Source organism: Streptomyces sp. NPDC104096, assembly GCF_055584385.1.
Map to the genome: position 1 here is coordinate 1 of NZ_JBVJMD010000008.1, position 57671 is coordinate 57671.

Here is a 57671-nt window from a genome sequence, read left to right on the forward strand (position 1 = left end):
ACCGGTGGGGGGGGTCCGGTCTCACCTCGCGGGCCCCCGCCACCCCCCCCCCCCCCGCCGCCGCCCCCCCCCCCGCCCCCCCGGCGGCCCCCCCCCCCCGGGACGGGGCAGGCCGGGCGGCGGTCCAGGTCAGCCCAGCGGGGTCAGAGCGGTCTCCAGCGGGTCCTCCGTCAGCGCCTCCTCCGCCAGCGCCTCCTCCGGCCAGCCGGGACAGTAGACCGTGTCGAGATAGCGTTCACCGAGGTCGGGGGCGATACCGACGGCCGTGAGACCGGGGCGGCCGTGCTGCGCCAGCCACTGCCCGGCACCACTGACGACCGTGCCGGTGGAGCCGCCGAACAGGAACCCCCGTGCGGCCAGCCGACGGCAGGCGCGCACGGTGTCCCGCTCCTCGACCCGGACCACGTCGTCGACGTACGACGTGTCGAGCAGCGGTGGCCGCACGCTCGTGCCCAGCCCCGGAATCATCCGGCGGGCCGGAGCGCCGCCGAAGGTCACCGAACCGACGCTGTCCACGGCGACCACCCGCACCCGCCGCCGCCACTGCCAGAACCAGCGCGCACAGCCCATCAGCGTGCCGGTGGTGCCGGCACCGACGAACAGCACGTCCAGGTCGGGGAAGCGACGGGCGATGGCGGGCGCCGTGGTGCGGTAGTGCGCCCGCCAGTTGCCCGGGTTGGTGTACTGGTTGAGCCACACGTACCGCTCGTCCGAGGCGCACAGCGCCCGCACGTACGCGATCCGGGCGCCCAGCAGGCCGTTGACCGGATCGGGCTCCCGGATCACATGGACCCGGCTGCCGAGCGTCTCCATCAACCGGACGGTCGGCTGGTTGCACCGCGCGTCGGTCACGCACAGGAACCCGTAGCCCCGGCTCGCGGCGATCACGCTCAGTGCCACGCCCAGGTTCCCGGACGAGGACTCGACCAGGACCGAACCCGGCCGCAGGACGCCGGCGCGCTCGGCGGCGTCCACCATCTCGCGCGCGGCCTTCAGCTTGACGGACCCGGCGAAGTTGAAACCCTCGCACTTGAGATAGAGCGGCAGCTCCAGCGCGGCCCGCAGGTCGACGTAGAGCTCCTCCTCGTTGAACTCCGAGGGATCGGAGATGACGGGCATGTTGTCCCCCTGTTCCCGCTGCATGCCCCGCCGGTCATCCGTGCCGGCGCAGTTCGTGGAAGAAACCGTCTACGACGCGCAGTTCGCCCAGCCGGACCATCTCGTCGTGGACGAACCGGCCGACCGCGAGGTCGAGCACGCCCAGCCCGAACGGCGAGAAGACCACCGTCCGGTCCGCCGGGACCTCCGCCCGCCCGGTCAGCACGTCGTGCAGCGTGCCGTCGAGGAACTCCCGGCTGCCGGTGAGCTGTTCGACCAGATGCGGCGAGGTGTCCGCCTTCAGACAGTGCTCGACGTCGTCGACGAAGTTGGCCGAGGCGAGCAGGATCCGCGGGTCCAGGTCGCGCAACGACACATGCAGCACCAGCGGATGGTGCTCGAACCAGGCCAGGTCGTGGACGTGCGGCCGAGCCGCCACGGTGGCGAAGACCAGCAGGTCGCTCGACCGGACCAGGGACTCCGCGCTGTCGTGCACGGTGATCCGGCCCTTCGTCCCCGACCGCTCCAGATAGCCGCGGAAGCCCGCCGCGCTGTCCGCGGACAGGTCGTACACCCCCGTCTCCTCGAACTCCCAGCCGGTCGCGACGAGATGGGTGTGCACATAGCGGGCGATCAGGCCGGTGCCGACGAAGCCGACCCGCGCCGGACGCGGCCGGGACCTGCTCAGCCGGTCCGCGGCCAGCGCCGCCGAGGCCGCCGTCCGCGTGGCGCTGATGACCGAACTCTCCAGGCACGCATACGGATAGCCGGTGACCGGGTCGTTGAGGATCAGCACCGCGGACGCGCGCGGGAGCCCCGAGCGGGTGTTCTCCGGGAAACTGGAGATCCACTTCAGCCCGTCCACCCGCTGCGGCCCGCCGAGCGAGGCGGGCAGCGCGATGATCCGCGCCGACGGACGGTCCTCGAAGCGCAGGAAGTACGAGGGCGGGTTCACCGACTCGCCCTCGCCGTGCAGCCGGTAGGCCTCCTCGACGAGCCGCCCGACCTCGGGCTCCCGTCCGTCCAGGGCCTGTTGGACCTGTTCTCCGGAGATGACCGCGAACGCGGGCGCGTCGATCCGGTCCGGTGTCGTCGTCATGCCGTCCCCACCTCGTTCTCCATCGCCGTCGGCGCGTGGCCGACCGGCCTGACCGGGTCGCCGAGCGCGGCGAGCACCTCGCGCGGTCCCGTGAAGGGCTCCCTGCCGTGCGCGGTACGGATGTTGTCGACCAGCAGCAGATCGCCGGACTGCCACGGCTCGCGCACGGTGTGGGCCTCGTACACCTCGTTGATGCAGGCCACGACGTCCTCACCGATCGGGTCCCCGCCCCCGAACCGGGTGCTGAAGGGCAGCCCCTCGGGGCCGTAGACGTCGACCAGGTACTCGCGTACCTCGGGCTCCATCGTCCACTCGCTCAGGAACGAGATCTGGTTGAACCAGCAGCGTCTGCCGTCGGCCGGATGCGCGAGCACGGCGCCGCGCCGCTGCCGGGTGCGCAGCGCGCCGTCGTCCTGCCAGGCGAACTCGATGCCGTGCGCCCGGCAGTAGCGCTCGACCGTGGCCCGGTCGTCGGTGCCGAACGCCTCGGCGACCGACGCCCCCAGCTCGTCGTGGTAGGTCCGGGCCAGCGTCCAGCCCTCCTTCTCGAACCGCTCGGTCAGCTCGGCGGGCAGCGCGTCGAGAACCGCCGCGGCGTCGGCGAGCGGGGTCGCACCGCCCTCGGCCGGCGCCTCCAGGCACGCGAACAGCAGCAGCCCCGGGAACTCGTCGGCGTAGCTCAACTCGTGGTGCAGGCACATCTGCTGGTTCGGTGGCCACTTGGTGGAGGAGTACACGCCGTCTCCGTACGTCCGGCGCGGCGCGAACGGCTCCCGGTCCTGCATCAACGTGTCGCTCAGCCGCCGGAAGACGGCCGCGCAGGTGTCCGGGTCGCCCAGGCCGAGACCGCGCACCAGCACGCCCCCCTGCCCGGCGACGACCGCCCGCAGCGCGTCACGGTGCGCGTCCGCCCAGGCGACCGGGTCGCCGCCGGGATCGGCGTGCAGCAGTGGCGGACTGCCCGGGGCCACTGACAGGCCCGGCAGGACGAGGGGAGATGAGGACGTCATCTCGTGGTTCCTTTCGGTGGTGCGAATGAGCGGTTGTGCGGGGGGTGGGCAGAGGGTGCGGCGGGCGGTCGCCGCTGCTCAGGCCGTGGGGCCGAGCAGGACCGCCAGATCCGCGAGGACCGGATGGCGGGTCACGTCCTTGAGGGTGACCGCCCGGTCCAGCGCGATCACCAGCCGTACCGCGGCCAGCGAGGTGCCGCCGCGGTCGAAGAAGTCGTCCAGGCGGCCGATCCGGTCGGCGGGGATGCCGAGCACCTGCGACCAGGCGGCGGCCATCCGGTGCTCGCCCGGGGTGTCGGGGCCGCCCTCGACCGCGCCGAGCTGCTCGGCGAGCGCGCCCAGCGTCCGGCGGTCGATCTTGCCGTTCGCCGTCAGCGGCAGCCGGTCCCGCCAGTGGACGGCCGAGGGGACCATGTAGGCGGGCAGCGACGCGGCCAGCCGCTCCCGGACGGCCCCCGCCCCGACCGGCGACGCACCGGTGCAGAACGCCACCAGGCGGGTGCCCCGTACGACCACCACCGCGCCGTCGCGGACCCCGGGCACCCGCAGCAGCGCGCTCTCGACCTCGCCGAGCTCGATCCGGAAGCCGCGCACCTTCACCTGGCTGTCGCGCCGTCCGAGGAACTCCAGCTTGCCGTCGGGCAGCCAGCGCCCGTGGTCGCCGCTGCGGTACAGCCGCTCGCCCGGGCGGTGCGGGTCCACGGTGAACGCGGCGGCGGTGCGCTCGGGGTCGTTGACGTACCCCCGGCCCACGCACACACCGGAGAACACGATCTCGCCGGGCGCCCCGAGCGGCACCGGCGACAGCCCGGCGTCGACGACGTACGCGCGCACGTTCGTGATCGGCCGCCCGAGCGGGACCCGCGCCTGCTCCGGCACCGCGCGCATGACCTCGTGGTTGGTGTCGTCCGACGTCTCCGTCAGCCCGTACGCGTTGACCAGCCGGATCCCGGGCCGGGCCGCGAACCAGCGCTGCACCAGCTCCTTCTTGACCGCCTCCCCGGTGACCGACACACAGTGCAGGTCGGCCAGTTCGCGCGGCCGCTGCTCCAACTCGGCCAGCACCGCGTCGAGATACGACGGCACGACCTGGAGCACATGGACCCCGGCCCGCTCGACGGTGTCCACGAACAGCGGCACGTCCAGGATGGTCTCCTGGTCGATCAGCAGAGTCCGCCCGCCGGCCACCGGCCCCGCCAGCAACTGCCACAGGGAGATGTCGAAGCACTGCGGCGCGGTCTGCGCGACCGTCTGCCCGGCCTCGATCCCCAGGTCGTCGATCTTGGCGAGGAGATGGTTGAGGAACCCGGCGTGCTCGCACATGGCGCCCTTGGGCTCGCCGGTGGAGCCGGACGTGAAGTAGATGTACGCGAGTTGGCCGGCGTCGACCTCGACCCCGAGGGCGCTGTCGTCGTGGACCTCGGTCCACACGGTGTCGACCAGGACGGTCCGGGCGTCCACCGCCGCCCGGTCGAGCGTGTCCGTGCTCCCCTGCTCGCTGACGACGAGTTCGCAGCCGGCCCGGGACAGGACGGCCGCGATCCGCTCGGCCGGGAAGTGCGGCTCGACGGGCAGGTAGACCCCGCCCGCCTTCAGCACCCCGAGGACGGCCGCCATCCATTCCAGATCGCGCTCCATGACGACACCGACCACGCCCTCCCGGCGCAGGCCCCGGGCCAGCAGCGCCCGGCCGATCCGGTTGGCGAGGGAGTCCAGCTCCCGGTACGTCCACCGCCGGTCGCCCTCGACGGCGGCGATCGCGTCCGGGTGCAGCGCCACCCGGTCCTCGAACAGCTCGTGCACCCGGCGGTCCGGCAGCTCACGCGTCGGGCCCGCCAACTCCGTGAGCTGGTGGTGGAGTTCGTCGGCGGACAGCAGGCTCCGAGCCGAGTGGTCGGCGTCGGGGTCGGCGTCGATCCGGGCGAGCGCGGTGAGGTGGTAGCCGGCGATGCGCTCGGCGGCCGGGGCGTCCAGGACGTCGGTGCGATAGCGCAGCCGCAGCCGGCCGTCGTGCACGCTCACATGCAGTACGGCGTCGTCGGCGCCGTCGTGGACACCGTACGGATCGAGCACCGTCCCGGCCGCCGGGTCGCCGCCCGGTACCGCGCTCTCCATCAGCGCCCGCCACGAGCCGGGACCGGCGGACAGCCGGTGGGCGACCGGCTCCTCGCCCTTCGCCGGCACGAACCGGGTCGACACCTCGTGCTCGCCGGACAGCGCGGCGAGCACCTTGGCGTGCGCGGCCAGCAGCACGTGCTCGGACGGCACCTGCTCGACCGGCGGCACCGGCCGGGGCAGGGGCACTTCGTAGGTCGCCACGCCCGGCACCGGGGCCGTGGTCCACCTGGGGATCGTCTCCATCGTTCTTTCCTTCTCCGTCTTGGTCACGCGCGTCTTGGTCACACGCGGCGCAGGGCCGTCGCGGGATTGCCGCCCCAGTGCGCCCGCGGCGGTACCTCCTCGCCCTTCATCAGGAAGGAGTCGGGGGCGAGCACGGCGCCGTCGCCGAACGAGACGCCGTAGTGCACGAGTGCGCCGGTGCCGAGCGTGCAGCCGGCGCCGATCGTGATGTGCTCGGACTTGAAGGTGCCGTCCTCCTGCGAGTGCGACTGCACCTTGGTGTGGGCGCCGAGCGTGCAGTCGTCGCCGATCGCGGTCAGGGTGCGCTCGGTGATGTAGCAGCCGTCGTCGAAGACCCGGCGGCCGATCCGGACGCCCAGCAGCCGCCAGACGACGTTCTTGAACGGCGTCCCGTTGAACACCGCGAGATGGTGGTCCGGCACCTTCCACAGCCGCTCGTGCCACCAGAAGTACGGGTCGTAGATCGAGCAGAGCTTCGGCTCCAGGGGCCGGAACCGGCCGATCACGCGTTCCACCAGCGCCCAGTAGCCGGTGGTGAACGGCAGCGCCACGATCATGGCGGCCCCGATCAGCAGTCCGCCCGCCGTGCCGTGGGTCCCGGACAGGTCGACGGCGCCGAAGCCGAGCACGGTGAGCAGGCACCAGTGCAGCCAGCGCAGGAACAGGAACAGCCCCATCGTGCGCAGGTTGTGGCCGTTCTTCGCGGTCAGCCGACGGCGCAGTTCGTCGCCCTCGCGGAAGTGGTCGAAGCGGGTGTCGCGCTCCACGGTGCGCGGGATCTCGAAGGGCGGCGAGCCGAGCAGCCCCACGCCCTCGCGGATCTCGCCGTCGAGCGGGACCATCACCTTCGTCGCGAGCAGGCAGTTGTCGCCGGTGCGGCCGCCCGCCGGGTAGGCGATGTGGTTGCCGAGGAAGTTGTGCGCCCCGATGACGGTGCGCGAGAGCCGGAAGGACGTGGCGGAGAAGTCGGCGTTGACGATCGACAGTCCGTCGGCGACCATCGTGCCGCTTCCCACGGCGGCCAGGTGGGGCGACTCGTGCGCGACCGCCGAACCGAAGTTGGAGCCGGTCTGCTCCACCTCGCCCAGGTCGTAGCCGATGGCCCGCAGATAGCCCGTGATGTACGAGCTGTCGCCGAACAGCCAGGTGAAGAAGTGGACGTTGGACAGCCGGGCGATCACGCGCTGGACCGAGTGGTGCAGGCCGTAGAGCGGATAGGTCCGGTCCGGGCGCACCAGCGGGCGCAGCAGCCGCGGCAGCAGGCACACGGTGACGAGGCCGAGCACCACGAAGCCCACGAAGAGCACCACGGACAGGCCGAGCGCCTCGATGTAGAAGCCGGGTGTGCCCAGGTCCTGGGTGTTCGGGTCGGTCAGCCGGTCGAGCGCGGGCACCAGGGGGAGCAGCAGATAGGTCCCGCCCACGGCGAGGGGCACGTACACCAGGAGCAGCTGGAGGAGTCCGCCCAGACCGTAGGCGGCGCGGCGCAGGGTCCCGCAGGGCGCGGGCGGCACCCGGACGTAGTCGACGTCGGTGGGCCGGGCCGGCGAGCCGTGCCGGTGTTCGCCGGCCGGGACCGTGACGCCGCCGTAGAGCGCGGAGGAGTGGCCGAGCTGGGCGCCGTCGCCCATCGAGGTGCCGATGTCGAGGACGGTCTTCTCGCCGACGTACACGTCCTTGCCGAGGGTGACCGGGCCGGTCTGGATCCGGCCGGCGTGCGCCCGGTAGCAGAGGAAGAAGCTCTCCTTGCGGATCACCGTGCCGGAGCCGATGGTCAGCAGGTCGGTGCAGACCGGGACGGAGTGCGACAGGATCGTGACCCCCCGGCCGATCCGGGCGCCCAGGGCCCGCAGGTACAGGACGTACAGCGGGCTGCCGGCGAACAGGACCATCGGGTTGGCGTGCAGCAGTGCCTTGACGGTCCAGAACCGGACGTAGGCGAGGCTCCAGACCGGGAACTCGGTCTCCCGCCAGCGGCCGACGAGCACCCATTTGGCCACCACCGGCACCGTGCAGACCCCGGCGAACACCGTGCCGCCGAAGACCACCGAGCGCGCATAGACCGCGGCCACGGAGTCGGCGTCGGAGATCCAGGAGTAGCCGCGGGCGGTGACGAGACCGGTCATCAGGCAGTACCCGACGAAGACCAGGAGCTGGAGGGCGCCGCACAGGACGTAGCGGGCGGTGTTGCCGGGCGGGGGCGCGGGGACCTCGACCGGGGCGGGGGTGTCGGCGGGCTCGTCGGCGAGTGCGGCGGCCAGGCCGCGGATCGTCGGATGGCCGTAGACGTCCCTCATGGACACCGCGGGCAGGTCGGGGCGCTTGCGGACCCGGGCGCAGAACTGCGCCATGACCAGGGAGTTCGCGCCGAGATCGTCGAAGAAGTTGCTGTCGACGGGGACGTCGTCGCGGCGGACGACGCCCGCGAGAACCTCGGCGAGAGCGCTCTCCGTGCTGGTGCTGGTGCTGGTGCCGGTGCCGGTGGCGGCGAGGCCTGGGCCTGGGTCCGGGCCGGTGCCCGGGTCGGTGACGGTGCCCTTTACGGTGCTGGGCTTGCTCACCACGTGCGCTCCTTGTTGCGGTTTGACTGGTGGTGCGGGTCGAGGACGGGGGGAGTGGTCGCGGTGCGCGTACGCCCGGCCGCGGCGGCGGCCAGGTGTCCCATCGGCCCCCGGCCCCGGGCGCGGCGCCGCACGTCGGCGAAGAGCGGTGAGGCCGCGGCCGGTACCCCGTACAACGGACCGGGCGAGTCCGCCGATACGCCCGTGGCGCCGAACCGCAGCCGGACGGTGGCGGTCGGGCCGACCTCGGCCGGCCGCGACGCGGCGGGGCCCGGGCCGTCGCCCAGGGGCGGTGGCGGCGCGGGCGTCAAGGAGCGCGATACCGGCATGTCGGTTCTCCGGACAGGAATGACGGACGGAATGACGGACGGAATGAAAGGTGGAACGGTGAAAGGTGGAACGACGAAGGGCGGAATGGCGCCGGCCGGCATGCGGCGGCGCTGGGTTCCGGTGTTTGGGCGCAGGAGTGACCCGAGATGTTCGAGTGGAATTCGTTCGAAAGAATGTATGAGTGGCCGCGTGAATGTTTGGCGTGCAGAAAATGGCATGGTGCAGCACGGCATGACCCACGTGGAACCACGCGGATCACGGGTAACGCGGCTGGATCGGGTCTTGGTCAGAGACCCCTGTTGTCCCCCGTGTCGTGTGCGCCGAGCCCTCCTCGGAGCGCGCAACGAATGCAATCAGAATTCTTTCGAGCCACTCAGGAACGGGTCAAGGGCATTTCGGTCATTGACCCGTTCGCAACGGCCATCCATTCGCCGTGCGAACCTTGGCGATCTTTCGATCACCCGTCCCACCGGGACACTCACCGAATGGACTGTGCAACTGCTGCGAAAGGTTCCGGTTCCTCCGGACGTGTAAATTCGGCCAACGCGGACATGACAGAAAAATGGTTCGATTTTGCCGGTGGTTTCTCCTGGGTTGCTCATGGATTGCTGCCCGGTTGCGCGCCGCGAGAGGGCGGAGCGGCGTCATGGTCCGGGTGGTCCGACCGTCACACCAGGGGTGATCCCATGCGCGTGCGGCGGATACCGTTAGGGGGTGCAGCCAGCAAGTCAGTCTCCCGAGCAATCCGAGATCCCGTCCGGGCGTCTCCACCGGGCCCGTGCCCTCTACCGGAACGTCTCCAAGCGCAGGACCGCCTGGCTGCTTCTGAAGGACACCGTCAACTCCTGCATCGAGTACCGCATCCTCGGTCTCGCGGCCGAGGCGGCGTTCTTCTCGCTGCTGTCCGTGCCGCCGCTGCTGCTGAGCCTCATCGGACTGCTCGGCTACGTCGACGACTGGACCGGCACCGACAGCATCAGCAGCCTGGAGAGCAATCTCCTGGAGGCCTCGCGCACCGTCCTGTCGGACCGGGGCGTCAGAGAGATCGCGCAGCCGATCCTGGACGACGTGATGAAGGGCGGCCGCCCCGACGTCATCTCCATCGGCTTCCTGTTCGCCCTCTGGTCGGGCTCCCGGGCGGTGAACGTCTTCGTCGACACCATCACCGTGATGTACGGCCTCGACGGCGTCCGCGGCATCGTCAAGACCCGGCTGATGGCCTTCCTGCTCTTCATCGTGGCCCTGCTGATCGGCTCGGTCGCGCTGCCGCTGATGGTCGCGGGCCCCGACGCCGTGGTGCGGATCGTGCCCTGGTCGACGACGGTGGTGCAGGTCCTGTACTGGCCGGTGGTGATCGTGCTGTCCATCGCCTTCCTGACGACGCTCTACCACGTGTCCGTACCCGTGCGCTCGCCCTGGATCGAGGACGTGCCCGGGGCCCTGGTGGCGCTCGCCATGTGGGTGCTCGGCAGCTTCCTGCTGCGGATCTACCTCCAGCACACCATCGAGGGCGCGACGATCTACGGGTCCCTCGCGGCCGCCGTCGCCGTCCTGCTGTGGATCGGTGTGTCCGCGTTCGCCGTGCTGGTCGGGGCCGCGGTCAACGCGGCCATCGACCGCGTCTGGCCGGCCGCCGCGACCGCCGCCGCCCGCGCGGCCAACGAGCTGCTGCGGGAGGAGGTGGCCGCGGAGTACGTCGCCCGCAGGACGGCCGCGCGGACGCACGACTCCGACGACCTCGACGACGACGACGATCTCTACGACGCCGACATGCCGTCCGAGTTCCCCGAGCGCTGGTCCCGCTTCCTGCCGCCGGACGACGTCACGGGACGCCTGCGCACCCACGCGAAGGGCTCCCCGAAGGGCAACGGCGTCAACGGCACCAGCGGCACCAGCGGCGGCAACGGCACCGGCGGCGACGGCACCGGCCGCACCGGTGCGAACGGTGGCAACGGGAACACGGAGGAACCGCCGACACCGAAGTGACGGCCGGTGCCCGACGGGACGTGGTGGCGCCCGCCGGGACGGAAGGGGCGGTCGGGGCAGGCGCGAGCCGGGCAAGGGCCGGGTGAGCCGGGGGCGCGGACCGGGACGAGCGCTGTTCGCGTCTGTCCGTACGCCGGGCCGTGTGCCCCGCGCGCCTGGCGCGGCGCACCGGTCCGGGCGCGGCCGCGGAGCCTCGCACCTACGTGTGTGTGCCCGGCGCGCCTTGTGCGGCCGCTTGTGCGCCCGGCGCACGCAAGATCGGACGGAGGCGCCGACCGCACCCGACAGTCCCCGCCGCGCCCTACAGCCGCCCGGCGCGCCCCCGCCCGCGCCGTTTCCCCCGTCACCATCGCCTGGGGCGAGGCGTCCGCCGTCGAGCGGATCCGCGCGCGGTGCCGGACGGGCGGGTGGGCCGCGGTCGTGCGCGGCGTAGCCTGGCGCACGTGTACGCGGAGCGGCGGTCCTCCCTGCTGAGCGGCGCGGTGGTGTGGACCATCGCCCCCTCGGCGCCGCAGGGCCGCCCGGTGCTGCCCGACGGCTGCATGGACCTGCTGTGGACCGAGGGCCGGCTGCTGGTGGCCGGTCCCGACACCCGGCCGCACCGCCCCGAGGGCGCGCCCGCGCGCTGGGCGGGCGTCCGTTTCTTCCCCGGCACCGCGCCCGCGCTCCTCGGCGTACCGGCGTACGAACTGCGCGACCGGCGGGTGGAGCTCGACGACCTGTGGCCCACCGCGCTGGTACGGCGGCTGTGCGAGCGGGTCGACGCGGCGGCCGACCCCGGGACCGCGCTGGAGGAGATCGCGCGGGCGCGGGCCGACGCCACGGACCCGCCCGACCCCGTCACGGCGAGCCTGGTGGCCGCCCTGGCCGCGGGCCGGTCCGTCGCCGCGACCGCCGACGACCTGGGGCTGGGGGTCCGGCTGCTGCACCGCCGCTCGCTGGCCGCCTTCGGCTACGGACCCAAGACACTGTCCCGCATCCTGCGGCTGCAACGGGCCCTCGCCCTGGCCCACGACGGCGTTCCGCAGGCCGGGACGGCGATCCGGGCCGGCTACGCCGACCAGGCCCACCTGGCCCGCGACGTGCGGCAGCTGACCGGTACGACGCTGGGCGCGCTGCTGCGCTGAGCGCGTCCCCGGGTCCCGCTCACCCCGCTCGCCCGGCTCACCCCACGCGCCCCACTCAGCCCGCTTCCAGCGGAGCGAACAGGTCTACGCCGTTGCCGTCGGGGTCGAGCACCACGGCGTAGCGCTGCCCCCAGAAGGCGTCCCACGGCTTCAGCTCGCCGTGGTACCCGGCGTCCACCAGCTCCTCGTACACGGAGTCGACCTCGCCCGGCCCCTCGCATCGCAGGGCCAGCGCGGCCCGGCCCTCGCCGGACGGCGCCCGCCACCGCGGACGGAAGGACCGGACGGTGTCCTCCGTGTCCAGCAACAGCCGCAGCCCACCCGGCAGGTCGATCTCGACGTGCGGTTCGCGCTCGGCTCCCTCGGGGATCGTGAACCCGAGCCGGCGGTAGAAGGCGACGGAGGCGGCCATGTCGGAGACGACCAGCCCGATGGCATCGAATCGTGGACTCATGGGACCACCGTAGGCGGCGCCCCGGACACCGGTCTTGAACGAATCGGACACCCCTCACCACGGCCGTCCGCGCGGCCGGCCGCGTCAGCCGAAGGTCACCGGCCCCCTGGGCGTCCGTACCGTGAACGAGATCCCCACCGGGCCCGGTGCGACGGCGAGTTCCGTGCCGAGGAGGGTCAGCAGCGGCCTGATCGCGTCCGGGTCGGGAGCGGTCGCGGACAGGGCGAGCAGGGGGGTCACCGGCAGGCCCGACGCCGCCGAGGGGTGGGCCGAGGCGCCCCAGTCGATGAGGAACGGCACCAGGCCCGAGGGGTGTGCGGTCCCGTCGGTCAGGCGCCACTCCAGCAGGGTGCCGTCGGGACGGCGGCGGCTCATCGCCCGTACGGGGCCGGGGTCGTGGCCGTGGGACCGCGCGGCCGCGACCGTCGCGTCCAGGTCGGGCGGGCTGATCGCCCAGGTGACCGTCCGCGGGGCGGCCAGACCGTCGACGCCGAAGGGCCGCGGACCCGGGACGCCGGGCTGCTCCGGGTCCGGCCCGATGATCTCCAGATAGCTCGTGCCGCCCAGCCCGACGAGGTGGTTGCGGGTGCCGAGTCCGACATGGGCACCGCCGGGGGCGGGCGTCACACCGGTGCGCCGGGTGAAGTCGGCGACGGTCGCCGCCAGATCGGGCGTCGCGAGGACGAGGTGGTCCAGCAGCGGGACGAGGGCGTCGGCGTTCATCCCGCCCGAGACTACGCTTCCGGTCCGGCCCGGCAAGCCCGTACGCGCAAGGCCCGTGCGGTCCGGCGGGTTCCCGCGCGCGGTGCCGAGCGTGTCCGTCGGCTCCGCTCCCGGACCGCGTCGGCGGGTCGACGTACGAGTGACGTTTCTCCGGTGAACCGTCTGCGCCGATGGAGTGAGCAAAGCCCGTCCGAGGGAAAAGTTCAGGGCCGCCCCAGAGATCCTCTCGTCCTGGCAAAGGGCGTCGTGTCGCGACGACCCGCACGCGGCGGCGTGCCCAACCCCCGAGGAGGAACAGCACCTTGACCTATGGCAAGAGGTTGCGCGAGCAGATCGCCGGGCCGGGTACCACCCCGCTGATCGGCGTCTACGACATGTACTCGGCGTCGATCGCCGCCGACCACTACGACGGGATGTTCGTCTCGGGCTTCGGCTTCGCGGCCTCGCACTACGGACTGCCGGACATCGGGTTCATCGCCTGGCCGGACATGATGGCGTTCGTCCAGCGGCTGCGCGGCGCGTTCCCCCGGCACCACCTGCTGGTGGACATCGACGACGGGTACGTCGATCCCGAGGTCGCCTGCCACGTGGTGGAGGGACTGGAGCGGATCGGGGCCTCAGGGGTGATCCTCGAGGACCAGAAGCGGCCGCGCCGCTGCGGCCACGCCGACGGCAAGCAGGTCCTGCCGCTGCACGAGTACCTCGCCAAGCTGGAGATGGTGCTGGCGACCCGCCGCGACCTGGTCGTGGTGGCCCGTACCGACGCCACGGACGAGCACGACATCCTGAACCGGGCCAAGACCCTGGCGGCGACGGACGCGGACGTGGTCCTGGTCGACGGGGTCCGCAGCATGGAGTGGATCCGCCGGATCCGCGACGTGACGGGGGACAAGCCGCTGCTGTTCAACCAGATCGCGGGCGGCAAGTCCCCGAGGCTCTCGCTGACCGAACTCGCCGGACTGGGGGTCGACGTGGCGATCTACAGCACCCCGTGCCTGTTCGCCGCGCACGAGGCGATGCACCGCGCGCTGGCCGATCTCAGGGCGGCGGACGGCCGGCTGCCCGAGGTCGACACCGCGACCGGGGTCGGCGTCAGGGCCGCCACGGAACTGCTGGAGCGCAACATCGCCCGGCGGCGGGACGAGCCCCAGGGCGTGGGCGTGTGAGCCCGCGCCCCACGACGGCGACGGCCGTGCCCCGCATTCCCGGCGGGGCACGGCGATCCGCCGGGCGGCTCAGGCGTACCGGCACACCGTGATGCCGTTGGCCGCGCCGCAGCCGACCCTCGTGTACCCCGGCACGATCATGTTGTAGTAGTGCCCCCACTGGTACCTGTAGCCGTCGCTGTCGGTGTTGTGGTCGCTCGTGGCGTCGTAGGCGGCCTTCTCGGCGGCCCATTGACCGGTGGCCGAGGTCGGCCCGGAGCCGGATATGTTCTCGGCGCCGTTGTTGAAGGACAGGTCGTGCCGCAGGGTGCCGCCCGCCAGGGACGCGGGGTTGTCGGCCCAGGCCTGGGCCCCCTGGGCGAGCCCGCTGTCCCAGGACAGGGGCCCCTGGTTGGCGCCCTGACGGACCGTGTTCGTCTGCGAGAGGATGGTGTTCTGGTCGCCGCCGCTGATGTCGGCGGGCAGCCCCGTGGCATGGGCGGTGGCGCCCGTGGTCAGGACCGTGCCCGCGCACATCAGCGCCGCCGCGACGGCGGCCGTGGCACGGCGGTGTGTACGGGAATTCTTCATGGTGACTCCCTGAGTGCAGGGCAGACCCGGGCGGCCCGAGCGACGCGGGCAGCCTGAGCGACGAAAAGCGCGCTGGAACGTGACCGGCGCGGGATCCCGGCCGTCGGAAGCGGCCGCGGGGCCGGCACGCGGGACGGCCCGGGGCCGTCGGTACCGAAAGTGGTCGGTTCGGCGGCCCGCACGGCCGCCCTCGGCAGATCCAGCGTATGCCGAGCGGATTCGTGAGTCGACCGGAGGCGCGGCCGGGCTCCGCGGCCGGTGAGCGGTGCCGCGCCCCGGGCGGCGCGGAGCACGACGGTCACCGTCTCGCCCCTCCGGATCGCCGCCCGTTCGGCTGCCGCTCACTCAGGAGTCCGTCCACGCGGACCTGTTGAGTCGTTCCGGTGCGCCCGGGGTCTCAACTCCCGGGCCGGGCGGTGCTCGACCGTTCCACCAGGCGCGTCGACAGCTCCGTGCGGGTGCCTTCCGGGCGGTGGCCGTCCGTCATCCGTACCAGCAGGCGCAGTGCCGTCGCCGCCATCTCCGCCAGCGGCTGGCGGACGGTGGTCAGGGAGGGGCTGGCCCAACGGGCCTCCGGGAGGTCGTCGAAACCGACCACGCTGACGTCGTACGGGACCGTCAAGTCCCGTTCGGCCAAAGCCTGGTAGACCCCCAGCGCCATGCGGTCCGAGCAGACGAAGACGGCCGTGGGCGCCTCGGGCAGCTCCAGCAGTTCCCGCATCCGGGTCCGGGCGCCGACCTCGTCGGGGCGGCCGTGGCGCAGGTACTCGGGCCGCTGGCGCAGTCCGGCGGCGGCGAGGGCCGAGCGGTAGCCGGCGATCCGGGCGCCGGCGCACAGCGTGCGCCGCGGACCGGCGATCACGGCGATCCGCTCGTGCCCGAGCGCCAGCAGGTGCTCGGTCGCCGTGACCCCTCCCTGCCAGTTCGCCGCCCCCACCGACACCACGCCGGGCGGTGGCTCGACCGCCGGGTCGATCAACACGTACGGGATGCGGAGCCGGTCGAGCCGGGCGTACTGGGACGGCGTCGGCTCGGCCAGGTTGAGCAGCACGCCGGCCGAGCCGCGCGCGGTGAGCCGGTCCAGCCAGCCGTGCTGCCCCCGCGCGGCTCCCGGCCTGGGGGCGTCGGCCGAGACGACCACGTCCAGGCCGGTGTCCTGGGCCGCCTCCTCCACCCCGTGCAGCACCGCGCCCGACCGTGCACCGTCCAGCGCGGGCACGACGAGATCGACCAGCCGGGGCGTCCTGATCGTGTCGAACCGGGGCCTGCGGACATAGCCGAGCCGGTCCAGCGCCTCCGTGACCCGGCGGCGCGTCTCGGGGGCGACGTCCTCCCGGCCGTTGACCACCTTGGACGCGGTCGGCACCGACACCCCCGCCTCACGGGCCACGACCGCCAGCGTCGGTCCGGCCGCCGCACTCGCAGACCCCGTACGGACCATCGGGCACCACCTCTCTGGACACCGGCGTGCAGAAAGCGCTTACTATCCTAGGTGTGTCCCGGCGGGGATCAAGGGTTGCGTCGAAAATCGTCTGACCCGGCCGCGGACCCCCCGGGACACCGTGCGGATTCCGTGCGGATTCCGTCCGACGCCCGTGCGACGTCCGTGCGGAGGCTGCCGTCAGGCGGCCCTGGCCAGGTCCGCGTGCCGTACCTCGTGCGCCAGGGGCAGGCCCGCGGCCAGACGTTCCAGCTCCTCGACGACGACCCGGCCGAGCCGCTCCAGCTCGTTGCCGAGCGAGCCCGCGATGTGCGGGGTGAGGAACACGTTGGGCAGCCGGTACAGCGGGGAGTCGGCGGGCGGCGGCTCGGGATCGGTGACGTCCAGGACCGCGTGCAGCCGGCCGGAGACCAGTTCGTCGGTGAGGGCGTCCGGGGCGACCAGCGCGCCCCGGGAGGTGTTGATCAGCATGCCGCCGTCGCGGATCAGGGCGAGCCGCCCGCGGTCGAGCAGGTGCCGGGTCTCGGGCAGGTCGGGGGCGTGCAGACTGACGATGTCGCTGCGGCGCAGCAGGTCCGCCAGCCCCAGCGGCTCGGCGCCCAGCGCGCGGGCTTCGGCGGCGTCGACGTACGGGTCGTGCAGGAGGACCTCGAAGTCGAACGGGCGCAGCAGTTCCAGCAGTCGGCGCCCGACCCGCGAGGCGCCGACGATCCCGACCCGGCGGCCCAGGTTGCCGGTGCGCGCGCGCTCGGCGGGGGACGGCTCGGCGTGGGTCTCGCGGTAGCGCTCGCGCCGGGCGAAGGCGTCCTTCCCGGCCAGCAGGATCATCGCGAGGGTGTACTCGGCGACCGGCAGCGCGTTGGCGGCGGCCGCGCTGGACACGGCGATCCCGCGTTCCCACACGGCCTCCCCGGCCACCGGGCGCACCGAGCCCGCGGAGTGCAGCACCGCGCGCAGCCGGGGCGCGGCGGCCAGCGCGTCGCCGTCCAGCCGGGGGCAGCCCCACCCGGTGATCAGGACGTCGGCCCCCGCCAGGGCCCGCGCGGCGGCGGGATCGGCGAAGTCGCGCACCACCAGCCCGGGGTCGATCACGGCCGTCCGCCGGAGCCGGGCCAGCAGGGGTGCCGGGAAGAGCTGCGGGAGGTGCGCCGGGTCCATGGCGAACACGGCCAGGGGCGGCTGGGTGCTGGGCATGACCCTCCTGGGGCGCGTAGGAAACGCTTTCTGAAAGCGCCCTCCAACGTAGATCCAGGCGGGAGGCGGGTCAATCGGCGGGACGGGCCCCCGAAGTCCGGGATCCGCGCCGGTCCCAGGTTCCCGGGACTCGGGAGCCGCGCCGGTCCGCGGCTGCGCGTGCGGCCGGTGGGCGGCCGGTGTGCCGGGCGGGGCTCGGCCGGGAGGTGGTACGCCGAACGGCCCAGCGAGAGGCTCGTGCGGCGGAATACCGCGCGCCGCTGTGTTGCTCTTGGCTTACCGGTGCGTGAGCGCGGCGAAGGGCTGGTGGGCAGATGACGGCAGACCGGACGGACCCCGTGGTCAGAACCCCGTACGGGGCCGTATGCGGCAGATACGAGCGGGGCGCCGCGGTGTTCCGGGGCATACCGTACGCGGCCCCTCCGGTCGGCCCCCGCCGGTTCCGGCCGCCCGTGCCGCCCGAGCCCTGGGACGGTGTGCGGGACGCGGGAGCCTTCGGGCCGACGGCGCCGAAACCCCCGTACTCGGAGGCCTTCGCGCAGTACCTGTCCGACCCCGTGGTGGCGGGCGAGGGCTGGCTCAACCTGAACGTCTGGACACCGGAGCCGGGCCCCGGCGCCCGGCTGCCGGTCCTGGTGTGGCTGCACGGCGGCGCGCTGACCCGCGGTTCGTCCGCCGTGCCCGTGTACGACGGGCAGCCCTTCGCCCGGGACGGGGTCGTGTTCGTCTCGGTCAACTACCGACTGGGCGTGGAGGGCTACGGACTGTTCCCGGACGCCCCCGCCAATCCCGGCCTGCACGACCAGCTGGCCGCCCTGCGCTGGGTGCACGAGTCGATCGAGGCGTTCGGCGGGGACCCCGGGCGGGTGACCCTGTGCGGGCAGTCGGCGGGCGCGATCAGCGTCGGCGCGCTGATCGCGGCCCCGCAGGCGCAGGGGCTGTTCCGGCGGGCCGTGCTCCAGAGCGGGCCACCGGAGGCCCTCGACCGGGACAAGGTGCGGCGCATGGTGCGCCGGATGGCGACCCGGCTGAAGATCCCCGCGACCGCCGAGGCCTTCGCCGCCGTCGACCCGGCGGTGCTGCTCAGGGCCCAGGCCGAGACCGGCCGCCTCAGCAGCCCGGTGCTCGGCGGGCCCGCCTTCGGCATCGTCGTCGACGGCGACCTCGTGCCCCGCGACCCGCTGGAGGCCCTGGTCGAGGGCGCCGTCGCCCGGGACACCGACCTGCTGCTGGGCTGGACCCGGGACGAGTACCGGCTGTGGCTGGTGCCGGGCGGACTGCTGGAACGCGTCGACCGGCTCGGCCCGGTCGCCCTGGCCGGGGCCATGGCCCGCTGCCACTGCGGCGGCGAGGTGGTGCGCGGCTACCGCGCCCTGCGCCCCGACGCGGGCACCGCCGAGATCGTCGGCCAGCTGGTCACCGACCACCTGCTGCGGATCCCGCTGCACCGGCTGGCCGACGCCCGGCCCGGATCGTCGTACGTCTACGAGTTCGCGTGGCCGTCGGGACGGCCCGGCCTCGGTGCCTGTCACGCCCTGGAGCTCGGCTTCGTGTTCGACACCGGCGAGGTCCCGGAGGCACGCAAGCTCGCGGGCGAGGGCGCGCCGCGGGCACTGGCCGACGCGATGCACCGGGCGTGGGTGCGGTTCGCCGTCGAGGGCGATCCGGGGTGGCAGGCCTGGGACGCCACGCGTCCGGTGCAGCTGTTCGGCGACGGCGACCCGTATGTCGTCCACGGTCCACAGGACGCCGAACTGGCCCTGTGGGCCGCCGACGCCGGCGCTCCGGAACCCACGCCCGCATCGGACCTGTCGTCCGGCAGATCCGCGCGTGGTACGGAACTGCGGTCGGCGGTACGGAGGTTGCGCCGCTCGGTCGGTGTCCGTCGGCACTGACCACCCGTGCCCCGCCCGATGTCCCGTGTCCCGCACGGGACTTCGCGGCCGGGCCTATGCCCCGGGACGCAGGGTCCGGGCGATCGCGGCGATCTCCTCGGGGCCGACCCGGCAGCAGCCGCCGATCAGCCGCGCGCCCGACTCCCGCCACCCCCGCACCTGTTCGGCGGCGAAGGAGGGACGGCCCGTCCAGTCGCGGGCCTCGGCGTCCCAGGCCTCGCCGCTGTTGGGGTAGACGACCACCGGTTTGCCGGTGACGCGCGCCGCGGTGACGACGGCGGCGTCCACATCCCACGGCGCGCAGCAGTTCACGCCGACGGCGACGACCTCGTCCGCCTCCGCGGCCAGGGCGAACGCCTCCGCGAGCGGCTGCCCGGCCCGGGTGCGGTCGCCCGCGACGGAGTACGACAGCCAGGCCGGCACCCCGAGCCCGCGCACCGCCCGCAGCAGCGCCCTGGCCTCGTCGGTGTCGGGGACGGTCTCCAGGGCCAGGACGTCGGGGCGGGCGGCGGCCAGCGCCTCCAGCCGGGGCCGGTGGAAGCGTTCCAGTTCGCCGACGCCCAGGCCGTAGCGGCCCCGGTACTCGGAGCCGTCGGCGAGCATCGCCCCGTACGGGCCCGCCGACGCGGCCACCCACAGCGGGCGCCCGACGCCCCCGGCGCGGGCCTGCCGGGCCGCCTCGCGGGCCAGTTCCACGCTCAGGCCGAGCAGCCGGACGGTCTCCTGGTGGCCGATGCCGTGCCGCGCGAAGCCCTCGAAGGTGGCCTGGTAGCTGCCCGTGATCGCCACGTCGGCGCCCGCCCGGAAGTAGGCGAGGTGGGCCTCGGTGAGCGCCTCGGGCCGTTCGGCGAGCAGCCGGGCCGACCACAGCGCGCCGCCGAGGTCGTGCCCCGCGGACCTCAGCTGGTTGGACATCCCGCCGTCGAGGACGACCGGGCCCGCGGCCAGGGCCTCGGCGAGAGTCCCGGAGGGAAGGTGGCTGTTCATGGGACGACGCTAGTCGACGGGCCCGGGAACGCACCCCGGACCGGTCCGACGACCCGATCGCCCCGAAGACCGATCGCCCCGAGGACCGATCGCCCCCGACAACCGATCACTTCGACCTTTTCCGACGACCGACCCCCGACGTTTTTCGCCCCGCGTGACCCGTTGACCTCCCCGGAGCCCACCCTTACCTTTTCCGCGTTCGTCATGCCACATGTCGTTCGTCATCTCGAACGGCCTCGTGTGTTCCCCCCACCGAGAGGCAGTCCCCATGAGACGCGTCCACGCTGTCCTGCTCGCCCTGTGCTGCGCCCTCGCCGGTGTCCTCGGGGCCGCCGCGAACGCCCGCGCCGCGGCCCAGACGATCGCCAACGGCACCCAGTTCACGGACACTTCGGGTGCCGCCGTGCACACCCACGGCGGCGGGGTCATCAAGGTCGGCTCCTACTACTACTGGTTCGGCGAGGACCGCAACGCCGACAACACCTTCAGGTACGTGGACGCCTACCGTTCCACCGACCTGAAGAACTGGGAGTTCCGAAGTCACGTCCTCACCCAGTCCAGCGCCGCCGAACTGGCCACCGCCTACATCGAACGACCGAAGGTGATCTACAACGCGTCCACCGGCAAGTTCGTGATGTGGATGCACAAGGAGAACGGCACCGACTACAGCCAGGCCCGGGCCGCGGTCGCGGTCTCCGCCACCGTCGACGGCGGCTACACCTACCAGGGCAGCTTCCAGCCGCTCGGCTCGTACATGTCCCGTGACCTCACCGCCTTCGTCGACACCGACGGCACCGGATACATGGTCTCGGCCGCCAACGAGAACTACGACCTGCACATCTACCGGCTGACCGCCGACTACACCGGCATCGCCGCCCTGGTCGCCAACCCCTGGGCGGGCGGCCACCGGGAGGCCCCGGCCCTGTTCAAGCGGGGCGGCGTCTACTTCATGCTGACCTCGGGCGCGACCGGCTGGAGCCCCAACCAGCAGCAGTACGCCACCGCGACCTCCCTGTCCGGCCCCTGGACGGCCATGACGAACGTCGGCGACTCCACGGCGTTCGGCTCGCAGACCGCGTACGTCCTTCCCGTCCAGGGGACTTCGGGCACCGCATACCTCTACATGGGCGACCGCTGGGGCGACTCCTTCGGCGGGACCGTCAACGACTCCCGCTACGTCTGGCTGCCGCTGGCCTTCCCGACCTCGACCTCGCTGTCCCTGTCCTGGTCCCCGGAGGTGACGGTCGACACGGCCGCCGGGACGGTGACCGGTACCGGCGCCACGTACGACACCCTGATCGCCCGGCACAGCGCCAAGTGCGCCGACGTGCCGAACCAGTCGCTCCGGCAGGGCGCAGCGATCAGCCAGTACACCTGCAACGGCGGCACCAACCAGAAGTGGTGGTTCAAGGACCTGGGCGGCGGCTACTACGCGTTGGTGGGGCGGGGCAGTTCCCTGTGCCTGACGGAGAACGCCACCACTGTCACCCAGGAGAACTGCACCGGCGCGACCGCTCAGCAGTGGTCGGTGACCGCCTCCGGCAGCTACGTCCTGGTCAAGGCGCGCGCCAGTGGCGAGTGCCTGGACGTGTCCGGCGCGTCCACCGCCAACTCCGCCGCCGTCATCACGTACACCTGCAACGGAGCCACCAACCAGCAGTGGACACGCGGGACGTGAGAGCAGGTCAGGCGAGCAGGTCGATCGCGTCGACCGAGGTGCCCGCGCTGAGATAGGACGTCGTCCCCGAGCCGCTCGCCACGTAGATCTTCAGCGTGTTGTAGGCGCTGGTGTCCGTCAGCCAGGCGGACGCCGGGACGCTGTAGGTGAACGTGTAGTTGTTGCCGCGGTACGAGCCCACGGTCAGCGAACGGGTGCTCGGCTGGGTGGGCGGCGAGGGGACGGCGGAGGTCCAGGTGTCGTTGACGACGACCTGCGGCCGGCCGTTGGCGTAGGCCGTCGTCACGCCGATGCGCAGGGTGTGCGCGGCGGCGGCCTGGGCGGCGGTCAGTTTGAAGTACACGACGATCCCGCTGTTGACGTCCTTCCACAGGTAGCAGGGGAAGGCCGAGGTCTCCGTGCCGCTGCCGATCACCACGTTCCCGGTCCAGGAGGAGGCCCGGATGTCGGACGGATGCGCGTACGTCATCAGGTCAGCGTTCTTGAAGCCGCTCGGGGAGCCGCTCCAGTCGCCGATCCGCCAGATCGCGCTCGCGTTGGACGGATCGTTCGAGGACGGGATCGCGATCGTGTTCAGGGTGGTCGTGCCGCCCGCCGTCACCGTCACCGACGTGGTGTACACGGCGAGTTCGCCCTTGAAGACGGTCAGGGTGTACGACCCCGGCAGCACCCCCGCGATCGAGAAGTATCCGTCCGACGAGCGTGCCGAACCCCAGTACTGCGCGGCCGGGCCGGCCAGGCCCACGGTGTACGCGTAGGCGGTGTTCCGGCCGGTGATGCCGACGCCCGCGACCCGGCCCCGGCCGCTCGCGGAGACGTATCCGGAGATGCCCAGCGAGTCCGCCCACGAGGTGGTCAGGGTGCCGGGGTACAGCGACGAGGAGGGGGCGCCGCCGTCCGTGAAGGCGATGACGTAGGGGCCCTGGAGGCCGAAGCGCTCGGACTCGGTCTGGTTCTCGCCGTAGTACAGGATCTCGTACAGACCGCCCCCGTCCGCGCTCTGGTGGCGCAGCAGGGAGCGGTAGAAGGGGCCGCCGGAGGCCTTCTCGTGGTTGCTGCGCACGATCCACAGGCCGACGCCGCCGGTGGTCCAGCCGACGTAGCTGTAGTCCATCACCCGCAGCTTGGAGTAGTGCTTGGCGCGGGTCTGGCCGTCGGACTTCTTGAAGACGTCCGCGGACTCGATGACGGTCGGCGCGTAGGTGTAGGAGTCCGGCTCGTCGTTGAGGAACAGGCCGGCCTTGACGCGGACGATGTAGCGGGTCGCGGAGACCGAGGTGTCGGCCTTGTCGGTCCACAGATAGACGTTGTTCTCGCCGCTGCGGGCCGCGTAGTAGTGCTTCAGCGTGCCGTACGCGACCGAGACCAGGATCGTGGTGCCGGACTGGGCGATGGTGACCGTGGAGGTGCCGAGGCCGGACTCCACGTGCGAGTTCTTGCCGCCGTAGCCCTGGTACTCGGTGCCCTTGTAGGCGAGCGAGGTCAGGTCGCCGTTGGTCTTGCCGACCTTGAAGACGAGGTCGGCGCCGGTGTCGACGACGTAGTTGGAGCCGTCGTCGCTCCAGCCGAAGCTCGCCGCCGAGGCGGTGCCGGCCAGCGGTCCGGCGAGGGCGGCCGAGCCGACGGCGGCCGCGGTGCCGAGCACGAAGGTACGGCGTCCTACGGATCCGTTCGGTGATCCGGACATGGGGGTGCCTCCTCCGGGAGGTGTGGGGGTGCGGGTGCGGTTGGCAGAGTGGCAGTTGAATCGATTTCGCGAAAGGGCTTTCACTGCCTGCGGGTCGGTGGTCGTGCAAAATCTGGCCATGGACTAGAAAGCGCTTGCAGGCAGCGGTACCGTCCAGCCGCCAGGCCCTGTCCCCTGAGGAGGAGCCGCAAGTGAGACGTTTCAAGCTCGCCGTGCTGGCGGCGATGACGCTGACCGCCGCCCTGCCCGCCGTACCCGCCCGGGCCCACACCGGGCCACGGCCGCCGGGCCTCGACCACTGCACCGCCACCGCCTGCCACTTCGACGTCCCGCCCGGCACGTACGACGTGACGGTGCTGCTCGGCGGCGACGGCGCGTCGAGCACGAGCGTCGGCGGCGAGACGCGGCGCGCCCTCCTCCCGGAGACGGCGGCGGCGCCCGGCGCCCGGACCGTCCGCGGCTTCACGATGGACGTCCGCACCCCCGAGGGCGAGCCGACCGGCCCCGACGGCACCGCCGGTCTCGACCTGACGATCGGCGGCACGGCGCCCGCGCTGGCCGGCATCCGGGTCGTCCCGGCCCGCCACCCCCGCCAGATCTTCCTGGTCGGCGACTCCACCGTCTGCGACCAGCCGGCCGAGCCCTACACCGGCTGGGGCCAGCAGCTCCCGCAGTACCTCCGCAGAGGCGTCTCCGTCGCCAACCACGCGGACTCCGGGGAGAGCACGGTCACCTATCTGGAGAACCCGCAGCTGTGGGCCACCGTCCAGCCGCTCGTCCGCCCCGGCGACCTGGTCCTGGTCCAGCTCGCCCACAACGACAAGACCATTGACGAGGCGACCTACCGGGCCAACCTGGAGACGCTGGTCGCGGGCGTCCGGGAGAAGGGCGGCCGACCCGTCCTCGTCACGCCGGTCGTCCGGCGCTGGTTCAACTCCGACGGCACCCTCGACAACGACATCGCCCTCCTGGTCAACGGCCTCGGAGTGAACCACCCCGCGGTGATCCGCGAGGTCGCCGCCGCCGAGGACGTGCCGCTGATCGACCTCACGGCGAGGACGAAGGCACTGGTGGAGTCCCTGGGCGTCGAGGGCTCCAAGGCGCTGTACCTCTACAACGAGAAACGCGACAACACCCACACCTCCGCCCACGGCGCCACGGTGTACGCGGGCCTGGTCCGCGACGAACTCCTCGCACAGCATCTGGTGCCGCAGGGCCGGGTGCGGATGGGATGAGTACCCGTTGAACGCCTGGGGCGTCCCGACCGGAACCGGGGCGTCCCAGGTCCCGCCGGAAGGAGAGACCGCCGATGCGACTGCCCCCGCCCGACCACACGCTCAGCCCCGCCACCGGCTGCACCCGCGCCCACTGGGAGACGGCCGCCGACGCCCTGCTCGCCGCGGTCGAGCCGTACGCCACCGAGGACCGCGCCCTCTACCACCTGCCCGGCCCCCGCCAGAGCTGGTCCGGCCACCTCTCCGACGGCCTGGAGGGGTACGCCCGTACGCTGCTGCTGGCCGCCTTCCGCCGGGACGAGACCGCCCTCGGCCGCTACGCCGAGGGCCTCGCCGCCGGGGTCGCGGGGGTCTGGCCCCGGATCGAGGACCGCGGCCAGCCGCTCGTCGAGGCCGCGTCGATCGCGCTCGCCCTGCGACTGACCCGGCCCCTGCTGTGGGACCGCCTCGACGACACCGTGCGCGGGCGGGCCGCCGAGTGGCTGGCCGACGCGCTCACCGCCGAACCCTGGCCCTGCAACTGGGAGTTGTTCCCGGTGACGGTCGGCGGCTTCCTCCAGGAGATCGGCCACGAACCGGACGCCGCCCGCAAGGCGGTCGACCACGGGCTGGCGCGCATCGAGGACTGGTACGTCGGCGGCGGCTGGTACACCGACGGCGACGGCCGCAAGTTCGACTACTACAACGGCTGGGCCATGCACCTCTACCCGGTGCTGCACGCCTGGCTGGCGGACGACCCCCGCCTGCTCGACCTGTACGGCGGGCGGCTCGAACGCCATCTGGCCGACTACGCCCGCCTGTTCGGCGCGGACGGCGCGCCCCTGCGGCAGGGCCGCTCGCTGACCTACCGCTTCGCCACGGCCGCGCCGCTGTGGCTGGGCGCCCTCACCGGGCGCACCCCGCTGACCCCGGGCGAGACCCGCAGACTCGCCTCGGGCGCGCTGAGGTACTTCCTCGGCCGGGGCGCGGTCGACGGACGCGGACTGCTCACGCTCGGCTGGCACGGCCCCGACGAGTCCGTCCTCCAGGGCTATTCGGGACCGGCGTCCCCGTACTGGGCGAGCAAGGGCTTCCTCGGTCTGCTCCTCCCGCCGGACCACCCGGTCTGGACGGCGCCCGAGGAACCCGGCCCGGCGGAGCGCGCCGACGCGCTCACCCCGGTCCGGGCCCCCAACTGGCTGCTCCAGTCGACCCGTTCGGACGGCCTGGTGCGCCTGCACAACCACGGCAGCGAGGACGTGCGCTACGACCCCTACTACACGCGCCTCGCCTACTCGACCGTGACGGCGCCCTCGACGTCGTACGACAACAGCGTGATCGTCGGCGACGAGCCGGGCCGCACCGGGATCGAACCGCTGGGTGTGGGCGAGGGCTGGGCCGCCTCGCGGCACACCACCGCCTCCGGCGTCCGGGTGACGAGCCTGGTGCTGGCCCGTGGAGCCGCGGAGGTGCGTGCCCATCTGGTGTCGGGCGCGGCCCCCGGCACCCCGGTACGGGTGACCGGGTGGGCGGCGCCGGACGGGATCCGCGCCGAACTGCGCCCCGCCGTCGGCCTCGTGGACCCGGCGGGCTTCGGGGAGTCTGTGGAACGCGAGGAGCCGGCGGACGGCGCCGGGCTCGTCGGGGTCACCGGTGACGGCGACACGCTCTTCGTGGCGCTGGCCCGGCTGACCGCTGCGCCGGACCCCGGACCGCTGGAGGAGACGGTGTCCGTACGGGTCGACGCGGCAGGGGAGCTGGACGTCGACTGGAGTCGGGGACCCCGGCTGCGGGCGCGGCTCGACGGGCACGGGGTGGCGGTCCGGGTGCGGGAGTGAACCACTTTGCTCTGATGCCCCGTTGCCCCGTTCCCGGGCGGGCACCAGAATCGCCGTATGTCTTCCTTGATCCGTCATGTGACCGTCGACTGCGCCGACGCCTACGCCCTCGGCAGCTTCTGGTCCAAGGTTCTCGACCAGCCCCTGCACGACGACGACCACCCCGGCGACCCGGAGGCGCTGATCGAGGGCGCGGGCCTGCTGTTCGTCACCGTGCCGGAGCCCAAGGCGGTCAAGAACCGAGTCCACTTCGACCTCCAGCCGCAGGACCGCACCCGGGACGAGGAGGTCGAGCGGCTGCTCGCGCTGGGCGCCCGGCTGGTCGACGACCGTCGCAAGGAGGACGGCACGGGATGGGCGGTACTGGCCGACCCGGAGGGCAACGAGTTCTGCGTGGAGCGCAGCGCGGCGGAGCGCGCGAGCTGAGGCACCGGTGCGGAGCCGCTCCCGGGCTCGCCGCGTCGGGCCCGGGAGTCCGGGGCCGGGTGCCCGCACACTTCGGTCCGCGCCGAAGCGACGCGGCCCTAGCCTGCGGGTATGACCGCGAACCGTCCGTCCCGCCGTGACGGAGCCGCCCCGACGCCCTTCGCCGCCCTGCACCACGCCGACGAGCCGCTGTTCCTGCCCAACGCCTGGGACCACGCCTCCGCGCTGGCCCTGGCCGCCCGCGGCTTCCCCGCGGTCGGCACGACCAGCCTCGGCGTGGCCGCGGCCGTCGGGCTGCCCGACGGCGCCGCCGCGACCCGCGACGAGACCCTACGGCTCGCCCGCTCCCTCGGCTCGCGGCCGTTCCTGCTGTCGGTCGACGCGGAGGGCGGTTTCAGCGACGACCCCGACGAGGTCGCCGCGTTCGCGTGCGAGCTGGCGGCACTGGGGGTGGCCGGCATCAACCTGGAGGACGGACTGGGGCCCGTCGCCCCGCACGCCGCGAAGATCGCCGCGGTGAAGCGCGCCGCTCCCGGCCTCTTCGTCAACGCGCGTACGGACACCTACTGGCTCGGCGACGGGGAGGGCACGCCGGCACGCCTGGACGCCTACCGACAGGCGGGCGCCGACGGGGTGTTCGTGCCCGGCCTGACCGATCCGCGCCGGATCACCGAACTGGTGCGTACGCTCGACGTCCCGCTGAACATCCTCTACGCGCCCGCGGGGCCGACCGTCGGCCGGCTCGCCGACCTCGGCGTGCGCCGGATCAGTGTCGGCTCGTTGCTGTACCGGCGGGCGCTGGGCGCGGCCCTGGAGACGGTGGCGGACATCGCGGCCGGCCGCGCACCGGGCGGCACCGTACCGACGTACGACGAGGTGCAGGCGCTCGGCGACACGGCCTAGGGCCGGTGGCTCCCCGCCTCGCGCGGCCAGTGTTCCAGGGCCACATGCAGGGCGTCGACGGCGCGGTCCCAGGACTTCTGCACGTCACGCGGGGCGCCGAAGCCGCCGCCCGCCTCCAGGGCGCAGTAGCCGTGGAAGGTGCTGCGCAGCAGTCGTGCGGCGTCGGTGAGGTCGGGCTCGTCGAGGCCGTAGGCGCGGAGCATGCCGTAGGTGATCTCGGCGGTGCGCAGCAGGGCGGGGGAGCCGGCGACCACGGACGGGTCGACACGGCTCTGGGTGGCGGCGTACCGGCCCGGGTGGGTCAGCGCGTACGCGCGGTAGGCGCCCGCGAAGGCGGTCAGGGCGTCCTTGCCCGCGCGTCCGGCGACGGCCGCCGCGATCCGGTCGATCAGCTCGCCGCCCGCGGCCAGCGCGAGCCGGGTCCGCAGGTCCTGGAGGCTCTTGATGTGCGAGTACAGACTCGCGTCCTTCACCCCGAAGTGCCGGGCCAGCGCGGACACGGTGACGTTCTCGAAACCGGCCTCGTCGGCGAGGTCGGCGGCGGCTGCGACGACCCGCTCGGTCGTGAGGCCGGCACGGGCCATGCGGTACTGCCTCCGTATCACTGGGCTGCAACCCGGAGCCTCCAGGGTGCAGCCCAGTCTAGGCAGTCCGCGTGCCGCCGCCGGTCAGCCGATCGGCGCGTACACCACGCCCAGCTTGTCGATCTCGTCGCCCGAGCGGCCGGTGAAGCCGACGATCTGCCAGCCGGTGGGCGCCGTGAAGGTCTTCGTGCCGGACGTGGCGGTACCGGCGGTCAGGCCGCGGCCCTTGTCGGTGCCGAAGGCGGCCGAGAAGATCCGTGTCTGGCCGCTCTTCTGACCCTCGGTCAGCTTCACCGAGGTGAGGTGCTCGCCGGACGCCAGGGTCAGCGAGACCGCCGTGCCGCCCGTGCCGCCGTGGGTCAGTGTCGTACCGCCGTCGTGCGTCAGCGACACCGCGTCCAGCCGGGCGCCGCCGCGCAGGGTCAGCGTGCGCGGGGCGAGGGCGGCCGGCAGGTCGTCGGCGTCGTTGAAGGCCGTGCCGCCCGTGCCGCCGAAGAAGTCACTGGCTTTCAGCGCGGAGTTCAGGGTGTACGAGAAGTCGACCGTGTGCGGGAAGTGGTCGGAGAGGTTGCCGCCCGACGGGTCGAGGAACTTCGCCCACTCGTCGTGGTAGCGGGTCGCGTCGAGGGTGACCAGCCTGCTGCCCCGGTAGAGGATCTTGTCCACCACCTCGCAGTCGTCGGTCGGCGCCGTGGTCGGGCACAGCAGCGCGTCCGCGCCCTGCGTCGGCCGCGTACCGCCCTTGACCAGCTTCACCCACGCGTCCGTCAGGCCGTTGTCGTCGGCGAGCGTGCGGATGTTGTCGCCGCCGCGGGTGTACCGGGTGTTCGTGTCGCCCATCACGATCACCGCGTTGCCCGCGGAGTTCGCCTGGACGAAGGCGGACAGCTGGGTGATGTTGGCGCGTCGGGCGGCCAGCGCGTCGTCGGTGTCGTCCGCGTTGGTGTGGACGTTGTAGAGGTCGACGAAGACGCCCTCGGCGAGCCGCACCCGGGCGAGCGTGAAGCCCTTCGGGGTCAGGCAGTTGGTGCCGGTGCAGTCGTTCCACCTGACCCGCTGGAAGTCCTCGAACGGGTAGTCCGAGAGGGTGTTGAGGCCGTCGCCCATCCCGGCCCCGCCGCTGGTCGCGGTGCGGTACGCGTGGCCGTCGCCCGCGTACAGCGCCGCGTGGTAGTTGAAGTCCTCCTGGACGTTCACGATGTCGTACGTGCCCAGCCGCGGCGAGATCAGTGGGGTGTTGGTCGCCGGGTGACCGGAGCTCAGCCCTTCCGGAAGGCCCGCGACGTTGTAGGTGAGGACGTTGAAGGTGCCGGTGCCGGCCGCCGCCGCGGGCGCCGAGCCGGCGGTGGCCAGGCCGGTGAGGGCGAGCGCGACGGCCGCGAGGGTGCCGATGAGTCGTCTCATGGTGGGGGTGTCTCCGGTCGAGGAGGGGGAGGGCGCACCCGGAAAGAGGGGGGACGCACCCTGGGGAGAGCGGTGCGTGGAACGACGGTTCTCAGCGTGCGGTCAACCAGTGTGGCGGACAAGGGTAGTTGGGGAAACTGTGAACGTCGTGCCGGGCACCGCCGGGCGTTCCTCCGGGGCGGACGTCACCCCGTTCCCAGTTCTCCCACCGCCGCGCGCACGTGCGCCTGCCCGCCCGGCCGGGCGCCGCCCGAACACCACCACACCATCCGGTCGTCCACGTACTGCGGGTGCATGCCGAGGCCGTGCTCGGCGCACAGCGGCCAGGCCTGCCACAGGCGCTCGACGACCGACTCCTGCGCCGCGTCGACGACGTTCGCGAGCGCGTCGACCGGGTCGTCCCGGTCGAAGTCGTGGTCGAGGTCGAGGTTCAGCGGATTGCCGTGCCAGGTGCCGTCGGCCACCGCCACGTACACCTGATCCGGTTCGTCCTCCTCCGGACGGGGCAGCGCCATCAGCCGCAGTTCCCCCTGCTCCGGCAGGGTCGCGGCCAGGTCCCGGTTGACCACGGCCAGCGCCTCCTCCCACAGCGGGTACGTGCCGGGCGGCACGGGGCGCGGGTCGAAGTCGGGGAGGGGACGGTGGTGTGGCGGAAAGGGGTGCATGGCCTCATCGTGCCGCAGGCACGACCGCCGCCCCGGCCAGGGGTGGGACGTACGGTGGTCGACGACTTCGAGGCACAGGGGGCCGGATGACGCACGAGGCGCGCCGCGACGGCGGGGAGCACGACAGCGGCGCACCGCACGGGCGGGCGCACGAGAGACCGCCCGGGCCCGCGCACGGCAGACCGCACGATCCGCCGCCCGCCGCCGAGCGTCCGCTGTGGCGGCAGCGGGACTTCGGGATCTTCTGGGCCGCGCAGACCCTCTCCGTCCTCGGTGACTCCTTCGCGCTGATCGCCCTGCCCCTGCTGGTGCTCCAGGCCACCGGTTCCCTCGCCCGGATGGGGCTGCTGACGGCGGTGGGCGGTGCGGCCTCGGTGCTGGCGGCGCTGTTCGCGGGGGCGGTGGTGGACCGGGTCGACCGCCGCCGGCTGCTGATCGGCTGCGACCTCGTACGGATGGTGCTGTACGGGGTGATCCCGCTGGTGTGGCTGTTCGGACCGCAGGTCTGGCTGCTCTACACGATCCTGCCGCTGTGCGAGGCCGTCGGCATGCTGTTCGCCGTCGGCTACGTCACCGTCGTGCGGAGCCTGGTGCGAGGCGTCCGGCTGACCGAGGCCAACGGGCGGCTCAACGCGACCGCCGCCGCGGCCGGTGTGCTCGGCCCGCTGGGCGCCGGGCTGGTGGCCGCCTGGACGGGCCCGGCGGCGGCCGTCGGCGTGGACGCGGCCAGCTTCGGGGTGTCGGCCGCCTGCATGGTCCTCGTACGGTTCCAGGGGCGGGCCGGGGACGGCGAGGACCGGCCGGCCGAACGCGCCGGGCTGTGGCGCGACCTGCGGGCCGGGGTCTCCTTCCTGTACGGCCACCCGGTGCTGCGCGCGCTGACCGCCCTCCTGTTCGTCTTCAGCTTCCTCACCCTGGGCCTGACCGACCTGGTCATCTACCACGTGAAACACGACCTGGGGCACGACGACGGCACGGTCGGCACCGTGATGGCCGTCGGCGCGCTCGGCACGATCACCGGTTCCCTGCTGGTCGCCCGGGTCCGCGGCCGGTTCGGCTTCGGCCCCACCTGGACCGGCGCGGTGGCGGGGTGCGGGCTCGCCTTCGCCGGCCTCGGCCGGGCGGCGGACGTACCCGTCGTCGCGGCCCTGAGCGCGGCCTTCCTGGCCTGCGTGGCCGTGGCGGGAACCTGCTCGCTGTCCCTGCGCCAGGAGGTCACCCCGGAACATCTGCTGGGCCGGGTCACCTCCGCCTTCTGGACCCTCCAGTACGCGGCCGCCCCGGTCGGCGCGGTCGTCCTGACCGGGGCGGCGCAGCGGTGGGGCACCGCGCCCGTCGGACTGGTGGCCGGCACGGCCTGTGTCCTGGTCGCGGTCGCCGCGCTGTTCACACCGCTGCGCGGGCCGGGCCGCGGCGGACCGGCTCACGGCTGACCGGCCCGCGCGGCGACCGGACCGGACCGGCCGGCCCGCGCGGCGACGCCGACGGGGTCAGTCCGTCACGGAGAAGACGAAGGAGAACTCCGCGGGTCCGGCGTGCAGGAAGTACTGCGGGAGCGGGCCCGGGCCGCAGGACTGCGAGCCGATGCCGTGCTGGCCGTGGTCGAGGTTGACCCACACCGTGTCGCCGGGCGTGAGGTCCGTCAGGTGCGCGGCCGTGTCCAGCTGTTCGGGGGTCCAGCGCCGGGCGGTGAACCAGAACTCCGGCTCGCCCTCGATCCGCAGGCCGCCGACTTCCACCCAGCGGACGTCGGCGCGGGCGCCGTTCTCCTGCGGGCGGACGTACGGCGTCTGCATCCCGTCGACGCGGGACTCCCAACGCGACACCAGCGAAGCCGACCTGGTGTCCGGGTAGGCCTCGCCGGGGCCGCCGCCGTACCAGCGCACCCGGTCGGTCGAGGCGGGCAGTCCGAGGCGGACGCCGAGCCGGGGCAGCGGCAGCCTCCACTCGCCCTCGGGGGTCACGGACACCGTCAGCCGCAGCCGGTCGCCGTCCGAGACCCACCGGTACACCGTGTTCAGGGCCACCTCGCGGGCGGCCGGCGCCACCCGGGTGCGTACCGTCAGCGTGTCGTCGCCCGACTCCACCGCGTCCAGGCGGTGTTGCATCCGGTGCAGCCCCAACTGGCGCCACAGCACGCCGTGGCGGGCGTCCGACTGCCAGGGGGCGCCGTCGTCGTTGTCGGTGGTCGCCCGCCACACGTCCAGGCGCGGCCCGGTCAGTTCCAGCGCGCCGATCGAGGTGAGCCGGCCGGTGCGGGCGTCGAACACGGCTGGCCCGAGGGCGATCCGGCCGTCGGCGCGCACGGGCCGCGCGGTCGGGGCCACCGGCACCGGGGTGCGGGGCGTGACGGCGAACTGGCCCCAGCCGACCACATGTCCGCGCGGCGCCCACGCGGTGTCGGCCGCCAGCAGCGCCCGTACCGTGCACCGGGTCTCCGCGTCCCCGAACTCCTCGGGCGACTGCGGCAGCTTCACCTCGGCCGACTCGCCCGCCGCCAGCGCGGGGACGGACAGGGTGCCCGACTCGACGCTCTCGCCGTCGCGCTCGTAGGACCAGGTGAAGGCGAGGGCGGAGAGGTCGGCGAAGTCGTACCGGTTGGTCACCCGGACGGTGCCGTCCGGGCCGCCCTCGATGCGCACGGGCTCGATCACCTTCTTGTACTCGACGAGTCCGGGCGACGGCTCCCGGTCGGGGAACAGCAGGCCGTCGCAGACGAAGTTGGAGTCGTGCAGCTCCTCGCCGAAGTCGCCGCCGTAGGCGTAGCCCAGCTCGGGGTGGCGGATGCCGTGGTCGATCCACTCCCAGACGAAGCCGCCCTGGAGCCGGTCGTGGGCCTCGAAGATCCGCTGGTAGTCGGCGAGTCCGCCGGGTCCGTTGCCCATCGCGTGGGCGTACTCGCAGAGGATGAAGGGCAGTTGGCGCCGCTTGTGGGTGCCGCCGTCCAGACCCTGTCCGATCCGCTCGACCTCGGCGTGGGAGGCGTACATCCGCGCGTACACGTCGGTGTCACGGCAGTCGGGGTCGCCCTCGTAGTGGACGAGCCGGGAGGCGTCCCTGGCGTGGATCCACTCGGCCATCGCGGTCAGTCCGCGGCCGGTGCCGGCCTCGTTGCCGAGGGACCACACGACGACGGACGGGTGGTTCTTGTCGCGTTCGACCATGCGGGCCGCGCGGTCCAGCAGCGCCGGGGTCCAGCGGTCGTCGTCGACGGGGTTGTCCCGCCAGCCCTGTTCGGTGAAGCCGTGCGTCTCCAGGTCGCACTCGTCGATCACCCACAGGCCGTACTCGTCGCACAGGTCGAGGAAGGCCGGGTGGGGCGGATAGTGCGAGGTGCGGACGGCGTTGATGTTGTGCCGTTTCATCAGCAGGACGTCCGCCAGCATGGTCTCCCGGTCGAGGGCGCGGCCCCGCTCCGGATGCCACTCGTGCCGGTTCACGCCCTTGAACAGCAGCGGCCTGCCGTTGACCTGGATCAGTCCGTCCGCGAGCCGCACGGTCCTGAAGCCGATCCGCAGCGGGATCCGCTCGCCCTCGGTGGCCAGCACCCCCTCGTACAGGCGCGGGGTCTCCGCGGTCCACGGCCGCACCGGGACGGTGACCGGCTCGCCGGTGGCGACGTCGACGCCCAGGGCGGGCACCGTCACCCGGCCGTCGACGTCGGAGTCGACACGCAGGGTGCCCTCGCCGGCGGTGTGGTCGTAGGAGGCGTGCACGAAGAAGTCGAGGGCGCCGCCCGCCGGGCGGTGCAGCAGGGTCACGTCACGGAAGACGCCCGGCAGCCACCACTGGTCCTGGTCCTCCAGGTAGGAGCCGGCCGACCACTGGTGGACGCGGACCGCGAGCACGTTCCCGGCGGGCCTCAGCAGATGTCCGACCGCGAACTCGTGCGCCAGCCGGGAGCCCTTGAACTCGCCGATGTCCGTGCCGTTCAGCCAGACGCGGGCGCAGGACTCCACCCCGTCGAAGCGCAGCACCGCGCCGCCCTCGGCGAGGTCGGGCCAGTCCTCGGGCAGGTCGAAGGAGCGCAGGTGGTCGCCGGTCGGGTTGTCCGTCGGGACGTGCGGCGGGTCGACCGGGAAGGGGTAGAGATGGTTGGTGTAGACGGGCGAACCGTGCCCCTGGAGCACCCAGTGCCCCGGGACCGTCACCTCCGCCCAGTCCCCGGCGTCGTACCCCTCCTCGGCGAAGGAGTCGTCCCGCGCGTCCGCGGTCGGCGACAGCCGGAAGCGCCAGCGGCCGTTGAGGGAGAGGGACGCGGCGTCCGAGGACGCGTACCAGGCGCGCGGTGGCAGGGCTCCGCTGCCGGGGGAGACGTCCTCGACGTAGTCGGTTGCGGTGACGGAGGTGCGAGCAGACATCGGTCTCCAGATCCTGGGTGGAGGGCGTCAGCCCTTGATGCCGGTCTGCGCGATCCCCTGCACCAGCCAGCGCTGGAGGAAGAGGAACACGAGGAGCAGCGGCAGCAGGGAGATGGCGGTCGCCATGAAGATCAGGTGGTAGTTGACGGTCTGGTTGGTCATGTACGACGACAGCGCGACCTGGACCGTCCAGGCGCCCGGGTCCTGGCCGATGACCAGCGGCCACAGGAAGGAGTTCCAGCCGTTGATGAAGGTGATCGTCGCCAGCGCCGCGAAGAAGTTCAGCGAGTTGGGTACGACGACCCGCCAGTACGCGCCCCAGTAGCCGAGCCCGTCCACGCGTGCCGCCTCCTCCAGCTCCTTGGGGAACCCCAGGAAGTACTGCCGGAACAGAAAGCAGGTGAAACCACTGAAAAGCCCCGGAATGATCAGCCCCCGGTAGCTGTCCACCCAGCCGAGCGACGAGACCAGCACGAAGCTCGGGACGAAGGTGACGGCGGTGGGCACCATCAGGGTGAACAGGACGGCGTAGAAGATCTTGTTGGCGTGCCGGTAGGGGATGCGGGCCAGGCCGTAGCCGGCGAGCGAGCACACCAGCAGGGTGCCGACCGTGTGCAGGACGCCGACGACCAGCGAGTTCACCATCGACCTGCCGAAGTCGACCGTCGGGTCGCGGAAGGGTTCGGTGATGTTGCCCCACTGGAGGTCGGTGGGGAAGAACTTCCAGTTCTCGCCGGTGATCTCGGGGTCCGTGGACAGCGCGTTGCGCACCAGCAGATAGAACGGGATCAGGAAGAGCAGGGCGGCGACGCCGATGGCGAGGTACAGACCGGTGGAGCCCAGCGGGCCGGTGCGCCGGACCCGCCGCGGGCGGCCGGACGACGGCGGTGCGGCCCGGCCGGCGCGGGGTGCGGTGGTGCTCACCTGGACTCCTCTCCCCGGCCGAATCCCATGAGCCTGCCCTGGAACAGGGTGACCACGCAGATCAGCAGGGTCAGCATGACCGCGCCCGCGCTGCCCGCGCCGTAGTCCTGGTTCTGGCCGAGGGCCATGTAGTAGAGCTCGACGAGCGGCGGCCGGCCCCAGGTGGTCTTCGACAGCAGGTTGAAGAACTCGTCGAAGGCCTGGTAGGCCGCCACGAGCAGCAGCAGGACCACGGCGGTCGAGGTCGCGCGCAACTGCGGCAGCGTGATGTGCCGGAAGGTCTGCCAGCCCGGCTTCGCCCCGTCGATCGCGGCGGCCTCGTACAGCTCCGGCGGGATGTTCTGGAGGGCGGCCAGGAACAGGATCATGTAGAAGCCGGACTGGAGCCACAGCCGGGCGGTCACGAGGACCAGCCAGTACCACGGCGGGTCGGGGTCGGCGAGCCAGGCGATGTTGTCCACGCCGAACCAGCCGATGACGGTGTTGGCCAGGCCGAAGCGGACACCGTTGAAGAGGGACATCTTCCAGATCAGCGAGGCGGCGACATAGCTGCACGCGGTGGGCAGGAAGAACACCGAGCGGAAGAACGCCCGCATGAAGCGCATCCGGTTCACCAGCAGCGCCAGGCCCAGCGAGAGCGCCCAGGTGGTGGGGACGATGAGCGCGGCGAACACGGTGAAGGTGAGCAGCGCGCCGGTGAAGTTGCCGTTGTCCAGCATCTGCCGGTAGTTGGCGAACCCGGTGAACTTGTCGGGGGTGACGGTGAAACGCGCCTCGAAGAAGCTGAGCCAGACGCTCCAGCCGATGGGCACGTAGACGAAGATCACCAGGCCGAGGAGGAAGGGGCCGGTGAAGAGCCAGAAGTTGAGGGTGGGGCTGGACCGCGGCCCCCGCCGCGGCCGGGCCGTGGCGGCCTCGGCCGGGGCGGGACGCGTACGGTCGAGCCTGCTCGTCGTCGCCATGTCGAAGTCTGTCCGCCGGCCTATCCGAAGAGCTTCTCGAGCTCGGCGGACACCGTCTTCTCGGCCGTGTCGAGCGAGGCCTTCGGGTCGCCGTCCTTGCGGACGCAGTCGGCGAAGACGTTCTCGGTGGCGGTGATCATGGCCTGGGTCCAGCCGATGTTGTCGAAGTGCCCGTACTCGCCGAAGAGTTTGACGCCGTCGGCGGGCAGACCGGACTTGAGCTTGGTGGCGGACGCGGCGATCGAGGAGCGCGGCGGGATGTGGAAGCCGTAGGACAGCGCCCAGTCCTCCTGGTACTTCTTCTGCTCGATCCACAGCCACTTCACGTACTCCTTGGCCGCGTCGACGTTCTTGCCCTTGGCGTTGACGAACATCGACCAGCCGCCGTTGTAGACCGAGGGCTTGCCGGCGTCGGTGGCCTTCGGGAAGGGGAAGACGCCGAGGTCGTCGCCGAGGGCCTGCTGCATGGCCGGCATGGCCCACATGCCGCAGAACTGGATCGCGCACAGACCCTGGTTGATGGCGGACGGGTCCCAGTAGTCGGCCGGTGCGCCGAGCAGCAGGCTGCCGCTGGTGAACAGCTTGCGCATCTTCGTCAGGCCCTCGGCGACGCCGTCGGTGTTGAAGGCGGGCCGGTTGTCCGCGGTGAGGGTGTCGGCGCCCGAGGACCAGATCAGCGGGTTGATGACCGAGTGCAGGTCGTTGCCGAGGAAGGCGCCCTTGACCTTGCCGGTGGTGAGCTTGGCCGCGGCCTCGATCAGCTCGTCGAGGGTCTGCGGCACCTCGACCTTCGCCTTCTCCAGCATCGACTTGCGGTAGAAGAAGAACTGCGGGTCGTCGATCATCCGGACGCCGTATATCTTGCCGTCGACCGTGTGCGAGGCGATGTCGGCCTGGTTGAAGTCGGACTTGACCGGGTCGATGATGTCGGTCAGATCCGCCACCTGGCCGCTCTTGACGAGCTGGATCTGCGGGTGGAACTCGAACAGGTCGGGCGCGTTCGCGGTGAGCAGGGTCGCGAACAGCTTGCTCTCGAAGTCGGAGCCGGTGATCCACTGCGTGCTGACGTCGGCCTTCGAGTACGCCTTCGCGTACTTCTTGATGGCCTGTTCGGTGCCCGCCTCGCCGTAGGCGTGGAAGTACTGCACGAGGTGCTCGCCCGAACCCGACCCGCCGCCACGGCCGTTGTTGCTGCCGCAGGCGGCCAGCGTGCCCGCGGCCGCCATGCCCGCAGCGGCCCGGAAGAGCGATCGGCGGGACCAGTTGCTGTTGCTCGATGCCGACATGGTGACGTCCTTGTCTTGAGTACGGCTGTGGCTCCACGGCTGCGCCGCCGCCTGGCGGACATTTGCGTTGCGGTGCGGGACGTTAACCTTCTGCTAAGGCTTCGGCAAGGGGTTGGACGAAGCCCGTCCGAAGCGTTGCCTCCGGTTCGGGATCACGAACAGGGCTAAGCCGCAAAGGAGTTGAGGACCGCCGGCTCAGGTGACCGGCGGTCCTCGGTCCAGGGGTTGCCACGTCCCGGAGCGGGCCCGGGGTGGGCCCGCCCCGCACCTGCGAACGTCAGGAAGGCGGTGCGGTACGGCTCCTCGCGGGGGTGGCGCGCCTGGGGCCGCGCTGCCCCACCGACTGCAGGGCGCCTTCGAGGGCGAAGGTGGCCGCGCCCAGGCACACCGGGTCGGTGGGGATGGGCGAGAGGACGATCTCGGTGGCGGCCAGCGGACGGCGCAGCGCGTGCCGGGCGACGGCCTCGCGCACTTCGCGGACCAGTGGCTCGCCGAGCCGGGAGGCGACCCAGCTGCTCAGTACGACCACTTCGGGGTTGAGGAGGTTGACCAGGTCGGCGACGGCGGCGCCGAGATAGCGGGCGGTGTCGCGGACCACCTTGACCGCCACCGGGTCGCCGGCCTGCACACCCCGCGCCAGCGCGTCGACGGTGGCCGTCTGGTCCCCGGGGTGCAGCAACGGGCTGCGCGGGCTCAGCTCCCGCAGGTTCACCATGATCCCGGGCGCGCCGACGTACGTCTCCACGCAGCCGTGGTTGCCGCAGTGGCACAGCCGCCCGTCCAGCACGAGCGTGGTGTGGCCCCACTCGCCGGCGCTGTTGCTGACCCCCCGGTGCAGCCCGCCGCCCAGGACGAGCCCGGCGCCCACGCCGGTGCCGAGATTGACCACCACGGCGTCCTCGTGGCCCCGCGCGGCCCCGAACCACAGCTCGGCGACCGCGCAGGCGCGCAGCGGATTGTCCAGATACAGCGGGTAGGCGATGTGCTCGGCGAGCAGGTCGAGCAGCGGCACGTCGTGCCAGTCCCAGTTGGGCGCGTACTCCGAGAGCCCGGTGTCGCGGTCCACCTGGCCCGGCACGCTCACCCCGACCCCGAGGACCCGGGCCGCCTCGACCCCGGCCTGGGCGACCACCGAGCCGACGGCGGCCGCGACATGGCCGACCACCTGCTCCGGCAGGCTCTCGCCGGGGCGTACGTCCTCCTCCGCGCGGGCCAGCACGTTCAGCGCGAGATCGAACAGCTCGACATGGACGTACGTCTCCGCGATGTCGACACCGATCAGCGCGCCGCCGTCGGAGTTGACGGCCACCAGACCCCGGGGGCGGCCGCCCGCCGAGTCCTCGAAGCCGACCTCCGTGATCATGCGCAGGTCGAGCAGCTCGCCGACCAGCGTGGCGACCGTGGCGAGACTGAGACCGGTGGCCACCGCCAGTTCCTGCCGGGAGGTGGGCGACGCGGCGATGATCTGGCGCAGCACCTCGTAGCGGTTGGCGGTGCGGATGTCGCGTGACGTGCGCTTCACCGAAAGCCCTCGTCCCTTCCGGTCCCGGCCGGAGCCACGTCGGCACCGGCGCGGCGTCAGGCTATGGGGCGGCCGGGACTTTCGACAAGGGGTTAGGAAAGGGGGTGTACAAAGTCAGCCGCCGAGCAGGTCCCGAACGAAGGCGTTGGTGAACTTCCCGGTCGGGTCCAGGTCCCGGACCAGGGCGCGGAAGTCGTCCAGCCGCGGGTAGCGCCCGCGCAGCCGCTCGGACGGCACGGTGAACACCTTGCCCCAGTGCGGCCGCGGGTCGAAGGCGTCCAGCGCCTCCTCCACCCGCCGCACCACCGGCAGGACGGCGTCCGTGTCCTCGATCCAGGTGAAGTGCAGCGCCACGGTGTCCCGCCCGTACGACGGGCTCAGCCACTGCTCGTCGGCGGCCACCGTGCGCACCTCGCAGATCTGGAGCACGGGCGCGACGGCCGCCCGGACCGCGTCGATCGCGTGCAGCGCCGCCAGGGCGCGGGACCGCTCGATCAGGTACTCCGACTGGAGCTCGGCACCGCTGCTGGGCGTGAACTCCGCCCGGAAGTGCGGCAGCCGCTCGTGCCAGGGACCCGGCACCCCGAGCTGCTGCGTGCAGTTGACCGCGGGCATCCCCGGCACCGGGTGCAGCGCCTCCGTGGCGGGCGTGGCCGGCGGACGGTCGGTGAGCGGCTGGTCGGTGCGCCGCTTGAGCCACACCTGCCGGAAGCCCGGCGCACGCCAGTCGGTGAACAGGCTCACGCTGTACGCGGCAGCCATCACCGTCTCGAAGTCCAGCCCTTCGAGCGGGAGTTCGGTGAACACCTGCTGCTCGACGGTGAAGGAGGGCTCCAGGTCGAGGGTGAGCGCGCCGACCACACCGAGCGCGCCGAGCGAGGTGACCGCCCCGCCGAACCGGTCGTCCCCGCGCCCGAGGACCAGCGTCGACCCGTCGGCGGTGACGATCTCCACCTCCCGTACGGGCGCCGCGAGCGGCCCGTTGCCGACGCCCGACCCGTGGGTGCCGGTCGCCACCGACCCGGCCACCGAGATGTGCGGCAGGGACGCCATGTTGGGCAGCGCCAGCCCGTGCAGGTCCACCTCCCGGGCGAGCTGCGCGTACCGGACGCCGCCGCCGACCCGTACCGTACGGGCGGCCGTGTCGACGTCGATCTCGGCCGGCAGCGCGTCGAGCGAGACCAGCACCCCCTCGCCGCCGGGCTCCGCGATCTCGTTGAACGAGTGCCCGCTGCCCAGCGCCCGCACCCGCGCGTTCCCCGCCACGACCGAGCGCAGCGCGTCCGCTGAGCGCGGCCGGTGCACCTCCTTGGCGGCGTACGTGACGTTGCCCGCCCAGTTGCTCACCAGCTCGGCCATGCGGTCGTCCCTCCGGGAGGATCGAGATCGGAAAGTCCCTGTTGAACCTACCTCGTCCCGACGGACGGCCGAACGTCTCCCGGTACGGGCGTTTTGTGCGGGTCTCGCGCCACGCGGAGGCCCCGCCCGCACCCGCGCGGGGCCGTGGGCATACCGTGAGGAGTCGTACACCCGAGGCGGAGGAGAAGTCGGGATGGGCAGCCGTACCGCGCTGGTCGAGGATCTGATGGAGCGCTTTCCGCATGTGCCGCGGGAGGCGGTCTTCAAGGAGGACCTGCTCCGGGGCGGCGTGGCCTTCGACCCGTCGGCCCTGAGCGACAACGAGGCCGGCGAGGTCAAGCCGAAGTCGTACTTCATCTTCTCCTTCGACCACGGCACCCTGCCCGAGCTCGGCGAGGCCGCGCTCCGGCGCCCGCCGGAGGAGATCATCCTCACCGGAGGGCCCTACGACCTGCGCCGGACCGTCGTCTCGGTGCGCGTGAACCCGACCTCGCCCTACCGCGTCGCCGCCGACGCGGAAGGCCTGCTCGGGCTCTACCTCGACGGCCGGCGCATCGCCGACGTCGGCGTGCCGCCCATGCCCGAGTACTACCGGCACAAGCTCTCCAACGGGAAGTCCGTCATGGAGGTTGCCCCCACCATCCAGTGGGGCTACCTGATCTACCTGACCGTCTTCCGGGTCTGCCAGTACTTCGGCGCCAAGGAGGAGTGCCAGTACTGCGACATCAACCACAACTGGCGCCAGCACAAGGCCGCCGGGCGGCCCTACACGGGCGTCAAGGACGTGGAGGAGGTGCTGGAGGCGCTGGAGATCATCGACCGCTACGACACCCAGAAGACCTCCACCGCCTACACCCTCACCGGCGGCGCGATCACCAAGACCGTGGCCGGCCGCGACGAGGCCGACTTCTACGGCCACTACGCCAAGGCCATCGAGGAGCGCTTCCCCGGCCGCTGGATCGGCAAGGTCGTCGCCCAGGCCCTGCCGAAGGACGACGTCCAGCGGTTCAAGGACTACGGCGTGCAGATCTACCACCCCAACTACGAGGTGTGGGACCGGCGGCTGTTCGAGCTGTACTGCCCCGGCAAGGAGCGCTACGTCGGCCGCGACGAGTGGCACAGGCGGATCCTGGACTCCGCGGAGATCTTCGGCGCGCGCAACGTGATCCCCAACTTCGTGGCCGGTGTGGAGATGGCCGAGCCCTTCGGCTTCACCTCCGTCGACGAGGCCATCGCCTCCACCACCGAGGGCCTGCGCTTCTTCATGTCGCACGGCATCACGCCCCGCTTCACCACCTGGTGCCCGGAGCCCACGACCCCGCTGGGCAAGGCCAACCCGCAGGGCGCGCCGCTGGAGTACCACATCCGGCTCCTGGAGGCCTACCGGGCCACGATGGACGACTTCGGCCTCTCCTCCCCGCCCGGATACGGCCCGCCCGGCCCCGGCAACGCCGTCTTCTCCGTGAGCTCCTTCATGGACAGCCTCCCGGCGAACGAGACGGCGAACGAGACGGCGAAGGAGACCGCGAACGAGGCGTGACCGGGGCCGCGAACGAGGCGTGACCGGGGCGAACCGGGTGGACGAGACCGCGGCGGTGTGACGCGTGATGCGCGCGGTGAGTACAAGTGCCGTCGCAGTCCGTACAGTAGGGCGGAGCCGAGGGGGCTTTCATGTCAGGCCCGCCGACCGCGCGACCGTCACGACATGACATCTGAAAAGGGCGCTTGTCAGTTGTGACGGGGACGTGAAAAGGTCGGGCCCTGCCGCGAGGTACCCCCAACTCCTTCGCCGGATACGGCGAGTTGACCTCGATCCTGGATGCAGGAGACCCATGCCCGACCTGCCGACCCCTCGGGACGCCGCCGAGGCAGCACTGTTCTCGGAATGCTGGGACGCGGTGCTTTCCTACGCCGACCTGTGCACGGCCGGTTCCACGGCCGCCCAGCAACTGGCCAGGGACGCGTTCGCGCTCGGTATACGCGAGGCCCGCGAGACCGAGGCGAACGGCCGGCGCGGCGCGGGCCGCCGTCCCTCCGGGCTGCCCAGGATCCCCCTGCTGCTGACCGCCGTACGCACCACGGCGGCCGCCTGGGAGGCCGCGGGCCAGGGACACAAGCTCGACCCCGACCTGCGCCTGTGGCTCAACTCGGACCACGCCGCCCGCTACACCGGCCCGCCCCTGCGCCGCCCCATCGCGCTGCGCGGCCTGCGCGACATGCAGGAAGCGGACGCGGCGCTGCTCTGGCTCGCCGAGGTCGAGGCGCTGCCGGTGCGGGCCGTGGCCCGCAGGCTCGGGCTCGACCCGGCCGCCGCGAGCGAGGAACTCGACCAGGTGCGCGGCCTGTTCCGGGACCGCTGCCACCGCAACCACCTCGACACACCGCTCGAGGGGGAGTGCCGCAGCTACCGTCGGCTGCTGGACGCGGTCACCCGCTCGCCCGCCGCCGACACCCCCGAGGACCTCTCCCGGCATCTCGCCACCTGCGTGGAGTGCGCCGAGGCCGCGGCCTGTCTGCGCCTCCAGGGCGGCGGACTGCCCGCCGCCCTCGCCGGCGGCGTGATCGGCTGGGGCGGCCTCGCCTACCTGGAGCGCCGCCGCCGCGCCGTCGAGGTGCGCCTGGGCGCGCCCCGCCCCGACGACAAGGACGCGGACGGCGAGCACGCGCAGGGCGGGGCCCACAAGGCGCGCGCCGTGCGCAACGGGCTCCTCGTCACCGCCGTCCTGGTCTCGATGCTCGCCCTCGCGGTGTCGATGATGCCCTTCGGCGACAACGGCGCCGACACCGCGGCCGTCGGCGACGACCGCCAGCCGGTGGCCGATCCCCACCCCTCCCTGCCGTCCGGCACCGCCACCCGGTCCGCCTCGGTCACCCACGAGGCCCCGCGGCCCTCCGCCGACAGCGCGTCGGCCACCCCGCGCCACGAGGACCCCGACCCCGAACCCCAGGGCACCTCCTCCACCACCGCTGCTGCCGCGGGCCACCCGTCGGCCCCCGCGCAGACCGGCGCGGCCGTCTGCCACGTCCGCTACGACCTCGACAGCGAATGGACCGACGGTTTCCAGGCCAGGGTCACCGTCACCACCGTGCGGGCCCTCGACACCTGGCAGGTCGCCTGGTCCTTCCGCGACGGCCAGCGGGTCGGCCAGATGTGGGACGCGAGCGTCGCCCAGAGCGGCTCCCGAGTCACCGCGACCGCGGCCGACTACAACAAGTCCGTCGCCGCGAACGGCACCCTCGCCTTCGGCTTCCTCGGCACCTGGCAGGGCACCAACTCGGCGCCGTACGGCTTCACCCTCAACGGCCAGGACTGCGCCCTGTCCTGAGCGCCGGGATCCATCGCGGGACGGGCGGCAAGGCCTGACGGCGGTCAGGCCTTGCCCCGCCCCTGGTTCCGGCGGCGGTCAGGCCCTGCCCCACTGCTGCCGGGCGGCCCCGGTGCAGTCCCAGATCTGCAAGGGGACGCCGTCCTTGCCCGAGCTGCCGCCGAAGTCGACACCGGTGGCGCCGAGTTCGGCGTCGGTGAAGGCGTCCTCGCGGTCCGGGACGGCGAGCGCGACCAGGTCCGGATGGTCGCCGGACGCGAGGGCGTCGGCGAGTTCCTCGCGCAGCGCGGCGACGGGGTCGCGGCGGTGCGCGCCGCGCGAATCCACCCGAGCCGCAGAACCGGCCCGCCAGCAGGAGATGAACGCGGTGTTCCAGGGCCCGCCCGGCGACCATCAGGGGCCTGTCCGGCGGAACTTGCCGGACAGACCCCGGTCCCGGGAAAGGCTCAGCGCTTGAGCGTGAAGGTGAAGTCGCCGGAGAGCCTGCCGCTCAGCCTGACCGCCGAGACGAGCTTCCCGTCCGTGATGAGTTTCTCGACCTCGGCCCGGGAAAGGCCGCAGCCTTCGGCGATCAGCCGCGCCGGCCGGACGGGGATCCGCGCCGCGAAGCGGACCGAGACGTCGATCACCTCGCGGTCCAGGTGATCGGATCCACCGGTGTCGAGACGCCAGGCGTCGTCCCAGTCGAGGGAGACGTGATTGCGGCGCCGCACGGCCGGATCCTGGAGCAGTTCGGCCGCCAGGGAGGGGTCGTTGTCGTGCAGCCGGTCCAGCAGCTCGGGCCGTACGGAGCGCACGTTCATCCGCTCCATGACCGTGAGCTTCGTGGTCTCCCCGCAGCCGGTGCAGAGGGCGAGGAGCCAGACGTCTATGAGCTTGTGGTTCGCGTTGACCCGGAATTTGCCGCTCGTACGGAAACTGTCGGACGCGCACACGTGGCAACGACGGCGAATGAGCGGCAGACGGACAGGTTCGACTACCCAGTTTTCGAGCACGGAAATACACCTGATTTCAGTGAGAAGCTCGCAGCAAAAAGAAGCGCGACGACGCATATGTGCGACGCGCGACGAATTAGCGCTTGGGAGGTCTCACAAGGTGTACAAGGGCATGTCCCTGACTAGACGGCTCGGTTCGGCAGCATGGTAGTGATCCACGGCGACACTGCTCCACTGTTTTTCGGACATCTCACCGCCAGGTTCTGTATATCGATCGGCGTGTCATCACCGGTGACATCGGGGCGACTTGCGCCGGCCACGTCGGCAGGTACGGAGGACGCTACGGACACCCCCGCGCTCCGCGCGTCCGCGACAGGTTCAGCCGCAGGTACGCACGGCGTCGACCTTCCGCCGCCGCGGCTACGCATCCCGCTTACCCGCGACCGGGGGCCGGGCCGCCGACGGCCGAGGCGGCCCGTGAGGGGGAAGGGAAGGGGATCGAGGGGGGAAGACCGCACCGCACAGTGACGTGTATGTGCGCCTACGCCCCTAGAAGCTCGCAGTCCAGGCTGCTCATGGTGATGCCCAGTCACCAACTCGTGCGAAAGGGAGCCGAGCGGGGGTTCCGTATCTGGTCGGTATGGGATCCGTCGCAGTTGGAGGCCGACTTCGCGCCGCGCCTCGAAGAGGTCTCCGAGGAACTGCTGCTCACCGACTTCACCGACGAGAGCGGACTGCGCGAGACCGTCGCGCGGACCGCTCGACGCCATGGCATCGACGCCGTGCTCCACTGCGGACACGGCGGTTCCGTCCTGCCGGTGGTCCGGGAGGCATGGCGGCGCGGGCTGTCCTCGAACCCCCCGGCGGTCCACGAACGGCTCCGGTCCGCCGAAGGGGAGGGCCGGGCCCCTGTCGAGGCTCCCCGGGTGAGCGTCGAGACGCTGACCGTGGACGGGATCCACCACGTCGTGGGGATGACGGCCCAACGCACCACGGGCCCACCGGACTTCCTCGTGACGGGTTATCTCCATCCGGCGCCCCTGACCGAAGACGAACAGAAGGTCGTCTCGGCGGTGGTCGAGGAGCGGCTGACGATGAGCGGCTACCGCTTCGGCCCGGCACACACGGAGGTGGCGCTGCTTCCCCACGGGCCGCGGGTCGTGTCCTGCCGCGCGCACCTGGGCGCCGACCGTATCCCCCTGCTCGTGGAGATCGCGCGCGGGTTCGACCTGGAGGCGGCGGTCTTCACGGGTCTCCTGGGCAGCCGCCCGGTCGTGCCGAAGGCCTCCCAGTACGCGGAGATCGGTTTCTTCCTGCTGCCCGAAGGGAGGCTGGAGACGTACACCGGCACGGAGGACATCGCCGTGACCCCATGGGTCCGCGGCGCGCGCTTCCCGTACAGGGTCGGCGACCGGGTCGCGTCGGTCGGTGATCCGCGCGCCCGGCGCGCCTACGTGGTCGTGGAGGGGAGCACACCGGAGGTCACCCGCGAACGAGTCGCCAGGGCGAGAGAGGATCTCGTCGCCGATATCCGGCCGAGTGGCCGGTGACGCGCACCGGGTGGTTGTGTTTTCCTTCTGCACGAGGCGAAGGCACGGAGGGACGGGACGGGGGAGCCGACATGCCTGGTACGTGTGCTCCGCGCGATGATCTACCCTCTGTGGCGTGTGTCCCATCTCATCGCTGACGGGGGAGGACAAGGTGCGGGCCGCGACATCGGATCAAATCGAAGACGACACGGGTCCCAGACCGGAATTCGCCGTTCTGGGATCCCTGGAAGTCCGTAGCGGTCGCGAACTCATACCGGTCAACGGCGCTCTGCAGCGGCGCGTTCTCGTGATGCTGCTCCTGGAAGCGGGACGCGTCGTGCCCGTCTCCCGTCTGGTGGCGGCCGCGTGGAACGACGAACCGCCGGACAGCGCCGAGCACCAGGTGCGCAAGACGGTCGCCAAACTGCGCAGCCGCATCCCCCACGGCCCCGACGTCATCGTCACCGACGGACCCGGATACCGCGCGGACGTCGCCCCGGACCAACTCGATCTGCTCTGCTACCAGGGGCTGTTGAGGCAGGCCAGGGTGGCACTGGAGACGGGGGAGGCCGATCGGGCCGCGGCCCGGCTGCGTGAGGCGCTGGCCCTGTGGCGAGGACCCGTGCTGTCCGGTTCCGGCGGCCGGGTGGTCGACGCCGCCTCGACGGCGCTGGAGGAGCAGCGGCTGACCGCCGCCGAGCAGCTCTACGATCTGTGCATCGACGCCGGCGAGGCCGCCGAGATCACGGGTGAGCTGCGCGCCCTCGTCGACGAGCATCCGCTGCGCGAGACGCTGCGCGGCCGGCTGATGCTCGCCCTCTACCGCTCCGGCCAACAGGCCGCCGCACTCGACGAGTTCGCCCGTACCCGGGGACACCTCGCGGACGAACTCGGCATCGACCCCGGCGCGGAGCTGACCGGACTGCACGAGCGCATCCTGCGCCAGGACCCGTCGCTCACCCGCCCGGAACGCGCCGTGTCCCGTGTCCCGCTCCGGGCGACGGAGGCGCCGCACGCGCTGCCCTTCGACGTGCCCGACTTCTCCGGCCGCAGCGCGGAGCTGGAGTGGGTCCGCGACGCGGCCGGGAAGGCCCAGGAGGGGGCGCCGACGGTCCTGGCCCTGGACGGGATGGGCGGCGGCGGCAAGACGGCACTGGCCATCCGCGCCGCCCATCAACTGGCCGAGCAGTACCCGGACGGCAGCCTCTTCATCGACCTGCACGGCTTCACCCCGGGGCAGACGCCGCTCAGCGCGTTCCAGGCGCAGGGGGACCTGCTCGCCGCCGCCGGTGTCCCCAGCGAGGAGCTGCCCACGGTGCCGGCGGGACGCGCCGCGCGGTGGCAGTCGTACATGCGAGGCCGTCGCATGCTCCTGGTCCTGGACAACGCCGCGGCGTCGGAGCAGGTGCGGGAGCTGATCCCCGCCTCGTCCGACAGCCTGGTCCTGATCACCAGCCGCCCGCGGCTGACCGGACTGGACGGAGCCGAATGGATCTCCCTGGGCGCCCTGCCGGAGCCGGAGAGCCACCAGATCCTGCGTAACACCCTCGGTGCCGAGCGCGTCGAGAGGGAGCCGGTCGCGGCCCGTGAACTGCTGCGCCTGTGCGGAGGGTTACCCCTGGCGGTCCGCATCGCCGCCGCCCGGCTGGCGAACCGCCCGCAGTGGACGGTCCAGCGACTCGTCGAACGACTGCGTGACCACGACCGGCGCCTGGACGAACTCACCAGCGAGGGACGGGGCGTGGCCGGCGCCCTGCTGCTGTCGTACCAGTCCATGCCCCGGGAACAGCGCACGGCGTTCCGGCTGCTGGGCCACCACCCCGGACGCTATCTGGACGCCGAGGAGGCCGCCGCACTGCTCGACACCGATGTGCTGGCGGCCGAGGACGTGCTGGAAGAACTCGTCGACGTACGGCTGTTGGAGGCCCGCGAGCCCGGGGTGTACGCGCTGCACGACCTGGTGCGCAGTTTCGTGCAGCGGGTCGCGCAGAGCCAGAAGGTGCCGGAGGACGCGCAGGCGGTACGGCGACTGATGGACCACTACCTGATCGCGGCGGAACACGCCTGCGACACCCTGTTCCCCGGACGGCGTACCTTCAAGGACGCCGACGGAAAGGGCGGACGGCAAGCCGAGTTCGGCCACAAGGACAAGGCGCTCCAGTGGCTCGACCAGCACCGCGAGAGTCTGCTGGCGGCGGTGGACGCCGCGTACCACGAGGGACTGCTGTGGCACGCGGCCCGGCTGCCGCGCGAGTTGGGCTTCCACTCCAGCATCCGTGCCTACGACGCCAGCGCGAACGCGGCGCTGGAGACGGGGGTCAGCGCTTCACGACAGCTCGGGGACCGGTCGCTCACCCGGCTGAACCTGATGAATCTGGCCATGGGCAAGTGGCGGCTGGGGCAGTTGAGCGAGGCCGTCGCCCGGCTGGAGGAAGCCGTTGACCTGTCCCGGCAGATGGACGACGTGCACAGCGAGGCGGAGTGCCGGGCCCGGCTGGGACAGGCCTGCAACAGCATGGGAGAGCTGGAACGCGCGCTGCTCCTGTGCCAGGAGGCCAACGGGCGGGCCCAGGAGCTCGGCTTCACCCGGCTCGACGGCTCGTCGCTGAGCACGCTCAGCCTGGTCCAGGTGCGCCTGGGGCTGTTCGACGAGGCGGCGGCGTCCGCGGAGCGGGCGGTGGCCATCTTCGACTCGATCAAGGAGATACAGCTCTCCGTGGACGCGCTGAGCAATCTCTCCCAGGCGATCGAGCGTCTCGGCCGCTTCGAGGAGGCGCTCGCCTGGGCCGACGCGGCGCTGGAGCGATGTCAGCGCATGAGCATGCCCTCCGTGCTGCCGCTGGTGCTCGCCCGCAGAGCCGACGTGCTGGCGCGCATGGGAGAGCTGGACGAGGCCGCGGACAGCGCCGACCACGCACTCGCGAAGGCGACCAGCAGCACCGACGACATCCACCGGGCCACCGTGCACCTCTCGGTGGGGCGCGTGCGCTACGCGCAGGGCGACCTGGAGACGGCGCGGGCCCAGCAGCTGCTGGCCCACGAGATCGCCTGCCGTATGGAGCTGCGCTACGACGAGGCCTGCGCGCTGTGGGGCCTCGGCCGTACCGCGGAGGCCCAGGGAGACGCGCAGCTGGCCCGGCAGCACCGCTCGGCGGCGGACAGCCTGTTCTCCCTCATGAAAGTCCCGGAGAACGCGCGCTGAGCCCCCAGGTCCGCCTGCCCACGGGCAGGGGATCGGGCGGGTGTCCGGAGGGGAACGGGCCGGGAAGACGGATCGCGAACATCAGTGGAGTCAAAACGGCCTTCCTCTCCAAAGGAGTTCTCCCATGCGCTTCGTCCCTGCCGCCGCCGCCTCCGTCATCGTTCTCGGGGCGCTCGCGGGGGGATTCACGGCCTCCTCCGACGCCGCCGCGCCGGGCACGGCCCAGCAGCGCACCGTCGCCCTCGCCCTCGCCTCCTCGGCCGACGCGCCCCTCTCCGGGACGGACAACAACGGCAACGGCTGAGCGGGTGGGCCGCGGCCACCGGGTGCGGCCCTCCGGTCCGGCAACCCGGAAGAGTCACTGCTCTGGTGCGAGCCTCGCGACGACGGGGCGCCGCGATCCCGTTCGTGACAGCGAGGCTCCTACCTAATCCTCACCAGGGGGAAATCATGACTATTCGGGTGCTCATCTGTGATCAGCTACCCGTGATCGCAGACGGTCTCAAGACCCTTCTCGACGCGGTGCCGGGCATCGACGTGATCGGCACCACCCACAACGGCATGGAAGCCATCGTGGTCGTACGCACCATGCGGCCCGATGTCGTGGTCACCGATCTGAACCTCCAGACCATTTCCGGTCTGGAGATGATCCGCAGACTCGGCAAGGAGGACGAGCCGCCCAGCGTCGTCGTGTTCACCGCCTCCGACGCCGACAAGACGGTGAGCGACGTGCTCCACGCCGGCGCGAGCTGTCTGCTCGGCAAGGAGGCCAGCCCGCAGGAGCTGATCACGGCGATCCAGGCGGCGGCCGCCGGACAGACCATGCTCGCGCCCAACATCGCGGAGCGCCTGGTCACCTGGTTCCGTGCGCAGCCGGAGCCCCAGGAGGCGGCGACGTGCCCGGAGATGACCGAGCTGACCCCGCGGGAGCGGGAGGTGACCAGGATGGTCGCGCTCGGCATGTCCACCGAGGAGGTGGCCCGCGAACTGATCATCGGTGAGGCCACGGTCCGCACCCATCTCTACCGCGTGCGGACCAAGCTCGGCGTCCGCGACCGCGCCGAGCTGGTGTCCCTGGCCTACCGGACCGGTCTCACCCACTCGGCCGGCCGGCCCCTCGGCGACGAGAGAATGGTGTCGGCGGGGAATCTGCGCGCCAGCTGATCCCCTGCGGCCGGGCGACGCCCTACGGCCGGACGGCCGCCGCGACCGGAACCTCCGGGCCGGCCGCAGCGCGCCGCGCCGTCCGGACGAGGTCGGCGCCGACCGTCCGCCACAGCGCGGCGGGATCGCCGTACCGGACGGACTCGGCCGCGGCCAGCCGGAAGTACCGGTGCAGGCCCAGTTCCGCGGTCATCGCCCGGACCCCGCAGCTCTGCATGCTCAGCCGCACCACGTCGCGCGCGGTCTCGGCGGCCATCGCCAGCGCCACGAGGGGCGCGGTGCCCACGGCGTCCGGCTCGGAGTCGACCGACCAGGCCCCCCGGTACACCGCCGCCCCGGTCGCGCGCAGCGCCACCATCGCGCGCGCCAACGGGAACGAGACCGCGGGCAGATCACGCAGCCTGGACCCGAACTGCCGCCGGGAACCGGTGTATTCCACCGCCGCCCGGTGCGCGCCGCCGGCGATGCCCAGCAGATAGCCGGCCTGCCGCAGGCGCGCCCGGCCGAGCGGACCCGTGGGCGAGCCGTCCGGCGTCCCGAGCACGTCCGCCGTGCTGACCGGGGTGGCATCGAACCGGGCGACCGGCGGCCAGCACCCGCTCTCGACGGTGCAGCCCGGCGCCCCGCGCTCCACCGCGACGACCACCGACCCGCCGCCCGTCCGGGCCGCCACCAGCAGCGTCCCGGCGCTCACGTCGTCGACCGTGACCGTGCCGGTCAGCGTCCAGCCACCGGCCCCCGGGGTCGCGGTGACCCCGCTGCCGGCCGGCAGCGCCTCCCAGCCCGCCAGTGCCGCGCCGGCCGGACCGCCCAGGTCGGCCGCCGTCGCGTCGGCCCGGTAGGAGTTCCCGCGGGCCGCGCGGCCGAGCTCCTCGCTGACCAGCACCCCGGCCGTCAGGCCGAGGCCGAGGCCGCCGACGGAGACCGGCCGTTCGAAGTCGGACGCGCCCAGTTCGTCGAGCACCGGCCGGGTGGGGCCGAGGGCTCCGTCGGTCACCGGCGCGCCGTGCAGCTCCATCCGGGCCGGGACGCCGGCCAGGCCCGTACGCAGTGCCTTGCGCAGCCGGACGGCGAGCGGATCGGGGGTGAGGTCCATGTCAGTACTCCTCCTGCTCGATGGAGTCGAACGCGGCGGCCATGATCTGGAGCATCACCTCGGAGGTCCCGGCCGACAGCGTCAGCCCCGGCGCCTCCCGGTAGGCGGAGTCCAGGGTCAGGGCGGCCCTGCTGCGGTTCGCCCGCTGCTCGGGGCTGGGGATGTCGGCGGCCCACACCGCGATGCTCTGCGCGAGTTCGCTGCTGTGGTACTTGGCGACGGCCGTCGAGACCTGGTCGATCCGGTCCGAGGCGAGGCCGCTGAGGACCTCCCAGGCCAGGACGTGGTCGGCCGTCAGCGCGCCGTGCCAGCGGCCGATCCGCTCCAGGCGGTGGTCGTGCGAGGAGTCCGGGCCGCCGTCGCACAGCGCGTCCAGCGCGGCCTCCAGCCAGTGTTCCGCCTTGAGGTGGTAGTCGAGACCGGTGCGTTCGATGGCCAGTGCCTCGTTGAGCAGCGGCCAGCCCTCGTCGCGCGGACCGAGGAGGTCGTCGCCCGGCACCGGAACCGAGTGGAGGTCCACCCGGTGGAAGTGCTCGTCGCCGACGCCGGGTATCACCGACACCGTCACACCGGGGGCGCCCATGTCGACCAGGAACAGGCTGATTCCCCGGTACTTCCCGGCACCCGGCGTCGTACGGGCCGCGCACAGCCCGAGGTCGACGAAGCGTGACTTGAGGCTGAACACCTTCGTGCCGCTGATCCGGTAGCCGTCGCCGTCGGGTTCGGCCACGGCCCGCAGCGCACCGAGATCCGAGGCCGCGTCCGGCTCGGTGTAGAGCACCGACGCGAAGCTCTCGCCGCGCGCCAGCGCCGGCAGATACCTGCGCTTCTGCTCGGGGCTGCCCGCCATCAGCAGGAACTGGCCGACGATCTGGATGGTGTTGACGTGGAAGGTGTCCGGCACTCCCGCGCGCACCAGTTCCTCGGCGACGATCGCGGCGTCGGTCGGCGGGCGGCCCTCTCCGCCGTACTCGACGGGCCAGTGCACGGCGAGCAGGCCCAGCTTGCCGAGCAGCCGGTAGAGCGGACGCGCGTCCGGCTCGACACCGTCGGCGCCGGTGGCCTCCGCCGCCGCGGCACGCACCTCGGCGGAGCGCAGGGCCGCGCGCACCCCTGCCCGGAACCGTTGTTGATCCTCGGTGAATCCGAACCGCATGGACGTCTCCTCAAGAGGCGAGCGACGCTTCGATCGCCGCGACGACCCGGCTCAACGCCGGTTCCGTGAACAGGGTGTAGTGGTCGCCGGGCACGCTCTCGGCCCGGAACGGGCCCGTGCACACCGTCCGCCACCGCTCCTCCACGGCGAGGTGGGGCGAGGCGGTGAGCACGGTGACCGGTCCGCCGTACGGGCCCGGCGGGCGGTACGCCTGCATGGACAGGGCGCAGGACCGGAACGTCTCGAAGCGGGCGGCCAACTCATGCTCGGTGAGCTCCAGTTCGACGCCGAGACGGGCCAGTGACTCCTTGACGTCGGCCACGCCGACGGCCGGGTCGTCGAGGACCGCGCGCACCTCGGGACCGTCGCGTCCCGTCAGCCTGGCGACGTCGTGCACGAACCGCCGCCGCACGGTCGCCTCGTCGAGGGGGACGGAGTCCTCGTCGTAGGCGGCGTCCAGCAGGACCAGCGGCGGTCGCTCCCCGGTCCTGTGCTCGATCTGCCGGGCGACCTCGAAGGCGAGCACACCGCCGTAGGACCAGCCGGCCAGGCAGCAGGACGGGGGCAGGCCGGCCTCCAGCAGGGAGTGCGCGATCCTGGCGGCGGTCGCCGCCAGCGCCTCCGGCGCGGCGACGAGGGCGTCGCGTGGATCGGCGGCGAAACCGGTCACCCCGATGTCCGCGCGCAGCGCCCTGGTCAGCGGTATGTAGCAGAACAGTTCACCGCCCGACGGATGCAGCAGGACCGCCTGGGCCGGACCCGACGCGCGCATCACCACCGGTGCCCGGTCGTCGCCCGGCGCGGGTCTCCGTCCGGGCGGGCCCTCCAGCGCGTCGAGCGGATCGCCCGCGTCCGCGCGCCGTGCGGCGCGGACGGTGTCGACGGTGGCGGCCAGACGGGCGACGGTGGGCGAGGCGAAGAAGTCGCCGAGCGCGATCTCCACCCCGAACCTGCGGTTGATCGCCGACATCAGCTGCACGGCCTGGAGGCTGTTGCCGCCGGCCAGGAAGAAGTCGTCGCGCACGCCGATCCGGTCGTCGTGCAGCAGGGGAGCGAGCACATCGCGCAGCAGCGCGCGCTCGGTCGCGGTGAGCGTCTCGTCGCCGGCCTCCTCGCCCGCGCGGCTGAGGTCCGGTGCGGGCAGCCTGCGCCAGTCGACCTTGCCGCTGCTGGTGAGCGGAAGCCCGTCGAGGACCACGAAGTACGACGGGATCATGTACGACGGCAGGAGCGTGCCCAGGTGCGCGCGCACCGCCGGCACCTGCTGCTCGGTGACCCCGGTCAGATGGGCGACCAGGTGCTTGTCCCCGTTGCCGTCGGTCCACGCGCGTACGCTGACCGGCCCGATCCCGTCGAAGCCGGTCAACGCCGACTCCACCTCGCCCAGTTCGATCCGCAGTCCGCGGATCTTGACCTGCTGGTCGATCCGGCCGAGGAAGACGAGCCGTCCGTCCGCCAGCCGTTTCACCAGGTCCCCGGTCCGGTACAGCCGTCCGCCGGGCGCGGTGCCGAACGGGTCGGCGATGAACTTCTCCGCGGTCAGCTCGTCCCGGTCGAGGTAGCCGCGCGCCAACCCGCCGCCGCCGATGACCAGTTCGCCCGGCACCCCGACCGGCACCCGGCGCAGGTCGCGGTCGAGCACGTGCGCCACATGGTTGGCCATGGGCAGGCCGATCGGCGGTGAGGCGTCCCAGCTGCCCGGGCACTCCTCCACGATCATCGTCACCGTGCACTCGGTCGGCCCGTAGCCGTTGAACAGCCGCCTGCCCGGGTTCCACCGGTTCACCAGCTCACCGCTGAACGCCTCGCCGCCGACGAACGCGATCCGCAGGTCGGTGAACCGCTCGGGCGTCAGCAGCGGCATCACGGTCGGAGGCAGGTCGACGACGGTGATGCCGGCCTGTTCCATCAGCGACTGGAGCCGCTCGACGGACAGCCGCTCGTCGTCGGTCGCCACGCACAGGCGGGCTCCGGTCAGCAGCGCAGAGAACGTCTCGAACACGGAGACGTCGAAGGTCGTCGAGGCGAACCCGAGCACCCGGTCGGCCGGTGTCAGCTCGAACAACTCCCTCGTGGAGTCGATGAAGTTGACCACGCCCCGGTGTTCCAGCAGCACGCCCTTCGGCTTGCCGGTGCTGCCCGAGGTGTAGATGACGTACGCGACGTCGCCGGGCCGCGCCGCGAGCGGGGGGTTGTGGCCGGGCAGCGCCGCCAGTTCCTCGCGGACGTCGTCCAGGACGACGACGGGCGCGTCGACCTCGCTCAGGGCGCGGCCGGCCGCGGCGTGCGCGATCACCGTCCGCACGCCCGCGTCGGCGGCGATCTCCGCGACCCGCCCGGCGGGATGCGCCGGGTCGAGCGGTACGTAGGCCGCGCCGGTCTTGAGCACGGCGAGGATCGCGGTCGGCACGTCCACGTTCCTGCGCAGGCACAGGCCGACCCTCGTGCCCGGTCCGACGCCGCGCCCGCGCAGCAGGGCGGCGAGCCGGTTCGCCCGGGCGTTGAGCTCGGCGTAGCCGGTCTCGACGCCGGAGACGACGACCGCCACACCGTCCGGGGACTCCTGGACGCGCGCCTCGAACTCCGCCACGACCGTCGACTCGCGCATCGGCCGCACCGGGCCCCGGCCGACCTCGTCCAGGAACTCCTCGTCCGCCGCGCTCAGTACCTCGGCGGTGGACAAGGGGGCGTCCGGGGCGGCGGTCAGGGTGTGCAGCAGCCCGTCGTAGTGCCGGGCGAACCGGGCGACGCTCTCGGCGTCGAACAGGTCGGTGTCGAACTCGACGGCGAGGGAGGCGTCGGCTCCGGGAGCCGACCGCTCCACCAGGTTCCAGCTCATGTCGAACCGGGTGGTCGTGGTCCGGACGTCCTCGTGGGTGATGGTGACACCGGGCGGACCGGTCGTGGGGTCCGCCCGCTCCACCCCGAACACGATCTGGAAGATCGGCGAGCGCGAGGGGTCGAGGACCGGATCCACCGCGTCGATCAGCTTGTCGAACGGCAGACCGTCCCGCTCGGACGCCTCGGCCGCGACGCGCCCGACCCGCCGGACCAGCTCGCGGAAGGTCGGGTCGCCGGAGACGTCCGCGCGCAGCACCCGCAGGTCGGTGAAGAGGCCGATCACCGAGGACAGGGCGTCGTGCCGCCGGTTCGTATCGGGTGAACCGATCACCAGGTCGTCCATGCCGGAGTAGCGGTGCAGCAGCGTGAAGAAGGCGGCGACGAGGACGTCGGACGGGCTCACGCCCTCCTGCCGGGCCAGTTCCCCGGCCCGCTCCAGGGCCGCGTGCCCCACGGTGCGGCGGACACTGTCGCCCGCGAAGGTCCGTAGCTCGCCCCGTGGCCGGTCGGTCGGGAACTCCAGCACCTCCGCCCCCGCCAGCCTGTCCCGCCAGTACGCGGCGAGTCCGTCCGGCTCTGCGCTGCCGAGCCGGTCGCGCTGCCACACCGCGTAGTCCGGGTACTGCACCGCGAGGGCGGGCAACCGCGGCGCGTCGCCGTCGCGCGAGGACCGGTAGAACTCGGCGAGGTCACGCAGCAGCACATCCCGGGACCGGGCGTCGCAGACGACGGCGGGCACGTCGAACAGGAACAGGTGGTCGTCCGGCGAGACCCTGATCAGCAGCGCGCGCCACATCGGCGTCCGGGCCGGGTCGGGCGGTCCGGCGACCCGGCCCGCGACCACTGCCCGCGCGGCGGCCAGCCGCTGCTCCCGGTCGGCCCCCGTCACCTCGACCACCGGCAGTTCGACCGGGACCTCGGTGGCGACGACCTGCATCACGGTGCCCTCGCGCGCCACGATCGCCGTCCGCAGCGCCTCGTGCCTGGCCACGACCGAGGCCAGCGCCGAGCGCAGCGCGTCCTCGTCCAGCGCGCCTCGCAGCCGCAGGCACAGCGGCGTGCCGGAGGCGGGACCGTCCGGCGCCGGGGGGTCGAGGAACCGCAGGGTCTGCTGGGCGGGCGTCAGCGGCGCCGGACCCGTGGTGCCGCGGGCGGTGGGGCCGCGCCTCGCCACGGCTTCCGCGTGTTCCCGCAGCCGGGTCAGGAACCGCGCGCGGCGCTCTGCGGGCAGCGCGGCGAGGCGCCGGGTCATGTCGGTCACCTGAGACTCCTCACGGGCACCGGCGCGTCGCCCGCCCGGTCGTCCGAGCGCACGGCCAGGTGGGCCAGCTCGGAGATGGCGGTGGTCAGTACGTCGATGCCGCGCAGGTAGTCCGAGAGCACGATGTGCTCGTCGTCGGCGTGGTCGAGGCTGCTGTCGCCCGGGCCGTAGGTCGCCATCGGGACGTCCCAGACCTCGGCGAGGGTGTTCATGTCCGAGGTGGCCGTCTTCACCACGAGGCGTGGCCGGGCGTGCAGTTGCCGGATGCCGGACACCAGCGCGCGCACCACCGGGTCGGCCCGGCCCACCCGGCAGGCCGCCACCGAGTTCAGCACTTCGAGATGGC

Annotated in this window: 44 protein-coding genes (1 of these 44 running past the window's edge); 16 read left to right on the forward strand and 28 right to left on the reverse strand. The window is 72.6% G+C overall.

The genetic code is table 11. The features are described from left to right. Positions 1 to 129: 129 nt before the first annotated feature. The 6 genes from sbnA to ACZ60B_RS11380 form a co-directional block, all read right to left on the reverse strand. Positions 130 to 1119: a 2,3-diaminopropionate biosynthesis protein SbnA gene (sbnA, locus tag ACZ60B_RS11355; protein ID WP_469385767.1), complete on the reverse strand. Its 990-nt coding sequence runs from the start codon at positions 1117 to 1119 to the stop codon at positions 130 to 132. Between the two features lie 34 nt (positions 1120 to 1153). Then, positions 1154 to 2197, reverse strand: a complete 1044-nt coding sequence (gene sbnB / locus ACZ60B_RS11360) for a 2,3-diaminopropionate biosynthesis protein SbnB (RefSeq protein ID WP_469385768.1) — start codon at positions 2195 to 2197, stop codon at positions 1154 to 1156. Then, positions 2194 to 3207, reverse strand: coding sequence for a TauD/TfdA family dioxygenase (locus ACZ60B_RS11365; protein ID WP_469385769.1), 1014 nt, complete (start codon positions 3205 to 3207; stop codon positions 2194 to 2196). Before ACZ60B_RS11365 ends, sbnB begins: the two co-directional genes overlap by 4 nt. Before the next feature lie 78 nt (positions 3208 to 3285). Continuing rightward, a complete protein-coding gene (locus ACZ60B_RS11370; protein ID WP_469385770.1) occupies positions 3286 to 5568 on the reverse strand; it encodes a non-ribosomal peptide synthetase in 2283 nt (760 codons plus the stop codon). A 38-nt stretch (positions 5569 to 5606) separates the two neighbouring features. Continuing rightward, positions 5607 to 8129: a Pls/PosA family non-ribosomal peptide synthetase gene (locus tag ACZ60B_RS11375; protein WP_469385771.1), complete on the reverse strand. Its 2523-nt coding sequence runs from the start codon at positions 8127 to 8129 to the stop codon at positions 5607 to 5609. Next, on the reverse strand, positions 8126 to 8458 hold the full coding sequence (locus ACZ60B_RS11380) for a hypothetical protein (protein WP_469385772.1): 333 nt from the start codon (positions 8456 to 8458) through the stop codon (positions 8126 to 8128). The genes ACZ60B_RS11375 and ACZ60B_RS11380 overlap by 4 nt, the downstream gene beginning before the upstream one ends. Before the next feature lie 715 nt (positions 8459 to 9173). Here ACZ60B_RS11380 and ACZ60B_RS11385 point away from each other — a divergent pair. Beyond that, on the forward strand, positions 9174 to 10445 hold the full coding sequence (locus ACZ60B_RS11385) for a YihY/virulence factor BrkB family protein (protein ID WP_469385773.1): 1272 nt from the start codon (positions 9174 to 9176) through the stop codon (positions 10443 to 10445). A gap of 443 nt (positions 10446 to 10888) precedes the next feature. Then, positions 10889 to 11572 carry a helix-turn-helix domain-containing protein gene (locus tag ACZ60B_RS11390; RefSeq protein WP_469385774.1) on the forward strand — a complete coding sequence of 228 codons (684 nt, stop codon included), beginning with the start codon at positions 10889 to 10891 and terminating at the stop codon, positions 11570 to 11572. Positions 11573 to 11627: 55 nt separating this feature from the next. Here the strand turns inward: ACZ60B_RS11390 and ACZ60B_RS11395 are convergent, their stop codons facing one another. Both ACZ60B_RS11395 and ACZ60B_RS11400 read right to left on the reverse strand, forming a co-directional pair. After that, complete coding sequence (locus ACZ60B_RS11395) at positions 11628 to 12026, reverse strand: VOC family protein (protein WP_469385775.1); 399 nt, start codon at positions 12024 to 12026, stop codon at positions 11628 to 11630. Between the two features lie 84 nt (positions 12027 to 12110). Continuing rightward, positions 12111 to 12749 (reverse strand): VOC family protein, encoded by a 639-nt coding sequence (locus tag ACZ60B_RS11400; protein ID WP_469385776.1) that lies wholly within the window; start codon positions 12747 to 12749, stop codon positions 12111 to 12113. Between the two features lie 302 nt (positions 12750 to 13051). On the opposite strand from ACZ60B_RS11400, the gene ACZ60B_RS11405 reads away from it, so the two are divergent. Then, entirely contained in the window at positions 13052 to 13915 is an 864-nt protein-coding gene (locus tag ACZ60B_RS11405; protein ID WP_469385777.1) for an isocitrate lyase/PEP mutase family protein, read from the forward strand. A 69-nt stretch (positions 13916 to 13984) separates the two neighbouring features. Here the strand turns inward: ACZ60B_RS11405 and ACZ60B_RS11410 are convergent, their stop codons facing one another. From ACZ60B_RS11410 to ACZ60B_RS11420, 3 genes are all read right to left on the reverse strand, one after another. Beyond that, positions 13985 to 14485, reverse strand: a complete 501-nt coding sequence (locus ACZ60B_RS11410; protein WP_469385778.1) for a CAP domain-containing protein — start codon at positions 14483 to 14485, stop codon at positions 13985 to 13987. 397 nt (positions 14486 to 14882) lie between these two features. After that, positions 14883 to 15926 carry a LacI family DNA-binding transcriptional regulator gene (locus tag ACZ60B_RS11415; RefSeq protein ID WP_469385779.1) on the reverse strand — a complete coding sequence of 348 codons (1044 nt, stop codon included), beginning with the start codon at positions 15924 to 15926 and terminating at the stop codon, positions 14883 to 14885. Between the two features lie 180 nt (positions 15927 to 16106). Beyond that, entirely contained in the window at positions 16107 to 17120 is a 1014-nt protein-coding gene (locus ACZ60B_RS11420; protein ID WP_469385780.1) for a hydroxyacid dehydrogenase, read from the reverse strand. Between the two features lie 314 nt (positions 17121 to 17434). Between ACZ60B_RS11420 and ACZ60B_RS11425 the strand changes: the two genes are divergently transcribed. After that, the gene (locus ACZ60B_RS11425; protein ID WP_469385781.1) at positions 17435 to 19015 is read left to right on the forward strand and encodes a carboxylesterase/lipase family protein; all 1581 of its coding nucleotides are present in this window, start codon (positions 17435 to 17437) and stop codon (positions 19013 to 19015) included. 54 nt (positions 19016 to 19069) lie between these two features. Here ACZ60B_RS11425 and mmuM read toward each other — a convergent pair whose 3' ends face one another. Then, positions 19070 to 20002: a homocysteine S-methyltransferase gene (gene mmuM, locus ACZ60B_RS11430; RefSeq protein ID WP_469385782.1), complete on the reverse strand. Its 933-nt coding sequence runs from the start codon at positions 20000 to 20002 to the stop codon at positions 19070 to 19072. A gap of 268 nt (positions 20003 to 20270) precedes the next feature. On the opposite strand from mmuM, the gene ACZ60B_RS11435 reads away from it, so the two are divergent. Then, positions 20271 to 21680: an RICIN domain-containing protein gene (locus ACZ60B_RS11435; protein WP_469385783.1), complete on the forward strand. Its 1410-nt coding sequence runs from the start codon at positions 20271 to 20273 to the stop codon at positions 21678 to 21680. A 7-nt stretch (positions 21681 to 21687) separates the two neighbouring features. Here ACZ60B_RS11435 and ACZ60B_RS11440 read toward each other — a convergent pair whose 3' ends face one another. Continuing rightward, complete coding sequence (locus tag ACZ60B_RS11440; RefSeq protein ID WP_469385784.1) at positions 21688 to 23367, reverse strand: rhamnogalacturonan lyase B N-terminal domain-containing protein; 1680 nt, start codon at positions 23365 to 23367, stop codon at positions 21688 to 21690. 191 nt (positions 23368 to 23558) lie between these two features. Here ACZ60B_RS11440 and ACZ60B_RS11445 point away from each other — a divergent pair, with 191 nt between their 5' ends. The 4 genes from ACZ60B_RS11445 to ACZ60B_RS11460 all read left to right on the forward strand — a co-directional run bounded on the left by ACZ60B_RS11445 (position 23559) and on the right by ACZ60B_RS11460 (position 27748). Further along, the gene (locus ACZ60B_RS11445) at positions 23559 to 24602 is read left to right on the forward strand and encodes a rhamnogalacturonan acetylesterase (RefSeq protein ID WP_469385785.1); all 1044 of its coding nucleotides are present in this window, start codon (positions 23559 to 23561) and stop codon (positions 24600 to 24602) included. 74 nt (positions 24603 to 24676) lie between these two features. After that, positions 24677 to 26419 (forward strand): DUF2264 domain-containing protein, encoded by a 1743-nt coding sequence (locus tag ACZ60B_RS11450; protein WP_469385786.1) that lies wholly within the window; start codon positions 24677 to 24679, stop codon positions 26417 to 26419. Between the two features lie 57 nt (positions 26420 to 26476). Beyond that, positions 26477 to 26845, forward strand: coding sequence for a VOC family protein (locus ACZ60B_RS11455; protein ID WP_469385787.1), 369 nt, complete (start codon positions 26477 to 26479; stop codon positions 26843 to 26845). 111 nt (positions 26846 to 26956) lie between these two features. After that, positions 26957 to 27748: an isocitrate lyase/PEP mutase family protein gene (locus ACZ60B_RS11460; RefSeq protein ID WP_469385788.1), complete on the forward strand. Its 792-nt coding sequence runs from the start codon at positions 26957 to 26959 to the stop codon at positions 27746 to 27748. Here ACZ60B_RS11460 and ACZ60B_RS11465 read toward each other — a convergent pair. The 3 genes from ACZ60B_RS11465 to ACZ60B_RS11475 all read right to left on the reverse strand — a co-directional run bounded on the left by ACZ60B_RS11465 (position 27745) and on the right by ACZ60B_RS11475 (position 30401). Then, positions 27745 to 28332 carry a TetR/AcrR family transcriptional regulator gene (locus ACZ60B_RS11465; RefSeq protein WP_469385789.1) on the reverse strand — a complete coding sequence of 196 codons (588 nt, stop codon included), beginning with the start codon at positions 28330 to 28332 and terminating at the stop codon, positions 27745 to 27747. The two genes, ACZ60B_RS11460 and ACZ60B_RS11465, sit on opposite strands and share 4 nt — an antisense overlap. Positions 28333 to 28416: 84 nt before the next feature. Continuing rightward, complete coding sequence (locus tag ACZ60B_RS11470; RefSeq protein ID WP_469385790.1) at positions 28417 to 29736, reverse strand: jacalin-like lectin; 1320 nt, start codon at positions 29734 to 29736, stop codon at positions 28417 to 28419. A 185-nt stretch (positions 29737 to 29921) separates the two neighbouring features. Then, positions 29922 to 30401, reverse strand: coding sequence for a hypothetical protein (locus ACZ60B_RS11475; protein ID WP_469385791.1), 480 nt, complete (start codon positions 30399 to 30401; stop codon positions 29922 to 29924). Between the two features lie 86 nt (positions 30402 to 30487). Here ACZ60B_RS11475 and ACZ60B_RS11480 point away from each other — a divergent pair, with 86 nt between their 5' ends. Next, positions 30488 to 31834 carry an MFS transporter gene (locus ACZ60B_RS11480; RefSeq protein ID WP_469385792.1) on the forward strand — a complete coding sequence of 449 codons (1347 nt, stop codon included), beginning with the start codon at positions 30488 to 30490 and terminating at the stop codon, positions 31832 to 31834. Positions 31835 to 31891: 57 nt separating this feature from the next. Here the strand turns inward: ACZ60B_RS11480 and ACZ60B_RS11485 are convergent, their stop codons facing one another. From ACZ60B_RS11485 to ACZ60B_RS11510, 6 genes are all read right to left on the reverse strand, one after another. Beyond that, the gene (locus ACZ60B_RS11485) at positions 31892 to 34762 is read right to left on the reverse strand and encodes a glycoside hydrolase family 2 TIM barrel-domain containing protein (protein ID WP_469385793.1); all 2871 of its coding nucleotides are present in this window, start codon (positions 34760 to 34762) and stop codon (positions 31892 to 31894) included. 27 nt (positions 34763 to 34789) lie between these two features. Then, positions 34790 to 35686 (reverse strand): carbohydrate ABC transporter permease, encoded by an 897-nt coding sequence (locus ACZ60B_RS11490; RefSeq protein WP_469385794.1) that lies wholly within the window; start codon positions 35684 to 35686, stop codon positions 34790 to 34792. Then, positions 35683 to 36648: a carbohydrate ABC transporter permease gene (locus tag ACZ60B_RS11495; protein WP_469385795.1), complete on the reverse strand. Its 966-nt coding sequence runs from the start codon at positions 36646 to 36648 to the stop codon at positions 35683 to 35685. Before ACZ60B_RS11495 ends, ACZ60B_RS11490 begins: the two co-directional genes overlap by 4 nt. Before the next feature lie 20 nt (positions 36649 to 36668). Then, positions 36669 to 37934, reverse strand: coding sequence for an ABC transporter substrate-binding protein (locus tag ACZ60B_RS11500; protein WP_469385796.1), 1266 nt, complete (start codon positions 37932 to 37934; stop codon positions 36669 to 36671). A 277-nt stretch (positions 37935 to 38211) separates the two neighbouring features. Next, a complete protein-coding gene (locus ACZ60B_RS11505; RefSeq protein ID WP_469385797.1) occupies positions 38212 to 39456 on the reverse strand; it encodes an ROK family protein in 1245 nt (414 codons plus the stop codon). A gap of 114 nt (positions 39457 to 39570) precedes the next feature. Next, on the reverse strand, positions 39571 to 40815 hold the full coding sequence (locus ACZ60B_RS11510) for an FAD-binding protein (protein WP_469385798.1): 1245 nt from the start codon (positions 40813 to 40815) through the stop codon (positions 39571 to 39573). A gap of 193 nt (positions 40816 to 41008) precedes the next feature. On the opposite strand from ACZ60B_RS11510, the gene ACZ60B_RS11515 reads away from it, so the two are divergent. Together ACZ60B_RS11515 and ACZ60B_RS11520 are read left to right on the forward strand one after the other, a co-directional pair. Beyond that, positions 41009 to 42355 (forward strand): radical SAM protein, encoded by a 1347-nt coding sequence (locus ACZ60B_RS11515; RefSeq protein WP_469385799.1) that lies wholly within the window; start codon positions 41009 to 41011, stop codon positions 42353 to 42355. Positions 42356 to 42647: 292 nt separating this feature from the next. Beyond that, complete coding sequence (locus tag ACZ60B_RS11520) at positions 42648 to 44141, forward strand: cellulose binding domain-containing protein (RefSeq protein WP_469385800.1); 1494 nt, start codon at positions 42648 to 42650, stop codon at positions 44139 to 44141. Between the two features lie 78 nt (positions 44142 to 44219). Here ACZ60B_RS11520 and ACZ60B_RS11525 read toward each other — a convergent pair whose 3' ends face one another. Continuing rightward, the gene (locus ACZ60B_RS11525; RefSeq protein WP_469385801.1) at positions 44220 to 44468 is read right to left on the reverse strand and encodes an RICIN domain-containing protein; all 249 of its coding nucleotides are present in this window, start codon (positions 44466 to 44468) and stop codon (positions 44220 to 44222) included. A gap of 119 nt (positions 44469 to 44587) precedes the next feature. Then, positions 44588 to 45136: a DUF1062 domain-containing protein gene (locus ACZ60B_RS11530; protein WP_469385802.1), complete on the reverse strand. Its 549-nt coding sequence runs from the start codon at positions 45134 to 45136 to the stop codon at positions 44588 to 44590. 539 nt (positions 45137 to 45675) lie between these two features. Here ACZ60B_RS11530 and ACZ60B_RS11535 point away from each other — a divergent pair. The 4 genes from ACZ60B_RS11535 to ACZ60B_RS11550 all read left to right on the forward strand — a co-directional run bounded on the left by ACZ60B_RS11535 (position 45676) and on the right by ACZ60B_RS11550 (position 50971). Continuing rightward, positions 45676 to 46626: a phosphoribosylglycinamide synthetase gene (locus ACZ60B_RS11535; RefSeq protein ID WP_469385803.1), complete on the forward strand. Its 951-nt coding sequence runs from the start codon at positions 45676 to 45678 to the stop codon at positions 46624 to 46626. A 151-nt stretch (positions 46627 to 46777) separates the two neighbouring features. Continuing rightward, positions 46778 to 49807, forward strand: a complete 3030-nt coding sequence (locus ACZ60B_RS11540; RefSeq protein WP_469385955.1) for an AfsR/SARP family transcriptional regulator — start codon at positions 46778 to 46780, stop codon at positions 49805 to 49807. Between the two features lie 124 nt (positions 49808 to 49931). Next, positions 49932 to 50111, forward strand: a complete 180-nt coding sequence (locus ACZ60B_RS11545; protein ID WP_469385804.1) for a hypothetical protein — start codon at positions 49932 to 49934, stop codon at positions 50109 to 50111. Positions 50112 to 50257: 146 nt separating this feature from the next. After that, positions 50258 to 50971, forward strand: coding sequence for a response regulator (locus ACZ60B_RS11550; protein WP_469385805.1), 714 nt, complete (start codon positions 50258 to 50260; stop codon positions 50969 to 50971). A gap of 22 nt (positions 50972 to 50993) precedes the next feature. Here the strand turns inward: ACZ60B_RS11550 and ACZ60B_RS11555 are convergent, their stop codons facing one another. The 4 genes in view from ACZ60B_RS11555 to ACZ60B_RS11570 are tightly spaced (at most 10 nt apart) and all read right to left on the reverse strand, a layout consistent with a single transcriptional unit that may run on beyond the window. Further along, positions 50994 to 52067 (reverse strand): acyl-CoA dehydrogenase family protein, encoded by a 1074-nt coding sequence (locus ACZ60B_RS11555; RefSeq protein WP_469385806.1) that lies wholly within the window; start codon positions 52065 to 52067, stop codon positions 50994 to 50996. A 1-nt stretch (position 52068) separates the two neighbouring features. Continuing rightward, positions 52069 to 53223 carry an acyl-CoA dehydrogenase family protein gene (locus ACZ60B_RS11560; RefSeq protein WP_469385807.1) on the reverse strand — a complete coding sequence of 385 codons (1155 nt, stop codon included), beginning with the start codon at positions 53221 to 53223 and terminating at the stop codon, positions 52069 to 52071. 10 nt (positions 53224 to 53233) lie between these two features. Beyond that, the gene (locus ACZ60B_RS11565) at positions 53234 to 57316 is read right to left on the reverse strand and encodes a non-ribosomal peptide synthetase (protein ID WP_469385956.1); all 4083 of its coding nucleotides are present in this window, start codon (positions 57314 to 57316) and stop codon (positions 53234 to 53236) included. A 5-nt stretch (positions 57317 to 57321) separates the two neighbouring features. Continuing rightward, positions 57322 to 57671 carry the end of a M20/M25/M40 family metallo-hydrolase gene (locus ACZ60B_RS11570; protein WP_469385808.1) on the reverse strand. 775 nt of this gene lie beyond the right edge of the window, so the window shows 350 of its 1125 coding nt (coding positions 776-1125); its start codon lies beyond the right edge, outside the window — the gene reads right to left on this strand; the stop codon is at positions 57322 to 57324.

Excerpts from the sequence above, each read along its gene's own strand:
- sbnA (WP_469385767.1), bottom strand. The coding sequence starts at position 1,119 with ATGCCCGTCATCTCCGATCCCTCGGAGTTCAACGAGGAGGAGCTCTAC.
- sbnB (WP_469385768.1), bottom strand. The coding sequence starts at position 2,197 with ATGACGACGACACCGGACCGGATCGACGCGCCCGCGTTCGCGGTCATC.
- ACZ60B_RS11365 (WP_469385769.1), bottom strand. The coding sequence starts at position 3,207 with ATGACGTCCTCATCTCCCCTCGTCCTGCCGGGCCTGTCAGTGGCCCCG.
- ACZ60B_RS11370 (WP_469385770.1), bottom strand. The coding sequence starts at position 5,568 with ATGGAGACGATCCCCAGGTGGACCACGGCCCCGGTGCCGGGCGTGGCG.
- ACZ60B_RS11380 (WP_469385772.1), bottom strand. The coding sequence starts at position 8,458 with ATGCCGGTATCGCGCTCCTTGACGCCCGCGCCGCCACCGCCCCTGGGC.
- ACZ60B_RS11395 (WP_469385775.1), bottom strand. The coding sequence starts at position 12,026 with ATGAGTCCACGATTCGATGCCATCGGGCTGGTCGTCTCCGACATGGCC.
- ACZ60B_RS11400 (WP_469385776.1), bottom strand. The coding sequence starts at position 12,749 with ATGAACGCCGACGCCCTCGTCCCGCTGCTGGACCACCTCGTCCTCGCG.
- ACZ60B_RS11410 (WP_469385778.1), bottom strand. The coding sequence starts at position 14,485 with ATGAAGAATTCCCGTACACACCGCCGTGCCACGGCCGCCGTCGCGGCG.
- ACZ60B_RS11415 (WP_469385779.1), bottom strand. The coding sequence starts at position 15,926 with ATGGTCCGTACGGGGTCTGCGAGTGCGGCGGCCGGACCGACGCTGGCG.
- ACZ60B_RS11420 (WP_469385780.1), bottom strand. The coding sequence starts at position 17,120 with ATGCCCAGCACCCAGCCGCCCCTGGCCGTGTTCGCCATGGACCCGGCG.
- ACZ60B_RS11425 (WP_469385781.1), top strand. The coding sequence starts at position 17,435 with ATGACGGCAGACCGGACGGACCCCGTGGTCAGAACCCCGTACGGGGCC.
- mmuM (WP_469385782.1), bottom strand. The coding sequence starts at position 20,002 with ATGAACAGCCACCTTCCCTCCGGGACTCTCGCCGAGGCCCTGGCCGCG.
- ACZ60B_RS11435 (WP_469385783.1), top strand. The coding sequence starts at position 20,271 with ATGAGACGCGTCCACGCTGTCCTGCTCGCCCTGTGCTGCGCCCTCGCC.
- ACZ60B_RS11440 (WP_469385784.1), bottom strand. The coding sequence starts at position 23,367 with ATGTCCGGATCACCGAACGGATCCGTAGGACGCCGTACCTTCGTGCTC.
- ACZ60B_RS11450 (WP_469385786.1), top strand. The coding sequence starts at position 24,677 with ATGCGACTGCCCCCGCCCGACCACACGCTCAGCCCCGCCACCGGCTGC.
- ACZ60B_RS11455 (WP_469385787.1), top strand. The coding sequence starts at position 26,477 with ATGTCTTCCTTGATCCGTCATGTGACCGTCGACTGCGCCGACGCCTAC.
- ACZ60B_RS11460 (WP_469385788.1), top strand. The coding sequence starts at position 26,957 with ATGACCGCGAACCGTCCGTCCCGCCGTGACGGAGCCGCCCCGACGCCC.
- ACZ60B_RS11465 (WP_469385789.1), bottom strand. The coding sequence starts at position 28,332 with ATGGCCCGTGCCGGCCTCACGACCGAGCGGGTCGTCGCAGCCGCCGCC.
- ACZ60B_RS11470 (WP_469385790.1), bottom strand. The coding sequence starts at position 29,736 with ATGAGACGACTCATCGGCACCCTCGCGGCCGTCGCGCTCGCCCTCACC.
- ACZ60B_RS11475 (WP_469385791.1), bottom strand. The coding sequence starts at position 30,401 with ATGCACCCCTTTCCGCCACACCACCGTCCCCTCCCCGACTTCGACCCG.
- ACZ60B_RS11480 (WP_469385792.1), top strand. The coding sequence starts at position 30,488 with ATGACGCACGAGGCGCGCCGCGACGGCGGGGAGCACGACAGCGGCGCA.
- ACZ60B_RS11485 (WP_469385793.1), bottom strand. The coding sequence starts at position 34,762 with ATGTCTGCTCGCACCTCCGTCACCGCAACCGACTACGTCGAGGACGTC.
- ACZ60B_RS11495 (WP_469385795.1), bottom strand. The coding sequence starts at position 36,648 with ATGGCGACGACGAGCAGGCTCGACCGTACGCGTCCCGCCCCGGCCGAG.
- ACZ60B_RS11500 (WP_469385796.1), bottom strand. The coding sequence starts at position 37,934 with ATGTCGGCATCGAGCAACAGCAACTGGTCCCGCCGATCGCTCTTCCGG.
- ACZ60B_RS11510 (WP_469385798.1), bottom strand. The coding sequence starts at position 40,815 with ATGGCCGAGCTGGTGAGCAACTGGGCGGGCAACGTCACGTACGCCGCC.
- ACZ60B_RS11515 (WP_469385799.1), top strand. The coding sequence starts at position 41,009 with ATGGGCAGCCGTACCGCGCTGGTCGAGGATCTGATGGAGCGCTTTCCG.
- ACZ60B_RS11520 (WP_469385800.1), top strand. The coding sequence starts at position 42,648 with ATGCCCGACCTGCCGACCCCTCGGGACGCCGCCGAGGCAGCACTGTTC.
- ACZ60B_RS11545 (WP_469385804.1), top strand. The coding sequence starts at position 49,932 with ATGCGCTTCGTCCCTGCCGCCGCCGCCTCCGTCATCGTTCTCGGGGCG.
- ACZ60B_RS11550 (WP_469385805.1), top strand. The coding sequence starts at position 50,258 with ATGACTATTCGGGTGCTCATCTGTGATCAGCTACCCGTGATCGCAGAC.
- ACZ60B_RS11555 (WP_469385806.1), bottom strand. The coding sequence starts at position 52,067 with ATGGACCTCACCCCCGATCCGCTCGCCGTCCGGCTGCGCAAGGCACTG.
- ACZ60B_RS11560 (WP_469385807.1), bottom strand. The coding sequence starts at position 53,223 with ATGCGGTTCGGATTCACCGAGGATCAACAACGGTTCCGGGCAGGGGTG.
- ACZ60B_RS11565 (WP_469385956.1), bottom strand. The coding sequence starts at position 57,316 with ATGACCCGGCGCCTCGCCGCGCTGCCCGCAGAGCGCCGCGCGCGGTTC.